General features: G+C 73.2%; 49 protein-coding genes (1 of these 49 only partly in view). 28 read left to right on the top strand and 21 right to left on the bottom strand.

The window, feature by feature from the left end:
• Positions 1–664 precede the first annotated feature (664 nt).
• Entirely contained in the window at positions 665–1,651 is a 987-nt protein-coding gene (locus ACH4ZA_RS31685; RefSeq protein ID WP_319275502.1) for a ketoacyl-ACP synthase III family protein, read from the bottom strand.
• Between the two features lie 208 nt (positions 1,652–1,859).
• On the opposite strand from ACH4ZA_RS31685, the gene ACH4ZA_RS31680 reads away from it, so the two are divergent.
• Genes ACH4ZA_RS31680 through ACH4ZA_RS31660 form a run of 5 tightly spaced genes read left to right on the top strand, consistent with a single transcriptional unit; the run spans position 1,860 to position 13,385 of the window.
• A complete protein-coding gene (locus ACH4ZA_RS31680; protein WP_398432669.1) occupies positions 1,860–2,870 on the top strand; it encodes an acyltransferase domain-containing protein in 1,011 nt (336 codons plus the stop codon).
• Between the two features lie 19 nt (positions 2,871–2,889).
• A complete protein-coding gene (locus ACH4ZA_RS31675) occupies positions 2,890–4,950 on the top strand; it encodes a beta-ketoacyl synthase N-terminal-like domain-containing protein (RefSeq protein ID WP_319275499.1) in 2,061 nt (686 codons plus the stop codon).
• A complete protein-coding gene (locus ACH4ZA_RS31670) occupies positions 4,947–11,114 on the top strand; it encodes a type I polyketide synthase (protein ID WP_398432668.1) in 6,168 nt (2,055 codons plus the stop codon). The genes ACH4ZA_RS31675 and ACH4ZA_RS31670 overlap by 4 nt, the downstream gene beginning before the upstream one ends.
• Positions 11,114–12,127 carry an aromatase/cyclase gene (locus tag ACH4ZA_RS31665; protein WP_319275495.1) on the top strand — a complete coding sequence of 338 codons (1,014 nt, stop codon included), beginning with the start codon at positions 11,114–11,116 and terminating at the stop codon, positions 12,125–12,127. The genes ACH4ZA_RS31670 and ACH4ZA_RS31665 overlap by 1 nt, the downstream gene beginning before the upstream one ends.
• Positions 12,128–12,137: 10 nt before the next feature.
• Entirely contained in the window at positions 12,138–13,385 is a 1,248-nt protein-coding gene (locus tag ACH4ZA_RS31660; RefSeq protein WP_319275493.1) for an acyl-CoA dehydrogenase family protein, read from the top strand.
• Between the two features lie 192 nt (positions 13,386–13,577).
• Here the strand turns inward: ACH4ZA_RS31660 and ACH4ZA_RS31655 are convergent, their stop codons facing one another.
• Positions 13,578–14,999 carry an alpha/beta fold hydrolase gene (locus ACH4ZA_RS31655; protein WP_319275491.1) on the bottom strand — a complete coding sequence of 474 codons (1,422 nt, stop codon included), beginning with the start codon at positions 14,997–14,999 and terminating at the stop codon, positions 13,578–13,580.
• Between the two features lie 307 nt (positions 15,000–15,306).
• Between ACH4ZA_RS31655 and ACH4ZA_RS31650 the strand changes: the two genes are divergently transcribed.
• The gene (locus tag ACH4ZA_RS31650) at positions 15,307–15,630 is read left to right on the top strand and encodes a 2Fe-2S iron-sulfur cluster-binding protein (protein WP_107442658.1); all 324 of its coding nucleotides are present in this window, start codon (positions 15,307–15,309) and stop codon (positions 15,628–15,630) included.
• A 43-nt stretch (positions 15,631–15,673) separates the two neighbouring features.
• On the opposite strand, the gene ACH4ZA_RS31645 is transcribed toward ACH4ZA_RS31650, so the two are convergent.
• On the bottom strand, positions 15,674–16,507 hold the full coding sequence (locus ACH4ZA_RS31645; RefSeq protein ID WP_319275488.1) for an NAD(P)H-binding protein: 834 nt from the start codon (positions 16,505–16,507) through the stop codon (positions 15,674–15,676).
• 211 nt (positions 16,508–16,718) lie between these two features.
• On the opposite strand from ACH4ZA_RS31645, the gene ACH4ZA_RS31640 reads away from it, so the two are divergent.
• On the top strand, positions 16,719–17,675 hold the full coding sequence (locus tag ACH4ZA_RS31640) for a WYL domain-containing protein (RefSeq protein ID WP_319275486.1): 957 nt from the start codon (positions 16,719–16,721) through the stop codon (positions 17,673–17,675).
• 13 nt (positions 17,676–17,688) lie between these two features.
• On the opposite strand, the gene ACH4ZA_RS31635 is transcribed toward ACH4ZA_RS31640, so the two are convergent.
• Together ACH4ZA_RS31635 and ACH4ZA_RS31630 are read right to left on the bottom strand one after the other, a co-directional pair.
• Entirely contained in the window at positions 17,689–18,648 is a 960-nt protein-coding gene (locus ACH4ZA_RS31635; protein ID WP_319275484.1) for a D-2-hydroxyacid dehydrogenase family protein, read from the bottom strand.
• A gap of 112 nt (positions 18,649–18,760) precedes the next feature.
• Positions 18,761–20,464, bottom strand: a complete 1,704-nt coding sequence (locus ACH4ZA_RS31630) for a bifunctional 3'-5' exonuclease/DNA polymerase (RefSeq protein ID WP_398432667.1) — start codon at positions 20,462–20,464, stop codon at positions 18,761–18,763.
• A gap of 71 nt (positions 20,465–20,535) precedes the next feature.
• Between ACH4ZA_RS31630 and ACH4ZA_RS31625 the strand changes: the two genes are divergently transcribed.
• Complete coding sequence (locus tag ACH4ZA_RS31625) at positions 20,536–21,687, top strand: DUF2786 domain-containing protein (protein ID WP_319275480.1); 1,152 nt, start codon at positions 20,536–20,538, stop codon at positions 21,685–21,687.
• 21 nt (positions 21,688–21,708) lie between these two features.
• Here ACH4ZA_RS31625 and ACH4ZA_RS31620 read toward each other — a convergent pair whose 3' ends face one another.
• Both ACH4ZA_RS31620 and ACH4ZA_RS31615 read right to left on the bottom strand, forming a co-directional pair.
• Positions 21,709–22,254, bottom strand: coding sequence for a DUF4232 domain-containing protein (locus ACH4ZA_RS31620; RefSeq protein ID WP_319275478.1), 546 nt, complete (start codon positions 22,252–22,254; stop codon positions 21,709–21,711).
• A gap of 89 nt (positions 22,255–22,343) precedes the next feature.
• Positions 22,344–23,012 carry a DUF4097 family beta strand repeat-containing protein gene (locus tag ACH4ZA_RS31615; protein WP_398432666.1) on the bottom strand — a complete coding sequence of 223 codons (669 nt, stop codon included), beginning with the start codon at positions 23,010–23,012 and terminating at the stop codon, positions 22,344–22,346.
• 240 nt (positions 23,013–23,252) lie between these two features.
• Between ACH4ZA_RS31615 and ACH4ZA_RS31610 the strand changes: the two genes are divergently transcribed.
• A complete protein-coding gene (locus tag ACH4ZA_RS31610; RefSeq protein ID WP_319275474.1) occupies positions 23,253–23,996 on the top strand; it encodes a helix-turn-helix domain-containing protein in 744 nt (247 codons plus the stop codon).
• 27 nt (positions 23,997–24,023) lie between these two features.
• Here ACH4ZA_RS31610 and ACH4ZA_RS31605 read toward each other — a convergent pair whose 3' ends face one another.
• The 3 genes from ACH4ZA_RS31605 to rpmB form a co-directional block, all read right to left on the bottom strand.
• A complete protein-coding gene (locus tag ACH4ZA_RS31605; RefSeq protein WP_398432664.1) occupies positions 24,024–24,545 on the bottom strand; it encodes a hypothetical protein in 522 nt (173 codons plus the stop codon).
• Positions 24,546–24,688: 143 nt separating this feature from the next.
• Complete coding sequence (gene rpsN / locus ACH4ZA_RS31600; RefSeq protein ID WP_398432663.1) at positions 24,689–24,994, bottom strand: 30S ribosomal protein S14; 306 nt, start codon at positions 24,992–24,994, stop codon at positions 24,689–24,691.
• On the bottom strand, positions 24,994–25,230 hold the full coding sequence (gene rpmB, locus ACH4ZA_RS31595) for a 50S ribosomal protein L28 (protein WP_319275468.1): 237 nt from the start codon (positions 25,228–25,230) through the stop codon (positions 24,994–24,996). Before rpmB ends, rpsN begins: the two co-directional genes overlap by 1 nt.
• A 62-nt stretch (positions 25,231–25,292) precedes the next feature.
• On the opposite strand from rpmB, the gene rpmG reads away from it, so the two are divergent.
• From rpmG to ACH4ZA_RS31570, 5 genes are all read left to right on the top strand, one after another.
• Positions 25,293–25,457: a 50S ribosomal protein L33 gene (gene rpmG / locus ACH4ZA_RS31590; RefSeq protein WP_007383717.1), complete on the top strand. Its 165-nt coding sequence runs from the start codon at positions 25,293–25,295 to the stop codon at positions 25,455–25,457.
• A gap of 3 nt (positions 25,458–25,460) precedes the next feature.
• Positions 25,461–25,715, top strand: coding sequence for a type B 50S ribosomal protein L31 (locus tag ACH4ZA_RS31585; protein ID WP_319275464.1), 255 nt, complete (start codon positions 25,461–25,463; stop codon positions 25,713–25,715).
• A complete protein-coding gene (locus ACH4ZA_RS31580; RefSeq protein WP_398432662.1) occupies positions 25,712–26,860 on the top strand; it encodes a CobW family GTP-binding protein in 1,149 nt (382 codons plus the stop codon). Before ACH4ZA_RS31585 ends, ACH4ZA_RS31580 begins: the two co-directional genes overlap by 4 nt.
• Before the next feature lie 4 nt (positions 26,861–26,864).
• Positions 26,865–27,125 (top strand): 30S ribosomal protein S18, encoded by a 261-nt coding sequence (rpsR, locus tag ACH4ZA_RS31575; protein ID WP_398432661.1) that lies wholly within the window; start codon positions 26,865–26,867, stop codon positions 27,123–27,125.
• 826 nt (positions 27,126–27,951) lie between these two features.
• The gene (locus ACH4ZA_RS31570; RefSeq protein ID WP_057578095.1) at positions 27,952–28,170 is read left to right on the top strand and encodes a DUF397 domain-containing protein; all 219 of its coding nucleotides are present in this window, start codon (positions 27,952–27,954) and stop codon (positions 28,168–28,170) included.
• Between the two features lie 91 nt (positions 28,171–28,261).
• Here the strand turns inward: ACH4ZA_RS31570 and ACH4ZA_RS31565 are convergent, their stop codons facing one another.
• Positions 28,262–28,768 (bottom strand): ATP-binding protein, encoded by a 507-nt coding sequence (locus tag ACH4ZA_RS31565; RefSeq protein ID WP_398432660.1) that lies wholly within the window; start codon positions 28,766–28,768, stop codon positions 28,262–28,264.
• Between the two features lie 353 nt (positions 28,769–29,121).
• Here ACH4ZA_RS31565 and ACH4ZA_RS31560 point away from each other — a divergent pair, with 353 nt between their 5' ends.
• The 5 genes from ACH4ZA_RS31560 to ACH4ZA_RS31540 all read left to right on the top strand — a co-directional run bounded on the left by ACH4ZA_RS31560 (position 29,122) and on the right by ACH4ZA_RS31540 (position 34,085).
• The gene (locus tag ACH4ZA_RS31560; protein ID WP_398432673.1) at positions 29,122–29,946 is read left to right on the top strand and encodes a helix-turn-helix domain-containing protein; all 825 of its coding nucleotides are present in this window, start codon (positions 29,122–29,124) and stop codon (positions 29,944–29,946) included.
• 136 nt (positions 29,947–30,082) lie between these two features.
• On the top strand, positions 30,083–31,546 hold the full coding sequence (locus ACH4ZA_RS31555) for an aldehyde dehydrogenase family protein (RefSeq protein WP_319275456.1): 1,464 nt from the start codon (positions 30,083–30,085) through the stop codon (positions 31,544–31,546).
• Between the two features lie 69 nt (positions 31,547–31,615).
• Complete coding sequence (locus tag ACH4ZA_RS31550) at positions 31,616–32,257, top strand: PadR family transcriptional regulator (RefSeq protein ID WP_319275454.1); 642 nt, start codon at positions 31,616–31,618, stop codon at positions 32,255–32,257.
• A gap of 80 nt (positions 32,258–32,337) precedes the next feature.
• The gene (locus ACH4ZA_RS31545) at positions 32,338–33,321 is read left to right on the top strand and encodes an ATP-binding cassette domain-containing protein (protein WP_398432659.1); all 984 of its coding nucleotides are present in this window, start codon (positions 32,338–32,340) and stop codon (positions 33,319–33,321) included.
• Between the two features lie 35 nt (positions 33,322–33,356).
• The gene (locus tag ACH4ZA_RS31540; protein WP_398432672.1) at positions 33,357–34,085 is read left to right on the top strand and encodes an ABC transporter permease; all 729 of its coding nucleotides are present in this window, start codon (positions 33,357–33,359) and stop codon (positions 34,083–34,085) included.
• Between the two features lie 94 nt (positions 34,086–34,179).
• Here ACH4ZA_RS31540 and ACH4ZA_RS31535 read toward each other — a convergent pair whose 3' ends face one another.
• Positions 34,180–35,463: an ion channel protein gene (locus tag ACH4ZA_RS31535; protein WP_319275451.1), complete on the bottom strand. Its 1,284-nt coding sequence runs from the start codon at positions 35,461–35,463 to the stop codon at positions 34,180–34,182.
• 127 nt (positions 35,464–35,590) lie between these two features.
• On the opposite strand from ACH4ZA_RS31535, the gene ACH4ZA_RS31530 reads away from it, so the two are divergent.
• Positions 35,591–36,352: a MerR family transcriptional regulator gene (locus tag ACH4ZA_RS31530; RefSeq protein WP_319275450.1), complete on the top strand. Its 762-nt coding sequence runs from the start codon at positions 35,591–35,593 to the stop codon at positions 36,350–36,352.
• Positions 36,353–36,411: 59 nt separating this feature from the next.
• On the opposite strand, the gene ACH4ZA_RS31525 is transcribed toward ACH4ZA_RS31530, so the two are convergent.
• Positions 36,412–36,777 carry a YbjQ family protein gene (locus ACH4ZA_RS31525; protein WP_319188533.1) on the bottom strand — a complete coding sequence of 122 codons (366 nt, stop codon included), beginning with the start codon at positions 36,775–36,777 and terminating at the stop codon, positions 36,412–36,414.
• Between the two features lie 137 nt (positions 36,778–36,914).
• Between ACH4ZA_RS31525 and ACH4ZA_RS31520 the strand changes: the two genes are divergently transcribed.
• A complete protein-coding gene (locus tag ACH4ZA_RS31520) occupies positions 36,915–37,904 on the top strand; it encodes a DedA family protein (protein ID WP_398432658.1) in 990 nt (329 codons plus the stop codon).
• Between the two features lie 78 nt (positions 37,905–37,982).
• Here the strand turns inward: ACH4ZA_RS31520 and ACH4ZA_RS31515 are convergent, their stop codons facing one another.
• Together ACH4ZA_RS31515 and ACH4ZA_RS31510 are read right to left on the bottom strand one after the other, a co-directional pair.
• Positions 37,983–39,644 (bottom strand): threonine/serine exporter family protein, encoded by a 1,662-nt coding sequence (locus tag ACH4ZA_RS31515; RefSeq protein WP_319275447.1) that lies wholly within the window; start codon positions 39,642–39,644, stop codon positions 37,983–37,985.
• A gap of 114 nt (positions 39,645–39,758) precedes the next feature.
• Complete coding sequence (locus tag ACH4ZA_RS31510) at positions 39,759–40,250, bottom strand: inorganic diphosphatase (protein WP_007452023.1); 492 nt, start codon at positions 40,248–40,250, stop codon at positions 39,759–39,761.
• Positions 40,251–40,329: 79 nt separating this feature from the next.
• Between ACH4ZA_RS31510 and dacB the strand changes: the two genes are divergently transcribed.
• The 6 genes from dacB (at position 40,330) to folE (ending at position 48,098) form a co-directional block, all read left to right on the top strand.
• The gene (gene dacB / locus ACH4ZA_RS31505) at positions 40,330–41,994 is read left to right on the top strand and encodes a D-alanyl-D-alanine carboxypeptidase/D-alanyl-D-alanine-endopeptidase (protein ID WP_398432657.1); all 1,665 of its coding nucleotides are present in this window, start codon (positions 40,330–40,332) and stop codon (positions 41,992–41,994) included.
• Positions 41,995–42,127: 133 nt separating this feature from the next.
• Positions 42,128–43,261 carry a zinc-dependent metalloprotease gene (locus ACH4ZA_RS31500; RefSeq protein WP_319275444.1) on the top strand — a complete coding sequence of 378 codons (1,134 nt, stop codon included), beginning with the start codon at positions 42,128–42,130 and terminating at the stop codon, positions 43,259–43,261.
• Between the two features lie 191 nt (positions 43,262–43,452).
• Positions 43,453–44,484 (top strand): tRNA lysidine(34) synthetase TilS, encoded by a 1,032-nt coding sequence (gene tilS / locus ACH4ZA_RS31495; protein ID WP_319275441.1) that lies wholly within the window; start codon positions 43,453–43,455, stop codon positions 44,482–44,484.
• Positions 44,485–44,557: 73 nt separating this feature from the next.
• Positions 44,558–45,118 (top strand): hypoxanthine phosphoribosyltransferase, encoded by a 561-nt coding sequence (hpt, locus tag ACH4ZA_RS31490; RefSeq protein WP_319275982.1) that lies wholly within the window; start codon positions 44,558–44,560, stop codon positions 45,116–45,118.
• A gap of 185 nt (positions 45,119–45,303) precedes the next feature.
• A complete protein-coding gene (ftsH, locus tag ACH4ZA_RS31485; protein WP_319275440.1) occupies positions 45,304–47,343 on the top strand; it encodes an ATP-dependent zinc metalloprotease FtsH in 2,040 nt (679 codons plus the stop codon).
• Positions 47,344–47,492: 149 nt separating this feature from the next.
• On the top strand, positions 47,493–48,098 hold the full coding sequence (folE, locus tag ACH4ZA_RS31480; RefSeq protein WP_319275438.1) for a GTP cyclohydrolase I FolE: 606 nt from the start codon (positions 47,493–47,495) through the stop codon (positions 48,096–48,098).
• Positions 48,099–48,156: 58 nt separating this feature from the next.
• On the opposite strand, the gene ACH4ZA_RS31475 is transcribed toward folE, so the two are convergent.
• The 6 genes from ACH4ZA_RS31475 to ACH4ZA_RS31450 form a co-directional block, all read right to left on the bottom strand.
• The gene (locus tag ACH4ZA_RS31475; RefSeq protein ID WP_319275436.1) at positions 48,157–48,642 is read right to left on the bottom strand and encodes a DUF3180 domain-containing protein; all 486 of its coding nucleotides are present in this window, start codon (positions 48,640–48,642) and stop codon (positions 48,157–48,159) included.
• Positions 48,643–48,698: 56 nt separating this feature from the next.
• A complete protein-coding gene (gene folK, locus ACH4ZA_RS31470; RefSeq protein WP_319275435.1) occupies positions 48,699–49,310 on the bottom strand; it encodes a 2-amino-4-hydroxy-6-hydroxymethyldihydropteridine diphosphokinase in 612 nt (203 codons plus the stop codon).
• Positions 49,307–49,666, bottom strand: a complete 360-nt coding sequence (folB, locus tag ACH4ZA_RS31465) for a dihydroneopterin aldolase (RefSeq protein ID WP_319275434.1) — start codon at positions 49,664–49,666, stop codon at positions 49,307–49,309. Before folB ends, folK begins: the two co-directional genes overlap by 4 nt.
• Positions 49,667–49,946: 280 nt before the next feature.
• Positions 49,947–50,468, bottom strand: a complete 522-nt coding sequence (locus ACH4ZA_RS31460; protein ID WP_319275433.1) for a nuclear transport factor 2 family protein — start codon at positions 50,466–50,468, stop codon at positions 49,947–49,949.
• Positions 50,465–51,451 carry a dihydropteroate synthase gene (folP, locus tag ACH4ZA_RS31455; protein ID WP_398432655.1) on the bottom strand — a complete coding sequence of 329 codons (987 nt, stop codon included), beginning with the start codon at positions 51,449–51,451 and terminating at the stop codon, positions 50,465–50,467. Before folP ends, ACH4ZA_RS31460 begins: the two co-directional genes overlap by 4 nt.
• Positions 51,452–51,546: 95 nt before the next feature.
• Positions 51,547–53,358 carry a phosphatidylglycerol lysyltransferase domain-containing protein gene (locus ACH4ZA_RS31450; protein ID WP_398432654.1) on the bottom strand — a complete coding sequence of 604 codons (1,812 nt, stop codon included), beginning with the start codon at positions 53,356–53,358 and terminating at the stop codon, positions 51,547–51,549.
• Between the two features lie 234 nt (positions 53,359–53,592).
• Here ACH4ZA_RS31450 and ACH4ZA_RS31445 point away from each other — a divergent pair, with 234 nt between their 5' ends.
• A protein-coding gene (locus tag ACH4ZA_RS31445) for an alpha/beta hydrolase (protein WP_398432653.1) crosses the window boundary here: on the top strand, positions 53,593–54,187 show its 5' portion. The gene runs 533 nt beyond the window's last position; only the first 595 of its 1,128 coding nucleotides appear in the window; it begins with the start codon at positions 53,593–53,595; the stop codon falls past the right edge of the window.

Here is a 54,187-nt window from a genome sequence, read left to right as displayed (position 1 = left end):
GGGGCCGGCGGGCGCGGGGGGGGGCTCCCGCGCCGGGGGGCTCGCCCCCCCGGGGGGGCCCTCCGGCGGGGGGGGGGCCGGGGCCCCCCCCCCCGGGGGGGGGGGGGGGGGGGGCCCCCCCCACCCCCCCCCACTCCGCATCCCCGCCCATCCCGCCCCCGACCTCTGGCCCGGAGGCGAGGAGGCCCGGGCCTCGGCCCCCCGGCCTCCAGGCCCCCTTCCACGCGCACCCCGCCCCCGGCTTTGCCTCCGGGCCCCGGGCCTCCGGGCCCTTGCCCTTGGCCCTCGGGTCTCCCGCTCCGGGCTTCGGCCTCTGGCCCGCGGCCCTCCCCGGCCTCTGGCCCGCGGCCCTCCTCGGCCCCTGGCCTGCGGCCCTCCCGGCCCCTGGCCTGCGGCCCGCGGCCCTCCCGGCCCCTGGCCTGCGGCCCGCGGCCCTCCCGGCCCCTGGCCTGCGGCCCGCGGCCCTCCCGGGCTCCGGCCCGCGGGTCCTCCGGCGCTCTGGTCTTCGGCGACCCTGGCGACCGGCTTGCGGCGGCGCGGTCGCGCGGGAGCGTGGGGACGGGGTTGTGCGGCTCGGGCCCGGGACGCAGCGCGGCGGACGGGGGCGGCGGATCCTGTCGCGGCGCCCGGGGGCATGCGCGCGACGGGATCCGCCGGACGTCTCTCAGGCCGCGGTCAGGATCTCCAGGACGGCCACCGTCCACGCGAAGCCGCCGCCCGCGCTGACCAGTGCACCCGTCTGGCCCGGGCGCAGGGCGCCGGTCCGGGTGAGGTGGGCGAGGCCGGCGAACATGTCGCCCGCGCCGAGGTGGCCGACTCCCGATCCCCAGGGCCAGGTGGTCCGCTCCGGATCGAGGTCCAGCGCCGAGAAGAACTGGAAGTCCATCTTGGCGCGGCCGAGGTGCGGCAGCACCGTCCAGTCGAGCTCCTCCTGCTTGACGTCCGCCTCCCGCAGGGCCTGTTCGAAGGCCGCCCGCTGTCCCGTGTGCAGCCGGTCGATCAGCTCCGACATGCCCATCTCCTTCACGAGACGGGCACGGGGCTCCTCCACGCTGACCGGGGTCCTGGTCTCCAGGGGTGTCGCGGCGAAGGGGTCGTCGCCCCGCCCCATCTTCTCCAGGGTCGGATCGGACACCGTCACCAGACTGCGCAGCAGCGCGAACCCGTCGGCCGTGGACAGCACGATCGCGGTGCCGCCGTCGCCGAGCACGGTCCCCGGGTCGGTGGTCCAGCGGTCGATCCCCGGCAGGCAGAACCGGTCGCCGGTGGTGACGAGGGCACTGTGCCGGCGGGCGTCCGCGCGCAGATAGGCCACCGCCAGCTCGAAGGCGGCCATCCCGCCGTTGGACAGTTGCTCGACGGCCAGCGACAGGCACGTGTTGCCGACGGCCTCGCGCTGCACGTACGAGGCGGGCGCCCACAGGTCGTAACCCTGGAAGTAGCTGCTGGCGTGCAGGACCAGGTCGATGTCCTGGGGTCCCGCGTCCGCGTGGCGCAGCGCCTCCCGTGCGGCCCGCACCGCCATCTGCGGCCCGGCCTCCGTGCCGACGCACACCGACCGCATCCGCGTGCGCCGCACGGTCCAGTCGTCGGTCAGCCCCTGCCGGACCGCCTCCTCGGCCGGCATGGCCGGCGGCAGATGAAGTCCCACCCCGGAAACGAATACCTCTTTTGCTGGCACGACCATTCCCTCCGCCCGACGGCATTCGGCCGTCGAGTCTGCACGGCGCCGCTCGGGGGCGGCTCAATGCCGGGCGGAGCCGGATTCCGTCCGCGGCTCTCGATCGAGGCTCAGGCGAACGTCGAATCTCCTGGCGCATATTGCGGCAGCGGGAAAGGCAGGAAAGGAAGGTAACCGGATGCCCATTACAGCGCAACAGCCGAATCCACCGGTCGCACTCGTGTTCCCCGGTCAGGGTGCGCAGTACCCGCGGATGGCCGCGGGCCTGTACGGGCACGACTCGACGTTCACCTACTGGATGGACGAGGCGTTCCGGCTCCTGGCCCCGGACGGCCCGCGGCTGCGGCGGGAATGGCTCGCCGAGGCGCCGTCTGCCGACTACGACGACGTGACGGTCGCCCAACCGCTGCTCTACGCCGTGAACCACGCCCTCGGGCGGATGGTGCTCGGCTGGGGCGTGCGCCCGGCGGCGATCATCGGGCACAGCGTCGGCGAGGTCGCCGCCGCGACCCTGGCCGGGATCCTCGGCTTCGAGGACGGCATACGCCTGATGCGCGACCGGGTCGTGCACTTCGCCGACACCCCGCCCGGCGGGATGCTCGCCGTCGCGGCCTCCCCCGAAGACATCGCCGACCTGCTCGGCGCGGACGTGCACCTGGCCGCGGTGAACGCCGCCCGCCAGCTCCTCCTCGCCGGGGAGCGCGAGCCGCTGGCCCGGGCCGCCCGCGAGCTGGACGGACGGGGCGTCATCTGCCGCCCGGTGCAGGCCAGGCAGGCCTTCCACAGCCCCGCGGTCGACGCCGCCGTCCGCGCGACCCTGCCCGGGTTCCGCGCGGTGCCGCTGCGTCGGCCGGCCTTCCCCTTCTACTCCGCGTACACGCCGGGCCGGCTCGCCGACCAGCAGGCGCTGGACCCCGACTTCTGGGCCTGGCAGGCGGCCCGGACGGTGTACTTCGCACCGGCGCTGACCGCCCTGCTCACCGCGCACGACTGCCTGCTGCTGGAGGCCGGTCCGGGCGACGGCCTCAGCCGGCTGGCCCGCCGCCAGCCCCGGGTGATCGCCGGGCACAGCTGCGTGCAGGCGCTGGTGCCGGGCGGCGGCCGCGACGACCGCGAGGCCGTGGACGAGGTACGGCACCGGCTCACCCTCGTCGCCGCCGGAGACCGCCATGACCGACCTGGCCACTGACAGAGCCGACGGGACCGACATGACTGAGCTGACCGACACGACCGGTGCGTCCGGGGAGCCCGTGGCCGTGGTGGGCATGGCCTGCCGCTTCCCCGGCGCCGACGACCTCCAGGGCTTCTGGCGGCTGCTCCGCCGGGGCGGCGACGCCATCGGCCCGGGCACCGGGCTGCGCGAGGGCCGCCGCCCCGGCGGATACCTGCGCGACGTCGAACTCTTCGACGCGGAGCTGTTCGGGATCTCCCCGCACGAGGCCGCCCTGATGGACCCTCAGCAGCGGCTGCTGCTCGAACTGTGCTGGCACGCCCTCGAGGACGCGCGCATCGCGCCCACGGCGGGCGGGGCGACCGGCGTCTTCGTCGGATCCTGCTCCGACGACTACGCGCTGATGAGCCGGATGTCCGCGGTGGTGGACGCCTACTCCATGACCGGCACCGCACGGACCTTCCTCGCCAACCGGCTCTCCTACTTCTTCGGGTTCACCGGCCCCAGTGCGGTCGTCGACACCGGCCAGTCCTCCTCGCTGGCCGCCCTCGACCAGGCGCTGGGAAGTCTGCGGCGCGGCGAGTGCACCACCGCGGTCGTCGCGGGCGTCCAGCTCAACCTCACCGCGACGGGCGACCGGCTCATCGAGGAACTGGGAGCGATGTCGCCGACCGGCCGCTGCCACACCTTCGACCGCAGCGCCGACGGGATCGTGCGGGGCGAGGGCGCCGGCGTGCTGGTGCTCAAGCCCCTCTCGGCGGCCCTCGCCGCCGGGGACCGGGTGTACTGCACGGTGCTGGCCGCGGCCGTCAACAACGACGGCGGAGGCGCGAGTCTGACGACACCCACCCAGACCGCCCAGCAGAGCGTGCTGGCGGAGGCCTACCGCCGGGCGGGCGTCGATCCGGCCGAGGTCGCGTACGTGGAACTGCACGGCACCGGCACCAAGGCCGGCGACCCGGTGGAGGCGCGGGCCCTCGGCGGCGTCCTCGGCCGGGGACGGCCCGCGGACCGGCCGCTGCTGGTCGGCTCCGTGAAGACCAACATCGGGCATCTGGAGGGCGCGGCGGGCATCGCCGGGCTGATCAAGACCGCGGCGAGCCTCTTCCACCGCGAGCTCCCGCCGACCCTCAACCACCGGCGGCCCAACCCCGACATCGACCTCGACGGGCTGCGGCTGCGCGTCAGCACCCGGCGGCGGGCCTGGCAGCCCGACGAGGGGCCGCTGGTCTGCGGCGTCTCGTCGTTCGGCCTCGGCGGCACCAACGCCCACGCCGTCCTCGGCGAGGCGCCCCGGCGCGAGGACGCCGTACCCGGGCCCGGTGATCCCGCGGCGGCGGCCGAGGAGCCGGTGCCCGTGCTGCTCTCCGGGCACACCGACGCGGCGCTGCGGGCCCAGGCGGCCCTGCTCGCCGACCGGCTGGACGGCCGCGACGACGTGGACCTGCGCGACCTCGGCCTCGCCTCGGCGACGACCCGCGCGGCGCTGCCCGTGCGCGCCGCGGTCGTCGCCGTCGCGCGCCCGGCCCTCGTCGCCCGGCTCCGGGAGCTGGCCGACGGGACCCACGGGGACGGAACCCGTGAGGACGGGACGACCGTCCTCACGGGCCGGCCGGGCGCGCGGCCGCAGGACGGGCCGGCGCTCGGGGACGGTCCCGGCACGGCGGCCACGGCGGCGGCCGCCGCGTTCGTCCTGGGCAAGCCGGTCGACTGGCTCGCCGTCTACGGCCCGCGGGCCCGCCCGGCGGACCTGCCCCTGTACGCCTTCCAGCGGCGCCCGTACTGGCTGGACACGACGACGTCCGCGGGCGGCCCGGCAGCCGAGGACGCCGCGCCGCAGTGGACCGGCGACCCGCTGGACCTCGTCCTCGACCTCACCGTGGAGATCCTCGGCCGCGCGCCGGGCGCCGACCTCGACCTGGACGCCACCTTCACCGACCTCGGTCTCGACTCCCGCATGGCCGTCGCGCTGCGCACCTCCGTCGCCAGGGCCACCGGCCGCGTCCTGCCGACGACCCTGCTGTTCGACCATCCCACTCCGGCGGCGCTCATCGAGGCGCTCCGGTCGGACGACACGAAAGGTCACGAGTTTCGATGACTCCCCAGACCGGACCACTGGACGGTGACCAGGAAGCCGTCGCCGTCGTGGCCATGGGCTGCCGCTACCCGGGCGGTGTCCGCACCCCCGCCGACCTGTGGCGGCTGGTCGCGGACGGCCGCGACGCCACCTCCTCCTTCCCCACCGACCGCGGCTGGCGTGCGGCGGACCTCGCCGACGGCCGCTCCGGCACGACCCGCGGCGGCTTCCTCGACGACGCCGACCGCTTCGACGCCAAGTTCTTCGGCATCTCACCCCGCGAGGCGGAGGGCATGGACCCCCAGCAGCGGGTGCTGCTGGAGACGGCCTGGGAGACCTTCGAACGCGCAGGTCTGAGCCGCGACGCCGTCACGGGCAGCAACACCGGCGTGTTCGTCGGGGCGATGGCCCAGGAGTACGGGCCGCGCCTGTACGAGGACAACCAGGGCGCCGGTGGCTACCGCATCACCGGCAGCTCGACCAGCGTCGCCTCCGGACGCATCGCCTACTACTTCGGGCTGCGCGGCCCCGCCCTCACCGTGGACACCGCGTGCTCGTCCTCGCTGGTCGCCGTCCACCTGGCGGTGCGTTCGCTGCGCGACGGCGAGTGCGACCTGGCGCTGGCGGGCGGCGTCGCGGTGATGTCGACGCCCGGCATGTTCGTCGACTTCACCCGGCAGGGCGGCCTCTCGCCCGACGGCCGCTGCCGCCCCTTCTCCGACGACGCCGACGGCACCGCCTGGGCGGAGGGCGCCGGACTGCTGCTGCTGGAGCGGCTCTCCGACGCCCGCGCGCGCGGCCACCGGGTACTCGCCGTGGTCCGCGGCACCGCCACCAACTCCGACGGCGCGAGCAACGGTCTCACCGCGCCGAACCGGGCGGCCCAGGAGGACGTCATCCGGCAGGCCCTGCGCCAGGCCGGGCTGGGCCCGCACGACGTCGACGCGGTCGAGGCGCACGGCACCGGCACCGAACTCGGCGACCCCATCGAGGCGCGGGCCCTGTCCGCCGTCTACGGCCAAGGCCGCGACGCCGAACGCCCGCTCTGGATCGGCTCGTTGAAGGCGAACCTGGGGCACGCCCAGGCCGCGGCGGGCGTCGGCGGGGTGATCAAGATGGTCGAGGCGCTGCGGGCCGGGGTCCTGCCCGCCACGCCCAACGTCTCCCGGCCCACCCACCACATCGACTGGGAGCACAGCGGTCTCGCCCTGCTGACCCGGGCCCGCCCGTGGGAGCGGGGCGACGGGCCCCGCCGGGCCGGCGTGTCCTCGTTCGGGATCAGCGGGACCAACGCCCACGTGGTGATCGAGGAGGCCGAGCCCGAGCCCGCGCGGGAACCCGCCGCCGACGCGGGCGGCCCGCTGCTGTGGTCGGTCTCCGCCCCGCACGCGGACTCGCTGCGCGCCCAGGCCAGGGCCCTCGCCGACCACGTGGACCGCACCCCGCAGGACGCGCCCGAGGACGTGGCGCACACCCTGCGCGGCCGCAGCGGGTTCCGGCAGCGCGGCGTCGTGATCGCCGACAGCCGTGCGGACCTGCTCACCGGACTGGAGTCGCTGGCCTCCGACGCCCCGCTGCCGGCCGTGCCGGGGCGCTACCGGTCGCCGACCGTGCTGCGCACCGAGTCCTACCGCGACCTGGCCGGACCGGTGTTCGTCTTCCCCGGGCAGGGGTCCCAGTGGCGCGGGATGGGTCTCGCGCTGATGGAGGAGTCGGCGGTCTTCCGCGCGAGCATGGAGGCCTGCGCGGAGGAACTGGCCCCGCTGTGCGGCTGGCGGCTGACCGACGCGCTGCGCGGCGAGGGACTCGAACGCGTCGACGTCGTCCAGCCCGCGCTGTTCTCGATGATGGTGTCGCTGGCCGCGCTGTGGAAGTCGGTCGGCGTGCGGCCCGCCGCGGTCGTCGGCCACTCCCAGGGGGAGATCGCCGCCGCCCATGTGGCCGGCGCGCTCAGCCTCGCCGACGCCTGCCGGGTGGTGGCCCTGCGCAGCCAGGCCCTGGCGCAGCTCGCGCCCCCCGGCGGCATGGCGTCCGTGCTGCTCGGCGCCGAGGAGACCGAGCGGCTCCTCAACAGCGTGGACGGGGTGAGCGTCGCGGCGGTCAACTCCGCGACCTCGACCGTGGTCGCCGGGGACGTCGCCGGCCTCACCGACCTGCTGGCCCGGTGCGAACGGCAGGGCGTCGACGCCCGGCGCATCGAGGTCGACTACGCCTCGCACACCGAGGCGATGGAGGCGCTGGAGGAACGCCTCCTCAGCGATCTCGCGGGCATCTCGCCGCGCTCCTCCGACGTCAAGCTCCACTCGACGCTGACCGGCGCGGTCATCGACACCGCCGACATGGACGCGGCGTACTGGTACGACAACCTGAGCAACACCGTGCGGTTCGAGCCGGTGCTGCGGGGGCTGGTGGAGCGACGGCACCGCACCTTCATCGAGTGCAGCCCGCACCCCGTGCTGACCTTCGGCGCCCAGGAGGTCCTGGACGCGGCCGGGGTGACGGGCACCGTGCTCGGCACCCTGCGCCGGGACAGCGGCGGCGCGGGCCAGTTCCTGGCGTCCGCCGCGGTCCTCCCCGACTCCGTGGGACCGGTGGACCTCACCCCGCTGCAGCCGGCCGGCCGCCGCATCGACCTGCCGTCCTACCGCTTCGAGCGCACCCGGTTCTGGGCGACGGCCCCGTCGGCCGCGGCCCGCGACGACGACGGCGCGTTCACCGGTGAGCCGACCGAGCTGCCCTCCGGGCAGACCGTCGTCACCGCGTCCGTCGACCGCGAGCGCCACCCGTGGCTGGCCGACCATGTGGTCCGGGGAGCCGCGCTGGTGCCGGCGACCGTGTTCCTTTCGCTGCTCGGCGAGATCGGCGAACGCGTCGGCCGGCCCGTCGTCGCCGACCTCACCCTCAGCGTGCCGCTGGCGCTGCCCGAACAGGGGACCGCGGACCTGCGGATCGTCCTCGACCCGGAGGACGCCGCCGGACGCAGGGCCCTGACCGTGCACGCGCGCCAGGCCGACGGCGGCTGGGTACGGCACGCCTCCGGCGCGCTCGCCGGCCAGGACCCGGCGCCCGCCTCGCCCGCGCGCTGGTCCACCGACGGCGCCACCCCGGTCGACGTCGACGACGCCTACCGGCTGCTCGCCGAGCGCGGCTACCACTACGGACCGGCGTTCGCCGGACTGCGCGCCCTGTGGACGCGCGGCGCGGAGATCCTCGCCGAGGTGGCGCTGCCCGACCTGGAGCCGGGCGGCTTCGCGACCGCCCACCCGGCGCTGCTCGACGCGGCCCTGCACCCGGCCGTGCTCCGGGCGGACGCGGGACTGCTGGTGCCGTTCTCCTGGCGCGACGCCGCCCTGACGGCCACCGACGCCCGGACGCTGCGGGTGCACGCGCGGCCGGACGGAGACGACCTGTCGCTCACCTTCTTCGACGGCCAGGGCCGCCCCGTCGGCACGGTGCGTTCGCTGGCGCTGCGGCCGCTGCCGGCCGAGGACCGGGGCGTCAGCCTCGAACCGGCGTGGGAGCGGCTGCGGGGCGCGGACGCGTCAGCACCGGACGGATGGGTGACGGTCGGCGCGGGCGGCCTGTGGGACCGGCCGGACTTCCCCGACCTGGACTCGGTGGCCCGTCCGGCGCCCGCGTTCGTCGTGGCCCCGCTCGGCTCCGCCCCCGGCTCGGACGGCGACCCGGCGCAGGCCGAGCGGCTGACCCTCGCCGCCGCCGACCTGGTGCAGAGCTGGCGCGCCGATGCGCAGTTCACCGCCTCGCGGCTCGCCGTGGTCACCCGGGGCGCGCTCGCCGTCACCGACCGCGAGCCCGTCCGCGACCTGGCCGCCTCGGCCGTCACCGGACTGGTGCGCTCGGCGCAGACCGAGCACCCGGACACCTTCGTGCTGATCGACGTCGACGACGACCCGGCGTCCCTGGCGGCCCTGCCGCAGGCCCTCGCCTGCGGTGAGCCCGAGGTGGCCCTGCGGGCCGGGCGGCTGTACCGGCCGCTGCTGCGGATCGCCCGCGAGAGCGGTATGCGGCCCCCGGCCGGAAGCCGCGCGTGGCGGCTCGACGTCACCGTGAAGGGCACCCTCGACGACCTCGCACTCGTCGAACACCCCGAGGCGGAAGCCGAGTTGGGGCCCCGTCAGGTGCGTGTCGAGGTACGCGCGGCCGGGCTCAACTTCCGGGACGTCACCGTCGGCCTCGGCCTCGTCGCCACCGAGAAGACCATGGGCAGCGAAGGCGCGGGCGTGATCACCGAGGTCGGCGCCGAGGTGACCCGCTTCGCGCCCGGAGACCGGGTGTTCGGCATGTTCGAACGCTCGCTGGGCCCGCTGGCCGTCGCCGACGAACGCATGGTCAAGCCGCTCCCGGACGGCTGGAGCTTCGCCCAGGCGGCCGGTGTGCCCATCGTGTTCATCACCGCCTACCAGTGCCTCGTCGACGTGGCCGGCACCGGACCGGGCGACCGGGCGCTGATCCACACGGCGACCGGCGGCGTCGGACTCGCGGCGATCCAGCTCGCCCGGCACCTCGGCGCCGAGGTGTTCGCCACCGCCCGCGCCGACAAGCAGCCGACGCTGCGCGCCTGGGGCGTCCCGGACGACCACATCGCCTCCTCCCGCACGCTCGAATTCGCCGACGCCTTCCGGTCCGTCACCGACGGCCGGGGTGTGGACGTGGTGCTGAACTCGCTGTCCGGCAAGGCCCTCGACCTCTCCCTCGGCCTGCTGGCGCCGGGCGGCCGGTTCGCCGAGATGGGCAAGACCGACCTGCGGGACGTGGCCGCCACCGAGGCGGCGCACCCCGGGATCACGTACCGGGCGTACAACATCCTGGGCGTCGGGCCGGACCGGATCAGCGAGGTTCTGGAGGAGCTCGTCGCCCTGTTCGAGTCGGGCGCCCTGCGCCACCTGCCGGTGCGCACCTGGGACGTGCGGGACGGCCGGGTTCCGCTGCGGATGCTCAGCCGGGCCCGCCACCAGGGCAAGCTCGTGCTGACCACCCCGCGTTCCTACGACCCGCTGCGCCCGACGCTGATCACCGGCGGCACCGGCGGTCTCGGCGCCGAACTGGCCCGGCGCCTGGTCGCCGAGCGGGGCGCGCGGCGACTGGTGCTGGTGAGCCGCAGCGGCCCGGCCGCCGAGGGCGCGGCCGGGCTGAGCGCGGAACTGACCGCGTCCGGGGCCGAGGTGTCCGTCGTGGCCTGCGACGTCGCCGACGCCGACGCCGTCGCGAAGGTCGTCGCCGAGCACCAGCCCGGCAGCGTCTTCCACACCGCCGGCGTGCTGCGCGACGGGCTGCTCACCGGCCTCACGCCGGTCCAGCTCCGGGCGGCGCTGCGGCCCAAGGTCGCCGGGGCCTGGCATCTGCACCGGCTCACCGAGCACCTGGACCTGTCGGCGTTCGTGCTGTTCTCGTCGGTGGCGGGGGTGTTCGGCAATCCGGGCCAGGCGAACTACGCGGCGGCCAACACCTATCTCGACGCCCTGGCGCAGTACCGCCGGGCCCGCGGGCTGGAGGCGACGTCGCTGGCCTGGGGCCTGTGGCGGCAGCCCACCGGAATGACCGGCCATCTGACCGAGGCCGACACCGCCGCGCTGGCCCGCATCGGGATCGCCCCGCTGGACAGCGAGGACGGGATGCGGCTCCTGTTCGAGAACCTGGCCTCGCACGCTCCGGTCCGGGTGCCGCTGAGGCTCGCCCCGGAGCAGCTGCGGCCCGGGAGCCGGGCGGCGCGACTCCTCGAAGGGCTGCCGGACCTTCCCCGCCACGACGCGCCGTCCGCCGCCCCGGCGCCGGCACCGGCGCCAGCACCGGTATCGGCGCCCGCGCCCGTCGCCTCGCCCGCCGTCGGGCCGGCGCGGGCCACGGACCCGTCCACCGCAGCGGCTCCGGTCACGTCCCCGGCGACCGCCGCCGCCGTCCCCGCGGCCGCTGCGGCGCCTGCGGCGGGCGGTGACCTCATGCAGCTGGTGCGGACGCACACCGCCGAGGTGCTGGGCTACCTCGAACCGTCCGCGATCGGCGCCGAGGACTCCTTCAAGGAACTCGGCTTCGACTCCCTGCTCAGTGTCGACCTGCGCAACCGGCTCACCGCCGCGACCGGGCTCCGGCTCCCCGCCGGCGCCGTACTGGACCACCCGACGCCGCGGGCACTTGTCAACTTCATCTCAGGACTGGAGGGCGCGTGATGGCACGCGACGCCGAAACCGTCACCACCGAAGCACGTACCGAAGCAAGCACCGAAGCAAGCACCCAGGTCACCGTCGACGGCGTCACCGAAGTGACCCACCGCATCGAGGTGTCGGCCCCGGCCGGCGCGGTCTACCGGATCGTCGCCGAAGTCGGTCTGTGGCCGCTGTACTTCCCGCCCACCGTGCGGGCCGAGCGCACCGGCGGCGACGAGACGGACGAACGGATCCGGATCTGGGCCCTCGCCAACGGCGAACTGCGCACCTGGGAGTCGCGCCGCCGGCTGGACCCCGCCGGGCTCCGCATCGAGTTCGAACAGATCCAGCCGCGCGAACCGGTCGCGGCGATGGGTGGGACCTGGCGCATCGCCGAGCGGCCCGACGGCGGCTGCACGGTGGAGCTCGACCACTTCTACCGGGCCGTCGACGACGACCCGGTGGCCCACGAGCGCATCACCCGGGCCGTCGACACCAACAGCCGCTCGGAGCTGGAGCACCTCAGGCGGGCGGCCGAACGCGGGGACGCCGAGCGGGAGCTGCTGTTCGACTTCGCCGACACCGAGACCATGACCGGCTCGATCGAGGAGGCGTACGCCTTCATCTACGAGGCGTCCCGGTGGCCGGAGCGGCTTCCGCACGTGGCGCGGCTCGAGCTCCGTGAGGAGGAGACCGGGCTGCAGTTCATGGAGATGGACACCCGCTCCCCGGACGGCTCGCTGCACACCACGGCGTCCGGCCGGGTCTGCGAGCCGTTGCGGCGGATCACCTACAAGCAGACGATCCTGCCGCCGGTGCTCCACGCCCACAACGGGGAGTGGCGGTTCGAGGAGGGCCCCGACGGCACCGTGAAGGTCACCTCCTACCACCAGGTCCTTCTCGACCCGGCGGGCATCGACGCGCTGCCCGACCCGCCCAAGACGCTGGCGGACGCCCGGCAGGCGGTGCGGCACGCGCTGGGCTCCAACAGCCGCGCCACGATGGCCAAGACCCGCGCCTTCGTCCAGGCCGGGTGAGGAGGACGTCATGACGACCCAGACGACCGAGCAGATCGGGACGGCCGGGACGGCCGGGAAGCCCGGGGCCACGGGCTCGACGGGCGCCGGGGCCCCGGCCGGCGCCGCCGAGGTGCTGAAGCGGGTCCGGGAGTTCGTCCGCGCGGAACTGCTGTCGAAGGACGAGTACTTCGACGGCCTGCCCGAGCAGCCCACCGCCGAGTCGGCCCGGCTGCACGCCGCCGGGCTGGCCAACTGGTGGATCCCGGCCGCGTACGGCGGCGCCGGCGCGTCCCTCGCCGACAGCGTGGACATCGTGTCCGAACTGGCCTACGGCGACGCCGGCTTCGCGTTCGGCTCCTTCCTGCCGGTGCTCGGCACCGTGATGCTCCAGCTGCACGGCGAAGAGGAGGTGGCCCGTCCCGTCCTGGAGCGTCTCGTCCGTGACGGCGGGCGGCTGGGCATCCTCGGCAGCGAGGAGGACGCGGGCAGCGAGCTCAACCGCACGGCCACCACCTTCCGCCGCGACGGCGACGACCTGGTCCTCGACGGCGAGAAGTACTTCTCCACCAACTCCGACCCGGCCGACACCCTCCTCGTACTCGCCCGGTCCGCCGACGACGACGGCGACTACGCGGTCGTCGCGGTGCCCCGCGCCACGCCGGGGGTGGAGATCGTCAAGCGCTGGGACATGCTCGGCGTCCGCGGCTCGGGCACCTACCGGGTCCGGCTGCGCGACTGCCGGGTGCCCGCGGCGGGCCGGCTGCGCGGCAACGGGCTGCGCCTGCTGGAGATCGGGCTCAACGCCAGCCGCATCCTCATCGCCGCCACCGCGATCGGCGTCGCCCGCAGGATCCGGGACCTGTCCATGGAGTACGCGGCCGAGAAGCGGATCAAGGGCGCTCCGCTGCGCGAGAACGCCGTGTTCGCCGCCAAACTCGGCCAGATCGAGATGACGATCGAGGTGATGCGCAACCAGTGCCGGGCGGCGGCGGCCGAGCTCGACCGGTTCCTGGCGGCGGAGAACCCGGCCGCGGCCCTGTACCGGGTGGGCACCCTGCGCTCGGCGCTGGCCGCCAAGCTGTACTGCGGCCAGGCCGGCTGGGAGGTGGCGACGACCGGCTCGGAGATGTTCGGCGGGCTCGGCTACACCCACGACCATCCCATCGGGAAACTGGTACGCGACCTGCGCTACGTGTCCATCGTGGAGGGCGGCGACGACGTGATGCGCGAACTGCTCTACGCCCGGTACGTCGTCCCTGCGGGCAAGCGCCGCTGACGGGACGGCACACGACGGCGGAGGGGAGGGGCCGGTCGGCGGGCCCCTCCCCTCCGCTTCGCGCCGGACGCTCCCGGAGGACTCAGCAGGCCCCTGAGGAGGGCCCGGCCCCCGGAGGGCTCGGAGTCCCCCGGGGGTCCGACCGCCCCCGGGGGTTCGACCGCCCCCGGGGGTTCGGACGTCCGCGGGGGATCAGGCGTCCTCGGGAACCGGCGGCGCCTGGCGCACGCCGGGCACGGTCACCCGGGCCGGCGGCAGCACACCGTCCACCAAGTACCCCTCCACATAGGCCTCGAGGCGCGGATTGCTGCCGCTCAGCACATAGACCTCGTGCTCGCCGGAGTCCTCCACCAGGATCAGATGATGGCCGAGGCGCTCCGCCAGGGCCTCGCCGCCCTCGCGGTGGTCCATCGGATCGCCGTCGGCCTGCACGACCAGGCCCGCCGGATAGCCGTCCCGGGCGAGCACGGTCGGCGGCTCGGGCGACCGGAAGGTGCGGAACGCGCCGACCCAGGGCGCCGCCCGCAGCACGCCGTGCCCGTAGGGGTAGCGCTCCCGGCAGACGCGCATGTCCGCGTAGTACGTCTCCAGGTCGGTCGGCCACTCCGTCTCGAGCGTCACCGCCTCCAGGACGCTCTGCTTCCACTGCTCGCTGGCCCGCGCCCCCCAGCCGCCCGTGGCGTGCTCGGCCAGCAGCGCCGCCGTCCGCTCGTCGGCGCCCTCGGCGAGCGCGTCCCGCAGCGCCCCGACCAGCAGCCCCAGCCGCTCCCACGCCGAGCGGTCGGTAGCCAGACCGCCCACGATGCCGTCGAACGACGTCCGCACGGACGCCCCGAGCCGGCCCTCCAGTTGCGCGGCGACGCCCTCCACCGCGGCGACGGTCAGCGCCGCCGTCGTCCCGAGGGCGAAGTGGTTGTCGCGCCGCGCGGTCCACGCGGCCCAGCGGTCCACGTTCTCGCGGACCGCCCGCGCCTGGGCCACGAACTGCTCACGCCAGGTCCAGCCGGGGTGCACGCAGGAGTCGAGCACACTGCGGTCCAGGCGCTCGGGGAACATCGTCCCGTACACGGCGCCGACGTAACTGCCGTACGCGTAACCGAGGAAGTTCAGCTTCTCCTCACCCAGCGCGACCCGGACGGCGTCCATGTCGCGGGCGAGGTTGCGGGTGTTGACGTGCGGACGCATCTCGCCGCCGGCCCGCCGGCACCCCTGCTCGCGCTCGCGCATGTCGGCGGCCATCGCCTCGAACACCGAGTCCGGCGGCCGCGAGTCGAAGGGCGCGGTGGTGGGGGTGACCTCGATGCGCAGCGGCGTCGAGGCGCCGGTGCCGCGCGGGTCGAAGCCGATCAGGTCGTACACCTCCGCGAGGGGGGTGCCGGCCAGCCGGGCGGGCATGCCGGTGCCGAGGCCGCCGTCGCCGCCGGGCCCGCCGGTCACCCCGATCAGCACGCCCCGCCGGCGTGCGGGATCCGTGGCGGGAAGCCGGCTGACGGCGAGGGTGATCTGCGCGCCGTCGGGATCGGCGTAGTCGAGCGGGACCTCGAGCGTCGCGTACTCCAGGCGTTCGCCTGGTCCTGCGGCCGTCCACGTGAGCCGCTCGCCGGTCTTCGGCATGGGTGCCTCCTGTGCGCCATGAGTGCCGTACGTACCGGCCAGCCTCCAGCGTGGCTCTCGAACCGACCTGGAGTGCCGGGCGCACCGACCTGGAGCACGGGCGCACCGGCCCGCAACCCCGGGCGCACCCCGCCCGTCGGCGCGAGGGCGGCGGCCTTCCGGAAGCCGCGTTCGATCGAGCCCCCAGCGACTCCCCAGGGAGGCGCGGCACGGTGGGCGGCGAGAGCACCGCAGGCATCCGTGGAAATACGCCGGCGCGGCTCCGCGGCACGTGCGCGGACGCGCGAACGCAGGGAGGACACGACGCATGGCCAGGATCACCTACCGGAGTCCGGACGGAACCCCCACGACCCTCGACGTCCCCGAGGGGAACTCCGTGATGCGGGGGGCGGTCGTGGGCGGCGTCGACGGCATCGTCGGCGAGTGCGGCGGCGGCGCCATGTGCGCGACCTGCCACGTCTACGTCGACCGGGGCAGCCCGGTCACGCTGCCGGCCGTGTCCGACATCGAGGACGAACTGCTGTACACGACGGCCTGCCCGCGCCGGGAGAACAGCCGGCTCAGCTGCCAGCTGCCGGTCACCGACGCGATCGACGGTCTGGTGGTGGACGTCCCGGAGCGGCAGGTGTGACACGCGCCGCCCCGGGGCCCGGCCGCCCCGGGGCCCGGCCGCGTCAGAACGCGGCGGCGTGCTCGGACACCCAGTCGCGGTAGCTGCGGGGAGCACGGCCGGTGATCTTCTCGACGTCGGCCGTGACCAGGGCGGGCCGGCCGACCGAGTCGGCCCACACCTTGAGGATGTCGTCGAGGACCGGCCCGGGCACGTGTGCGCTCATCGCCTCCCGGACGGTCTCGGCGGGCAGTTCCTGGTAGGTGACGGGGCGGCCGAGCACCTCGCCGATGATTGCGGCCTGGTCGGCGTGGGTCAGCGACTGCGGGCCGGTCAGCCGGTGGATCTCTCCGGCGTGACCGTCCTCGGTGAGCGCGGCCACGGCCACGGCGGCGATGTCGGCCTCGTGGATCGGCGCGGCGGTGGCCTCGGCGTAGGCGCCGCGGACCACGTCGCCGCCCTTGGTCTGCCCGGCCCACATCAGCGTGTTGGCCGCGAACACGTCGGGCCGCAGGAAGGTCCATTCCAGGGTGGAGCCGCGCAGCGCCCGCTCGATCTCCGCGTGGTAGGCGGCGATCGGGCCGTCCTGCTCCTCGGACTCGTCGTCCACCGAGCCGGAGGACAGCAACACCACCCGGCGTACGCCGGCGGCCTCTGCGGCGGCGACGAAGGCCGGTCCGCAGCCGGGGGCGGCGAACAGGAACACCGCCTCGACCCCTTCCAGGGCGGTGGCGAGCGACGCCGGGTCGGCCAGGTCGAGCGCGACGGTGCGGACCCCGGCGGGCCACGTCGCCCGCTCCGGGGCGCGCGACGCGGCCCGCACCTCGCGGCCCTGTGCGAGCAGCGTCTCCAGTGCGCGACGGCCGACGTTCCCGGTGGCTCCGGTGACGAGGATCATGACGTTCTCCCTTGCTGTGCCGGTGGTTCTGCTTGCCTGTGGTTCTGCTTGCCTGTGGTTCTGCGCCGCGGTGGTTCCGTTGCGCCGGTGGTTGCCTTGCGCGGCGGTGCCGCGGGCCGTTCCCTCGCGGGCCGGCAAGAACGACACTAGGAAGCTCTGAGGACAGGTTCTGTCCTCGACCGGGTGCGATCGATGAGGAGTTTTCCGCCAGATGCTCGAGACCTCGGCCCGATTACTGCGGCTCCTCTCCCTGCTGCAGTCCCGTCCCGACTGGCCGGGCCCGGAGCTGGCCGAGCGGCTCGGCGTGACGACGCGCACCGTCCGCCGGGACGCGGACCGGCTGCGCGAGCTGGGCTACCCGGTGCGGTCCCTGACCGGCCCCGGCGGCGGCTACCAGCTCGGCGTCGGTGCGGCGCTGCCGCCGCTGCTGCTGGACGACGACGAGGCCGTCGCGGTGACCGTCGGGCTGCGGGCCGCCGCGTCCGGCTCGGTGGCGGGCTTCGAGGAGACCTCGCTGAGGGCGCTGGCCAAGCTGGAGCAGGTGCTGCCCTCACGGCTGAAGCACCGGGTGGCGGCGATGCAGTCGGCGATCCTGCCGCTGACGGCGTCCGGCCCGGCCGTGGACGCGAACCTGCTGGCGGTGCTGGCCGCCGCCTGCCGGGGACACGAGAGCGTGCGCTTCGGCTACCAGGGCAGGACGCGCCGCGTCGAGCCGTACCGGCTGGTCCACACCGGCCGCCGCTGGTATCTGCTGGCCTTCGATCTGGAGCGCGACGACTGGCGGACGTTCCGTCTGGACCGCGTCGACGCCGCCCCGCAGTCCGGGCCCCGGTTCACCCCCAGGCCCGGCCCCGCCGAGGACCTGAACGCCTACCTCACCGACAAGCTGTCCTCGGCCCCCTACCGCTGCCGGGCGACCGTCCTCTTCCACTGCCCGGTGGAAGCCCTCGCCGAGCACACCTCTCCCACCGCGGGCCGTCTGGAGCGGTACGACGACCGCTCCTGCCTGTTCCACACGGGCGCCGCGACCCTGGACGAGATCGCGTTGCACATCGCGCTCAAGGGCATCGACTTCGAGGTCCTCGACCCGCCGGAACTTGCCGACCATCTCCGCACCCTGGCCGCCCGCCTCACCCGCGCCGCCGACCCCACCCCACCACCCCCGTGACCGGCCCCGGCGGCTAGCCCAATACCCGTACCGGTGCCCCCGCCAGGTATGCGCGGATGTTCTCCGCCGCCTGTCCGTAGTAGCGCCCGTAGTTGGCCCGGGACACGTACCCGAGGTGGGGAGTGGCCAGCAGACGGGGAGCCGTCCGCATCGGATGACCGGCGGGGAGCGGTTCGACGTCGAAGACGTCCACCCCCGCACCCGCGATCCGCCCCTCCCGCAGCGCCGCCAGCAACGCCTCCTGGTCGACGATGGCCGCGCGCGAGGTGTTCACCAGGTAGGCCGTCGGCTTGAGCAGCGCGAGTTCGGCGGGGCCGAGCAGCCCCCGGGTGCGCTCGCCCAGTGCGAGATGGACGGACACGAAGTCGCTCTCGGACAGCAGTTCCTCCTTCGAGGCGGCCGCCCGCACGCCGACCTCCCGCGCCCGTTCCTCCGTCAGGTTCTGGCTCCAGGCGCTCACCTCCATGCCGAAGGCGAGGCCCACCCGGGCCACCAGGCCGCCGATCCTCCCCAGCCCCAGCAGCCCGAGCCGCCGCCCGTGCAGGTCCGCGCCCACCGTCGACTGCCAGGGGCCGCCCTCGCGCAGCGCGGTGCTCTCCTGCACCAGCCCGCGCGCGAGACCGAGCAGCAGCGCCCAGGTCAGCTCGACCGGCGGGGTCGACGAGCTCTCCGTGCCGCAGACCGTCACCCCGTTCGCCTTCGCCGCGGGGAAGTCGATCACCGAGTTGCGCATGCCGGAGGCGATCAGCAGCCGCAGCCGGGGGAGCCGGTCCAGCAGGGACGCCGGGAAGGCGACGCGTTCGCGCAGGGTGACCACGCAGTCGAAGCCGGCCAGTGCCGCGGCGAGTTCGTCCTCCCCTCCGAAGTGCTCGGTGAAGGGGACGACCTCCACCTCCTCGCCGGGCACGGACCAGTCGGCCATGGTGGTCGCGACGTTCTGGAAGTCGTCGAGTACGGCACAGCGGAAGGGCACGGCGTCTCCTCCGTAGGGACGGGCCCACGGTCGGGCCCGCGGGCAGGACCGTCCGAGACTACGGCGGGCTCCTGAGCGCCCCGGCAGCCCCCTGCCGTCGTGGCCGGACCGGTCATTTGGCGTCGGCGTAGCACTCCACGACCGCCGTGGTGAACGGAAACCGCACCGGCGTGTCCCCGAACGTCAGCCGCCCGGCCAGGTCGGACGCCTCCCGGATGGCCGCGACGACCGTCTCGGCCTCCTGCCGCGGACAGTGCACGATCACCTCGTCGTGCTGGAAGAAGACCAGTTCCGCCGCCATGTCCGCACAGGCCCGCCGCAGTGCGGCGAGCAGCAGCAGCGCCCAGTCGGCGGCGCTGCCCTGGACGACGAAGTTGCGGGCGAACCGGCCGCGCGCGCGGGCGTCGGTGGAGGCGTAACCGGGCGTCCACTGGCGGTCGTCGGCGCTGTCCTCCTCGGCGGGGCCCGCGGGGTCGTCGACGGGGATGCCGGCCTCCTCGGCCTCGGCCGCCCCCACCGCCGGCGGGCACGTCCGGCCGAGCCAGGTCCGCACCAGCCGCCCCTCCTTGCCGGCCCGGGCCGCCTCGTCGACGTACTCCACCGCGCGCGGGAAGCGGCGGCGCAGGGCGGCGAGGTTCTTCAGGCCGTCGCCGGAGGTCTGCCCGTAGACCGCGCCGAGCACGGCGATCTTGGCCTGGGCGCGGTCGCCGGAGAAGGCGCGGTCCGAGACGGACTGGTAGAGGTCGCTCTCCCGGCCCGCCACCTCCATCAGGCCGGGGTCGCGGGAGATCGCCGCCAGCACCCGCGGCTCCATCTGGTCGGCGTCGGCGACCACGAACCGCCAGCCGGGGTCGGCGACCACCGCCCGCCGGATGACCTTCGGGATCTGCAGGGCGCCCCCGCCGTTGGTGACCCAGCGCCCGGTGACCGTGCCGTGCGCGAGGAACTCCGGTCTGAACCGGCCGTCCCGCACCCAGTCCTGCAGCCAGGACCATCCGTGGGCCACCCGGATGCGGTACAGCTTCTTGTACTCCAGCAGCGGCTTCACGGCCGGATGGTCGAGGGACTCGATCTCCCAGCGCCTGGTGGACCGCACCCGGATCCCGGCCTGGCCGAAGGCCTTGACCACGTCGGCCGGCAGGTCGGGGCGGACACGGCGGCCGAAGGCGGCGGACACCTCGTCCGCGAGCTCCGCCAGCCGCCGGGGCTCGCCGCCGCCCGCGTACCGCTCGCCGAGCAGGTCGTCCAGGAGTGCGCGGTGCACCTGCGCGCTCCACGGCAGCCCGGCCCGGTTCATCTCGGCGGCCACCAGCATCCCCGCCGACTCCGACGCCGTCAGCAGCCGCATCCGTGCCGGGTGCTCGGCCCGCTCGTGCCTGCGCTGCTGCTCCGCGTAGACGGCCAGGAGGTCCGCCAGCGCAATCCCCGCGGCGGCACGCGGCTCGAACAGCGAGGACTGGGCGCCGGGCTCGGCCGAGCGCTGCGGCGGGTCCGGCGGTACGGGACCGCCGCGCAGCCGGGCCAGCGCGGCGGCCGCGGACCGGGGCTCGCCGGACCGGCCCTCGTGGCCGAGCAGGAGCGTCTCGGCGTCCTCCACGTCGTAGCACCGCTCGACCCGCACGCCCGCGTCGAGCAGGCGCGGATAGACCTCGGGCGTGGAACGCCAGACCCAGCGCACGACGCCCGGCCGCTCCCGTACGGCCCGCGCCAGGTCCGGCTCCCGCATCGACGGGCCGGCGGGCAGGCCGTCGGGACCGAGGGGGGCGACTTCCGCGCCACCGTCCTCGGTCGGAGCGAGCGCCCACCGGTCGGCCATACCGCGAGTGTGGCAGGGGGGTCTGACAGTGCCGGGGAAGGTGCGCGGGCGGCGCATGGCACGATCGAACGGTGAGCAGCACCAGCAGCGACCCGGCCGGCGCCGTCGAACGCGCCCTGCGGGCAGCCCTCTACGACACGGCCGACGCCGCCCTCGACTCCGGCGCGTCCCTCCTCGCCGCCGATCCCGCCGCGGACGCGGAACTCGCGCGGCGCGGCACGGAGTTCGTGGCGGCGCTCTGGCGGCGCGGCTGGCAGCCCGCGGACGTCGTGCGGATCGTGCGGCGCGATCTGGACGGCGCCCATGCGGGCCTCGTCGCGGCGCTGATCCGCGCACAGGCGCGCGACGACCGGGCGCGCGGCGGCCGCTGGGCGGCCCAGCTCGCGGAGCTGCCGGCCGGTCCGCCCCCCTCCGCGGACCGTTTCTCGCACGCCACGGCGGTCCTGGAGCTCTACCGTCTGCTGCTGCGCCTGCCCGGCCTCGACCCCCTCGACGAGCACAGGCCCGGGCGGGGGCCGGGGCGGGACCCGGCGGCCGGGGCAGGCCGGGACTCCTCCGCCCGCATGCTCACCCGCATCCGCGCGCTGCTCGCCAAGGCCGAGGCGACCGGCTTCCCGGAGGAGGCCGAGGCGCTGACGGCGAAGGCGCAGGAACTGATGGCCCGGCACAGCGTGGACGAGGCCCTGCTCGACGCTCGGGCCCCGGCCCCGGACGCGCCCGGCGCCTGCCGGATCGGCGTCGAGCCGCCGTACGAGCAGGCCAAGGCGGTGCTGCTGGACGCGGTCGCCGACGCCAACCACTGCCGGGCGGTGTGGAACGAGCCGTTCGCCTTCTCCACGGTCGTCGGCTTCGAGGCGGACCTCGAAGCGGTGGAACTGCTCTACACCTCGCTGCTGGTGCAGGCGCAGTCGGCGATGGCGAAGGCGGAGGCGGCGCAGCGGGCGAGCGGCCGCCGGCGGACCAGGACCTTCCGCCAGTCGTTCCTCGCCGCGTACGCCCACCGGGTCGGCGCCCGCCTCACGGCCGCCGCGGAGGCGCAGGTCGGCGACGACCTGCTGCCGGTCCTCGCGTCCCGCGAGGTCGCGGTCACCGCGGCGACGGACCGCATGTTCCCGCGGACGGTCTCCACCCGTCTGCGCGGCGTCACCGACGAGGCGGGCTGGACCGAGGGCGCCGAAGCGGCCGACCGGGCCCGCGTGCGGTCCCGGCCCCGCCTGCCGTGACCGCACGCCGAGCGGGGCGGGTCAGTCGCCCGCCGGGTGGAAGGCGCTGACCGTGGCGTCCGCCACGCCCTTGCTCTTGAGCGCGACGTCACCGTACGACCAGGGGAAGTCCGCGGTGGACGAGGCCTGCGGCAGGCCGTACTCGACGGTCTTGACGGAGAGGGACTTGTCGCCGCCGCCCGCGCCGCGCACGTAGGTGATCGTGAACGAGGCGGTGCCCTGCGCCGGGAGGGTCAGGGGCTGCGGCGCGGCGGCCTCGTCCTGCGCCGCGGTCGCGGAGTCGTCGCCGGCCTTGAGCTCGACCTTGGGGAAGCCGGCCAGGGTGCACTCCTTGCCCTTGTTGGTGAGCGTGACGGTGACGTTGCCGGTGTCCCCGGCGGCGGGCGCGGCGTCGACGGGGCCGACCTCCTGGCCGAGGTCGCCGGCCGCGCAGGCGGATCCGGCGGCCCCGGGGGAGGCGGCGGCCTTGCTCTCGTCGCCACCGGAGCCGCTGTCGTCCCCGCCTGAGCAGGCGGTGAGGAGCAGGGCCGCGGCGAGAGCGGTGACGGTGATGGGAACGGCGCGCATGTGTGGTCCCTCGGGTCTGGTGACGGTGCTCGAAGGATCATCACGCACGCGCGCGGTCCCGCGCCGCGCGCCCCCGCCCTGACCGCTGTTCAGTGGCTGCGGGCGGTGATGTCGCCGCAGGCGGTGGTCGCGTGGATGGCGAGGCCGGCGGCGGCGCCGTCGGTGTTGGCGAGGGCGTTGTGGACGCGGCCGTGGGCGGTGCCGGCGTCGAGGGTGGCGGAGACGCCGCGGGCGGCGCCGACGGAGATGGAGCCGGCCTCGGTGCGCAGGACGACCTCGCCGTGCACGGCTTCGGTGACGTTCAGGTCGCCTTTCTGGGTGCTGATCCGGGCGGGGCCGGTGAGGCGGCCGACCGAGACGTCGCCGTCGAGGAGGGTGAGGCGGGCGCTGGCGGCCTCGTCGATCTTGACCGTGCCCTGCGCGCCCTCGACGGTGACGTCGCCGAGCCGTCCGACGACGCGGAACTCGCCGGCGGAGGTCGTGGCCTCGACATGCGAGCCGGCGGGCAGCTGGACGGTCACGTCCAGCGATCCGGAGGCGCCCAGCAGCTGGTTCTTCGTGGGGGCCGTGATCCGCAGGGCGCCGTCGGCGAAGTCGACCGAGGTCTCCTTTGCCGCCTTCACGTCGCGGCTCCTGGAGGCGTCCGCGGGCAGCACCTCGACGGTGGTGTCGGCCCGGTCGGCGGCGATGAAGCGGATCCGTCCCGCGGGAACGTCGAGGACGACGGAGACCGGGGCGGCGGTGGCGAACTTCTGCATCGTGCTCTCCTGTGTTCGTTTCTGTTTCCGACAGAGGAAAAGCTACGTTGCGTTCTCGATATCGGCAACGACTTCGTTGCGTAAAATTGGCATACAAGCAGGTGAAAGCCAGGTAATCATTGCAATGGATTGAAAGGCAACGCAACGTGCGGAGCTCAAGTCCGTTGCAATGTATGTCGGTGAACGCTAAACTGGCGGCATCCGGGCGCACGAAGCGGGCCCGCACCGAAGGAGGCCGCGATGCCCGGAGGCAGACTCACCCAGCAGGAGCGTCAGCAGATCGCGTCGGGGCTGGCCGACGGCCTCGCCTACGCGGAGATCGCCAGACGCCTCGACCGTCCCACCTCGACGATCACGCGCGAAGTGATGCGCAACGGCGGCCCCACCGCCTACCGCGCCGACCTGGCCCACCGGGCGACCGAGCGCCGCGCCCACCGCCGCAGGCAGACGGCGCCCCGAGGTCCGGACGCGTTCCCGCAGGCCCACGGACGCGACGCCGAGGCCGTGCGCGAGTACGAGGAGGCGTTCACCACCGTCCTCATGGCCTCGGGCATGCCGAAGATGATGTCCAGGGTCATGGCCTGCCTCACCCTCACGGACGCGGGCAGCCTCACCGCGTCCGATCTCGTGCAGCGCCTCCAGGTCAGCCCCGCGTCCGTCTCCAAGGCGATCACGTACCTCGAGGAGCAGGCCTTCGTCCGCCGGGAGCGCGACGACCGCCGCCGCGAGCGCTACGTCGTCGACGACGACGTCTGGTACCAGTCGATGCTGGCCAGCGCCCGGGCGCTCACCCAGGTGATCGAGATCGCGCGGCAGGGCGTCGGGATCCTCGGCTCCGCGACCCCGGCCGCCGTCCGCCTCGAGAACATCGCCCGCTTCCTGGACTTCGTCAGCGAGAGCACCGTCCGGGCGGCGGAGCAGGCCCGCGCGGTGCTCCACACGAAAGCGGACGCCGCACCGCAGGGGCAGACCCCCCGGGCATAGCCCCCGCGCGGGCGGACCGGCGGGCGGCTATCCGATCCCGGCCGTCGGCAGACCCGACGGCCACTGGCCGCCCTCCGCCTTGGTGAACGTCTCCTTGCCGGCCGCGCCGGTCCAGGTGATTTCGAGGGACTTCGCGTCGACGGAATCGACCATGCCGGTCGTCCGGTCGTCCTTGCCGACCGTGCACCTCAGGTGGATCATCCGCATGCCCGCCTGCTTGCCGGCGGTCCCGCTGCACACGCTCCCGCCGGTCACGAAGAGGGCGGCCTGCTTCCCCGTGACGATGAGCGCGACGGCCTTGCCGTCCGTCGTGGCGAGCCAGCTGCCCTCCAGCTCGTCCGAAGCGGAGACGGAGTCGGACGGCGAGGCCGTCGCACCGCCCGGACCGCCGCTGTCCGCCGTCGCCGCCGGAGTGGTCGCGGAGCCGTCCCCGGACCCTCCGTCGCCGCTGCACGCGGTCAGCGCGAGAGCGCCCGCCAGCGCCGCGACCACCGCCGCGGCCCGCACCGGACGGCGGGACGCGCCCCGCGAGAAGATCGCCGAAGTCACTGCAAGCTCCCGAGCTCGGACCGAAAAACCTGGACCTCAAGGACCGCAGCAAGCTACCAGCAACTCCGGGCGGCGGCCCGGGAGCGGCAGGGGGCGGGATCGGAGCGGCCCGGGAGCCGTCCGCGTCCGCCCGTGCGGCCCGCCTACCAGGAGGACTTGCGCACCCCCGGCAGATGCCCCGCGTGTGCCTGCTTCCGCAGCCCCACCCGGGACAGCCCGAACGTCCGGAGATACCCGCGCGGGCGGCCGTCCACCTGATCCCGGTTGCGCACCCGCGTCGCACTGGCGTCCCGCGGCTGCGCGCGCAGCTCCCGCTGCGCCGCCTCGCGTTCCGCGTCCGTGGACGACGGCCGCCGGATCGTCTCCTTCAGCTCGGCCCGGCGCGCCGCGTACCGCGCGACGACCGCCCGGCGCCGGGCGTTCTTCGCGATCTTGCTCTTCTTCGCCATCAGACCCGCACTCCTCGTGCGCGGATCCGCGCCACGGCGGCCTCGACGCCGATCGCGTCGACGGTCCTGATCCCCTTCGTGCTCAGCCGCAGCCGTACGTGCCGGCCTTCTCCCGGCAGCCAGTACCGCTTGCTCTGCACGTTCGGGTCGAAGCGGCGCGAGGTGCGCCGGTGGGAGCGGGAGATGCGGTTGCCGAAGCCGGGCCGGGCGCCGGTCAGCATGCAGTGCGCGGACATGAGTGACGTACCTCTCCTGGAGCGCTATCGCTAATGGAATTCATTTTCAGTAACATAGCAGCATGGCTCGCAACGAACTCCGTCCGGTCGTCAGGCTCAGGTCCACCGCGGGGACCGGATTCACCTACGTGACCCGCAAGAACCGCCGCAACGACCCCGACCGCATGACCCTGCGCAAGTACGACCCCGTCGCCGGCCGTCACGTCGACTTCCGAGAGGAGCGCTGACCCATGCGCAACGAGATCCACCCGCCCTACGCACCCGTGGTCTTCCGCGACCGTGCCGCGAACCACGCCTTCCTCACCCGTTCCACCATGAGCAGCGACCGGACGGTCGAGTGGGAGGACGGCGTCACGTACCCCGTCGTCGACGTCGAGATCTCCGACGTCAGCCACCCCTTCCACACCGGCGCCGCGCGCGTGCTGGACACGGCCGGCCGGGTCGAGCGCTTCGAGCGGCGTTACGGGAAGCAGGGCGGGGCGTGAGCCTGTCGGTCGTGATCGTCGGCGGGCTGCACGCCGACGCCCGCCGGGCGACGGTCGCGCGCCTGCTCGCCGACGTGCCCGGCGGCGTCGCCCTGCACCACGACCTCGCGACGGCCGCGGCCGGCACGGTCGTACGGACCGTCCGGGACGCCACCGGCATCCTCTCCGCCGGGGAGGCGCCCCTGGTCGACGACTGCGCCTGCTGCGCCCTGCGCGAGGACCTGGTGCCCGAGCTGCGCCGCCTCGCCGACGACGGCGTCACCCGACTCGCGGTCGTCGAGCTGTGGGACTCCGTGGAGCCCAGGGCCATGGCCGAGGTGGTGGTCGCCGGCGGCCTCACCGTCACCGGCGTCGTCACGGCCGTCGACCCGGCGCTGCTCCTGCCGTGCCTGGGCAACGGCGACGACCTCGCCGACTGCGGTCTCGCCGCGGCCGCCACCGACCGGCGCACCGTCGCCGACACCTTCGCGCGGCAGCTGGAGTACGCCCCCGTGCTGGCGGTCGTCGACTCCGGGGAGGCCGACGAGGAGGACCGTGAGTTGCTGGCCCAGCTGCACCCGACGGCCCGCCAGGTCCGGGTCGCGCCCGGCGAGCACGCGGATCACCGGTCGCCGCTGGCCGCGGCCGTGCTGGCCGGATTCGACGCGGAGGCTGCCGCCGCGGCCCAGCATCCCGCCTGCGCGCTGCTCCCCGCCGAGGCCGACGCGCACGGTGTGAGCACCTTCGTCTGGCACCGCCGCCGGCCCTTCCACCCGGAACGGCTGTACGCGGCGCTGGAGGACCTGACCTGCGCGGCCGCCCGCAGCCGGGGCCGGTTCTGGCTCGCCGACAAGCCCGACGTGCTGCTCCACTGGGACGCGGCGGGCGGCGCCCTGTGCGTGGAGTCAGCCGGCCCGTGGCTGGCGTCCCTCCCCGACGCGGCCTGGGACCTGGTCCCGCCGGTGCGCCGCGCCGCGGCCGCTCTCGACTGGCACCCCGAGCACGGCGACTGCTGTCAGCACCTGGTCTTCACGTCCCCCGGCCTGGACCGCGACGGCCTCGCCAGGCTCCTGGAGTCCTGTCTGCTCACCGACGCCGAGTACGCCGCCGGCCGCACGGCCTGGAAGCGACTGCCGCCCGCCTTCGACATCCTCCTGGAGGTCTGACCCCGTGCCCCGCAAGCCCGACCGCAAGCCCGACCGCAAGCCCGACCGCAAGCCGGCCAAGGCCCGCCCCGGTCCCCTGGACCAGGCGGGCGTCGCCCACGTCGACTACAAGGACACCGACCTGCTGCGGAAGTTCCTCTCCGACCGGGGCAGGATCCGCAGCCGCCGGGTGACCGGCGTCTCCGCCCAGCAGCAGCGCCGACTCGCCCGGGCCGTCAAGAACGCCCGCGAGATGGCCCTGCTCCCCTACAGCGCCGCACGCTGACCCGCCCCCCGGGGGCGGCCCGGCGCACCGCTTCCGGCGCCGGGCGCACCTGTCCTGTACACGCCGGTCCCGTCCACTCGGGGCCGGCGCGCACCTGTCGCCCTCCGTAGCCCGGGCCCGTTCTCAGCCGCACGGAGACTCACACATCCGTACGAGCAGCCACTCCCCGCAGCGTCTGCTCACGCCGACCGCCCTGACGCAGTCACCCTCCGGCGATGAGCCGACCCGGCCCTGATGCGGCGAGCCGCCCCGCCCCGCCCCCGCGCCGACCTCCGGGTCGTACGCGGGGGCGGTCGCCGTCGTCACCCCGAGGCGAGGAGCGGGGGAGTTGCGGGGCACTGCAGGGGCGTGGGAGGCGTCCGGCCTGTCGGACCGTGGTCGGACAGTGGCACAACCGTCCGGCGGACCCGTCGTCCACGGGTCCGAGCGGACGGCGGGCGTCCGCCGGAACCGCCGCTTCGGGAAGGCCCGCAGCGGGTGTCGCGGGGACTCCCCGCGGGTGATCCGGTTCCATGTCGTTCCGCGTCGACGGAACACGAGGGCCCCCGCGCGCGTCTGTCCCCGTGCATGAGCAGTTCGATCCGGACGACTTTCCGGAGCACCTCCCGACGCCCGGCCGGACGGAACGACGTCGGTAAAGCGGGCGTCACAGCTGTAACCACTCAGGCACCGCGCGTGCACGTGCATCTGCTCATGCGTCTGCATGTGAACGGGGTTATGATCCGGGACAGTTGACAACGGCACCAATGGCCACACAAGCCAGTGCACCACCAGGGAGCGACCTGTGGACCACCACGTTGACGGGGGGCACGACGTGTACAACGGCATGACGGCCACACAGCTGTACGGGGTTGCCTGGCAGAAGAGCCGGCACAGCAACTCGCAGGGTTCCTGCGTGGAGTTCGCGCGACTGCCGGGCGGTGACGTCGCGGTGCGCAACTCGCGCTTCCCCGACGGCCCCGCGCTCGTCTACACGCGCGCGGAGATCGAGGCCATGCTCCTGGGCATCAAGGACGGCGAGTTCGACCACCTGATCGGCAGCTGACGCCCCCGCCGGCGCCACGCGCCGGACATGTCGGCGCAAACCGTCCTTGCAACGCGCGTAGATCCAGGCCGTCGGGGCGGGCGGCGCTCCGTCATTCGGCCGGTGTGGGCAGCCGGAACAGCGCCCAGACGACCTTTCCGCCCAGGCTGCCGGAGAGCGGCTGCCAACCCCAGCTGTCGGCGAAGGAGTCCACGAGGAACAGCCCTCGCCCGGACTCCGCGGAGAAGTCGTCGCCCTCCTGCGGCAGGGGACTGTCGTGGCTGGGGTCGCGCACCGCGCACACCAGTCGCTCGGTCCAGCGCATCAGGTGCAGCCGCACGGGCGGGTGCTGCCGGTCCGGCACCCGGGGAGCGCCGTCGGAGCCCAGTCCGTGTCTCAGTGCGTTGGTCACCAGCTCCGAGACGACCAGACAGACGTCGTCGAAGCGATCGTCCATGTCCCACTGGCCGAGGGTGAGCCTGGTGAACTGCCGGGCCTCTCGCACCGCTTCGTAGCGGGCGGGCAGGGAGCAGGAGGCGGCGTCGGACACGGCCGCGGGATCCAGCGGCGGAAGGCCCTGCCGTAACGGCTCGAGCATGGTCGATCCATTCGTCCCCATGCGAGGCACTCCCGGGATTCGCGGTCGTTGCGATGCAGCGGTGGCGCGGGACCATGGTTTCTGATGCGCACTGCGGATGCAAGGGCAGATGCACGTGCACGTGACCGAAATGGACCCGCCCGTACCGCTTCTTGGCCATTTTTTCCGCCAACTTCTCTCTCATCACCGCCACTTCTCTTGCTTTCTCCTCACTCTTCCTTCGCATCGCCCTGTGCGTATGCTTTGAGTTCGTTCCATCTCTGTAATCGGACGAGTACTGCTCGAAGTGTTTTAGTGGCAGACTGCGGCCCCTAGGACGGTTGGGGAGGCTGGCGAACGTGAGCGCGGGAGAGCCCGGATCGGTGGTGCGGCGGATGCTGCTCGGCTCGCAACTACGACGGCTGCGTGAGGCCCGCGGCGTCACGCGCGAGGCGGCGGGATACTCGATCAGGGCGTCGGAGTCGAAGATCAGCCGGATGGAACTGGGCCGGGTGAGCTTCAAGACCCGTGACGTGGAAGACCTGCTGACGCTGTACGGCGTCACGGACGACGCGGAGCGCAACGCGCTCGTCGGCCTCGCCCGCGAAGCCAACGTGGCGGGCTGGTGGCACAGCTACTCGGACGTGCTGCCCAACTGGTTCCCCACCTATGTCGGCCTGGAGGGCGCGGCCGCCCTGATCCGCGTCTACGAGGTGCAGTTCGTGCACGGTCTGCTGCAGACCGAGGCGTACGCGCACGCCGTCGTCAGCCGCGGGATGAGGGGCGCGAGCGCCGCCGACATCGACCGGCGGGTGGCGCTGCGCCTCGAGCGCCAGAAGTGCCTCGTCGCCGAGAGCGCCCCGGACTTCCACATCGTCCTCGACGAGGCCGCGCTGCGCCGGCCGTACGGCGACCGCGAGGTGATGCGCGGGCAGCTCCAGCATCTGATCGACATCTCCGAGCGGCCCAACGTCCGTCTGCAGGTGATGCCGTTCAGCTTCGGCGGGCACGCCGGCGAGTCCGGGGCCTTCACCATCCTGAGCTTCCCCGAGTCCGACCTGTCCGACGTGGTCTACCTGGAGCAGCTCACCAGCGCCCTCTATCTGGACAAGCGCGAGGACGTCGCGCAGTACGAACTCGCCCTGAAGGAACTGCAGCAGGACAGCCCCGGACCGGACGAGAGCCGGGACCTGCTCCGTGGCCTGATCCAGCTCTCCTGACCCCGCGGCCTCGGGGGATTCCCCCACAGGCTTCGGTAAACCCTTCAACTCCCTTGAAACACCCGTACGATGACGTGTGATCAGATCGTGACACCGATCGATCGCAGCCGTTCGCAGCAGGGGATTGAGGGATCACATGTCGACGTCCTACTTCACCGACCTGGCCCAGCAGTACATCGACGGCAAGTGGCGTCCGGGCACGGGCTCCTGGGACATCATCGACTTCAACCCCTACGACGGCGAGAAGCTCGCCTCGATCACCATCGCCACCGTCGACGAGGTCGACGAGGCCTACCAGGCCGCCGCCCGCGCGCAGCGGCAGTGGGCCGCCACCAACGCCTACGCCCGCCGCGCGGTCTTCGAGAAGGCGCTGCGGCTGGTCGAGGAGCGCGAGGCGGAGATCAGCGAGCTCCTCGTCGCCGAGGCCGGCGGCACCCTCGGCAAGGCCGCCTTCGAGCTCCACCTCGCCAAGGAGTTCCTGCGCGAGTCGATCCACCTGTCGCTGCGCCCCGAGGGCCGGATCCTCCCCTCGCCGGTCGACGGCAAGGAGAACCGCGTCTACCGCGAGCCGGTCGGCGTGGTCGCCGTGATCAGCCCCTTCAACGTGCCGTTCCTGCTGTCGCTGAAGTCCGTCGCCCCCGCGCTGGCCCTCGGCAACGCCGTGGTGCTCAAGCCGCACCAGAACACACCGATCTCCGGCGGCACCGTGATCGCCAAGCTGTTCGAGGACGCCGGTCTGCCCCCGGGCCTGCTGAACGTCGTGGTGACCGACATCGCCGAGATCGGCGACGCCTTCCTGGAGCACCCGGTCCCGCGGGTCGTCTCCTTCACCGGCTCCGACAAGGTCGGCCGGCACGTGGCGACGGTCGCCGCCTCGCACTTCAAGCGGTCCGTCATCGAACTCGGCGGCAACAGCGCCTTCGTCGTCCTCGACGACGCCGACGTGGACTACGCCGTGGACGCGGCCGTCTTCAGCCGCTTCGTCCACCAGGGCCAGGTCTGCATGGCCGCCAACCGCATCCTGGTCGACCGTTCGCTCGCCGACGAGTTCACCGAGAAGTTCGTCGCCAAGGTGCGGACGCTGAAGGCGGGCGACCCGCGCGACCCGCAGACCCTCATCGGCCCGGTCATCAACTCCCAGCAGGCGGAAGCCGTCTCCGGCGCGGTCGCGCAGGCGATCGCCGAGGGCGCGACCGTCCTGCTGCACGGAGCGACCACCGACAACCTCGTCGAGCCGTCCGTCCTCGCCGACCTGCCCCCCGGCTCCGCCCTGCTCCAGCAGGAGGTCTTCGGCCCGGTCGCGTTCATCAACACCTTCGACGGCGAGGAGGAGGCCCTGCGCATCGCCAACGACACGCCGTACGGCCTGAGCGGCGCCGTCCACACCCGTGACGTCGAGCGCGGCGTCGCCTTCGCCAAGCAGGTCGTGACCGGCATGTTCCACGTCAACGACGCCACCGTGCACGACGAGCCGATCGTCCCGTTCGGCGGCGAGAAGAGCTCCGGCGTCGGCCGCCTCAACGGCGAGAGCACCCTGGAGTCCTTCACCACCACCAAGTGGATCTCGGTCCAGCACGGCCGCAGCGGCTTCCCCTTCTAGGGCGCGCTCCGGGCGGACGACCGTCCGGGCGTCGCCGGGCGCCCGGACGCCACGCCCTAACCTGGGCGCATGTCAGCGATCCGTCTCCTCGTCCTGGGCGCCGTGCGCCAGCACGGGCGGGCCCACGGCTACCAGGTGCGCAGCGACCTGGAGTACTGGGGCGCCCACGAGTGGTCCAACGCCAAGCCGGGCTCGATCTACCACGCCCTGAAGCAGATGGCGAAGCAGGGCCTGCTGCGTGAGCACGAGACGGCCCCGTCCACCGCCGGCGGCCCGCCGCGCACCGAGTACGAGGTCACCGAGGCGGGCGTCGAGGAGTACTTCCGGCTGCTGCGCGAGGCGCTGGTCTCCTACGACCAGCGGACGGACGTGAAGTCGGCCGCCATCGGCTTCGTGGTGGACCTCCCGCGCGCGGAGGCCGTCTCGCTGCTGAAGGAGCGCGTGCGCGGCATCGACGAGTGGCGCTCGTCCGTGACCGAGCACTACGTCCCCGAGGAGGGCCCCGGACAACTGGGCCACATCGGCGAGATCATGAACCTCTGGGTCCATACGGCCGACGCCGAGGCGGAGTGGGCCCGCGGCCTGATCGCGCGCATCGAGGGCGGGGCCTACACCTTCGCGGGTGAGGGCGAGCCGTTCGTCGGCGTGCTCGCGCCGGGCGAGGAGAACCCGTACGCGACGAGGGAGCGGCACCCGGGGGACTGGCGCTAATCAAGTTTGACGACTGAGGTTGGCAGGTTTATCTTTGTGCGTGTAGTCAAGTTTGACTAGCGCAGGAATGGGGGTTTTCCATGGCCGACACGGCGATCACCGTCGAAGGCGTCCACAAGAGGTACGGGGAGACGCGGGCACTGGACGGGCTCGATCTCACGGTGGCACGCGGCACCGTGCAGGGAGTGCTCGGACCGAACGGCGCGGGCAAGACGACCCTGGTCAGAATCATGTCCACGCTGCTGCGACCGGACGCCGGACGCGTCGAGGTGGCCGGTCACGACGTGCTGACCGAGGCCCGCGAGGTCCGCCGGCGCATCGGCCTGCTCGGCCAGCACGCCGCCCTCGACGAGGAACTGGACGGCCGGCAGAACCTGGAGCTGTTCGGACGCCTGCACCGTCTCGGCTCCGGCCCCGCGCGCGTGCGCGCCGCCGAGCTCCTCGAGCGCTTCGGCCTCGCCGCCACCGGCCGCAAACCGGTCCGCTCCTACAGCGGCGGCATGCGCCGCCGGCTGGACCTCGCCGCCTCCCTCATCGGCGGGCGGCACGGCGCCGACCCCGAGGTGCTCTTCCTGGACGAGCCGACCACCGGGCTCGACCCGCGCGGACGCGCCGAGGTCTGGGCCGCGGTCCGCTCGCTCGTCGGCGGGGGGACGACGGTGGTGCTCACCACCCAGTACCTGGAAGAGGCCGACCAGTTGGCCGACCGCATCTGCGTCGTCGACCGCGGCCGGGTGATCGCCGACGGCACGGCGGACGAGCTCAAGGCGCTGACGGGCGGCGACCGCATCGACGTCGTCCTGCGCGACGCCGGCCTCCTGGGAGCGGCGGTCGCCCTGCTGCCCCTGCCCGGGGAGCACGTCGTCGTCGACGTCGACCGCCGTCTGCTCAGCGCACCCGTCACCGACCGGATGGCCGCCCTCTTCGGCGTCGTCCGCGCCCTGGAGGAGGCCGGGATCGAGGCGGAGGACGTGGCCCTGCGCCGCCCCACGCTGGACGAGGCCTTCCTGCACCTGACCGGCCGCGAGGACCGTGCGGACGACCTTGTGAAGGAGGCCGTGTGAGCGGCTACGCGTACGCCCTGACCGACTGCTGGACCATGACCCGCCGTGAACTCGCCCACTGGGCACGGCAGCCGGGCCGGCTGGCCGTCGGGTTCGTCTTCCCGGTGATGCTGCTGCTGATGTTCGGCTACCTGGTCGGCGGCGGCCGCGGGGTCGACGGCGCGTACCTCGACTACCTGATGCCCGGCATGCTCGCGCTCACCATGGCCTTCGGCCTGGAGGGCACGATGGTCGCCGTCACCCAGGACCTGAACAAGGGGGTCATCGACCGCTTCCGCGCGATGCCGATGGCCGACGGCGCGGTTCTGGTGGGCCGTTCGGCGGCCGACATGCTCCAGTCGGCCGTCAGCCTGGTCGTGCTCATCACCGTCGGCCTGGCGCTCGGCTGGCGGCCCCAGGGCGGTCCGGGCGCCTTCCTGGGAGCGCTGGGACTCCTCCTGCTGTTCCGCTTCGCGATGCTGTGGGCCGGCATCCATCTGGCGCTGGTGGCGGGCAGACCGGAGATGGTGCAGACCGTGCAGATCCTCGTCTGGCCGGTCGGCTTCCTCTCCAACGCCCTCGCCGAGCCCACGTCCATGCCCGGCTGGCTGGGCACGGCCGTCGAATGGAACCCGATGTCCCGCACGGCGACGGCGGTGCGCGACCTGTTCGGCGGCACGGGCGCGGACCCCGGCCACGTGTGGACGGCCGTGGGCTGGCCGCTGGCCCTGCTGGCGGTCTTCTTCCCGCTGGCGGTGCGGAAGTTCAGCCGCATGAGCCGCTGAGGCCGGGCCGGCGGCGGGACCCGGTCGCCGCGGTCCCGCCCCGTCCCGTCCCCTGCCGGCGGCGCCGGCGCCTCCCGGAGGGCGGGTCCGGGCGTCAGCGGACCGAGGTCCCGTCCTCCCGCAGCTGCATCTGCGGCCGACCCGTCACCAGCAGCCAGGCCGGCAGCGAGGCGATGCAGAGCAGGGTGATGATCGCGGGCGAGGAGACCAGGACGGCGGCGACGAAGAGGCTCACCCAGCCCTGCCGGGTAATGGCCAGCAGGAGGCCCAGCACCCCGGTGGCCACACCCACCGCGGGATGGACGTCCGGCACGAGCGCGTGGGCGGTGAGACCGAGGGCGGAGCCGACGAACACGGCCGGGAAGATCCGTCCGCCCCGGAACCCGGAGGTCGCCGCCACCACCAGCGCGGCCATCTTCACCACCGTCATCGTGGCGAACTGACCGGCCGTCCAGCCGTCGGGGTCGGCGGCGAGCTCCGCGACCTCGTCCAGCCCCTTGAAGAGCGTCAGATGGCCGCCCAGGGCCGCCAGCAGGCCCAGCACGACCCCGCCGGCCGGGAGGATCAGCATCGGGTGACGCAGCCGCGCGAAGGCGCCGTGGACGTAAGGGAAGGCGTAGACGCCGCACATGCCGAGCAGCGCGCTGACCGACGCGACCACCGTCGCCGCCAGCACGTCGGCCCAACCGGGCTGACCGAACGGGGGCAGGTCCAGGTCGAAGCTGGGATCGGCCAGCAGGGTGGTCGTCATCGCGCCGGACGCGGCGGCGACCAGCGGGGTGAAGACGCTGTCCCACAACGGCCCCTTGGTCTGCCGTCCCGCCAGCGCCTCGGAGATCAGCAGCGCCGCCGCCACCGGCGTGCCGAAGAGCGCGCCGATGGTCGCCGCCTCCGCCAGCATCACCCACACCGCGCCCGGCGCGGCCGGCCGGAAGCGGTGCCCCAGCCAGAAGACCACCGCCACGTTGACGGCGATGATCGGGTTCTCCGGGCCCAGACTGGGCCCGCCCGCCAGCATCAGGGCCGTCGCCACCAGCAGTCCGGGGAGGACCACCGGCGGCAGCACGCGCGCGTCCAGCCCCATGGTGGCCGGATCGGGGCCGGCGTGCCCCGGGGCCTTCCACACCACGAGCCCCACCAGCACACCCGTCATGGTGAGCATGACCATCATCCAGAGCACGGAGTACCGGCCCACGCCCAGCGCGTCCGGGAGGTCCTGCCACAGCACGTCCTGGAGTCGGTCGGCCGCCCCCTCCACCAGCAGGAGCAGCAGGCTCGCCAGCACGCCGACGGCGAGGGCGGGCAGGATCGACGGCAGCAGGGTGCGTGCCGGGGTCGCCGGAGGGCGGGGCGGCTGCTGTGCGGTGTCCTGGGCCACCCGCTCACGATAAGCGGGCAAAGCGGACATGACATGCGGGCTGCGGCAGACGGGTCCCAAGCCGCCTTGCACCTCACGCGGCGTGAGGACGCACGCTGGAGCACATACCGAGAAGGGAGCGGACGAAGTGGGCTACTCCGTGGGACAGGTCGCCGGATTCGCCGGTGTCACGGTGCGCACGCTGCACCACTACGACGACATCGGCCTGCTCGTCCCCGGCGGGCGCAGCCACGCGGGTCACCGGCGCTACGACGACGCCGACCTCGACCGGCTGCAGCGGATCCTGTTCTACCGCGAGCTCGGCTTCCCGCTCGAGGAGGTAGCGGCCCTGCTCGACGACCCGGCGGCCGACCCGCGCGCGCACCTGCGCCGCCAGCACGAACTGCTGACCGCCCGGATCGAGAAGCTGCAGAAGATGGCCGAGGCCGTGGAACACGCCATGGAGGCGAAGAAGATGGGCATCAACCTCACACCCGAGGAGCGGTTCGAGGTCTTCGGCGACAAGGACCCGGAGCAGTACGCCGAGGAGGCGGAGCGGCGCTGGGGCGGCACCGAGGCCTACGCCGAGTCGCAGCGCCGGGCCGCCCGCTACACCAAGGAGGACTGGAAACGCGTCCAGGCCGAGGTCCACGACTGGAGCGAGCGCTACGCGGCGCTGATGGACGCGGGGGAGCGGCCGGCCGGCGAGGCGGCCATGGACATGGCCGAGGAACACCGGCGGCACATCACCGCCTGGTACTACGACTGCCCGCACGAGATGCACGTGCGCCTGGGCGAGATGTACGTCGCCGACGAGCGCTTCAAGGCGTACTACGACTCGATGCGCCCGGGGCTCGCCGCGCACCTCGAGGAGGCGATCGCGGCGAACGCGGCACGACACGCCTCGTAGGGCCGGCCGGGAAGGCCCGGCGGTGGCCCAGGCCCCGGGTCACTCCCGGGTCACCCGGGTCATTCCCGGGTCAGGACCACCGCCGTCCCGTAGGCGCACACCTCGGTGCCCACGTCGGCCGCCTCCGTCACGTCGAAGCGGAACGCGAGCACGCCGTTCGCGCCACGCGCGCGTGCCTGCTCCACCAGCCGTTCCATGGCCTGGTTGCGGGTTTCCACGAGGGTCTTCGTCAGCCCCTTGAGCTCACCGCCGATCATCGACTTCAGGCCCGCGCCGATCTGGCTGCCGAGGTGCCGGGAGCGCACCGTGAGCCCGAAGACCTCGCCGATGACCTGCTGCACCCGGAAGCCGGGCACGTCGTTCGTGGTGACGACCAGTACGTCCGGCTCGGGGCCCTGCCCGCCGCCGTAATCATCGATGCCCATGTTCACAGGTTTGCCCAATGAGGGGCACGGTGCATCCTGGGGGAGCCCTGGGAACCTGGTCGCGCGGCGCCGCGTTGATAGCTTTGGGCGGCCAGGTCGCCCACCGACCGCCCTAACCCCACAGGAGCCCGGAACCCGTGACTACCCTCGCCCTCGGCCCCGAGTGGATTACTCCGGACTATCTGATCTCGACGTTCGGCCTGGTCGGCATCCTGGTCATCGTCTTCGCCGAGTCGGGCCTGTTCGCCTTTCTGCCGGGCGACTCCCTGCTGTTCACCGCCGGTCTGCTGGTCGCCGACGGCAAGTGGATCCACCAGCCGCTGTGGCTGGTGTGCACCCTGATCGTGATGGCGGCCGTCCTCGGCGACCAGGTGGGCTACCTGATCGGCAAGTTCTTCGGGCCGAAGCTGTTCAGCCGGCCCGACTCCAAGCTCTTCAAACAGGAGAACCTGGAGAAGGCCCACGAGTTCATCGAACGGTACGGCCCCAAGGCCATCGTCCTGGCCCGCTTCGTCCCCATCGTGCGCACCTTCGCGCCGATCATCGCCGGCGCCGGCCGTATGAAGTACCGCACGTTCATCACGTACAACGTCGTCGGCGGCGTCCTCTGGGGCACGGGAGTCACGGTCGCGGGCTACTTCCTCGGCCAGATCGACCTCATCAAGGAGAACGTCGAGGCGATCCTGGTCCTGATCGTCCTCATCTCGGTCGTCCCGGTGGTCATCGAGGTGCTCAAGGCCCGCAAGGAGGCCCGCAACGCCCCGGCCGCACAGGAGCCCGCCCGGCAGGCGCAGCAGCAGCCGTACGGGCAGCCCCCGGTCATGGACGACGCGACGACCCAGCTCCGCCGCATCGACCAGCACCAGCCGTACGGCGACCAGCACCAGCCGTACGGCGACCAGGGCCACCACGGGCACCAGGACCACCACGGCCACCAGAACGGGCACGGTCAGCAGGGCGGCCAGGGCCAGACCTACGAGAACGAGTACTACGGCCAGCAGTACCCGCAGCACCAGCAGCAGTACCCCCAGGAGTGGCAGCAGCAGCCCCCGCAGCAGCAGCCGTACGGCGGCGCGCAGCACGACGCCCGGCACCAGGGCCACTACCCCCACAACCAGGGGTACTAGGGAGACGACCAGGGCGGGCCTGGAGCGCGGGGGTCTCGCGACCCCCGCGTCAGGACCACCGCGCTCAGGACGCCCGCGTCAGAAGCCTCGCGTCCTCTTGGCGGCCCGGCGCTTGTCGGCGGAGCCCACCCGCAGGAACAGCCGCGAGATCTCGGAGCCGAGGTTCACCCCGATGGCGATGGCCATCGCCAGCGCCGCGGCCTTGGTGAGCGACACCAGCCCCGCGTCCACCTTGTTCTGCGCGATCGACAACAGCCCGAAGTACGTGGCCGATCCGGGCAGCAGCGGCCCGATCGCCGCGGTCGTGTAGGGCAACGCGGACGCGAACCGGTAGCGCGACAGCAACTGCCCGAACAGCCCCACCACCCCGGCCGCGACGGCCGTCGAGGCCACCGGCGAGATGTCGCCGGCGTAGTGCATCGCGCCGTACACCGACCAGGCCACCCCGCCGTTCAGCGTCACGGCCAGCACGGTGGACCGTTCCTGCTGCAGCAGGACGGCGAACGTCAGGGACAGCAGCATGGACGCGCCGATCTGCCACAGCGGCCGCTTGGAGACGCCCAGCGTCACGTCGGGGTTGAGATACGCGCCGAGCTGCACCCCGACGTAGAGCATCACCAGCACGCCGACCACGATGCCCACGAAGAAGTACATGACCTCCAACAGGCGTGCCGCCGCGGTGATGTAGAAGCCCGTCAGGCCGTCCTGGACGCCCGCCACCAGAGCCCGCCCGGGCAGCAGCGCGAACAGACCGCCGGTGATGACCGCGGACGCCTTCACGTCGACGTCCGCCAGCGTCAGCGCGATGCCGATCGCGGCCGGGGGCATCGCCGCCACCAGGAACTGGTAGAACTCCGGCAGCCCGCGGCCCGCGCACAGCCAGGCCAGCCGGTCGCCCAGCATCGCGCCGAGCAGGGCCGCGACGAACACGACCGCGTCACCGCCGACCAGCACCGAGGCTGCGCCCGCGAGCAGTCCGCTCGCCGAGGTCAGCACCCAGGTCGGGTAGGGGTGCCGGTTGCGGCGGATCTCCGCGAGACGCCGGTAGGCGTCCTCCAGCGAGAGATGGGAGTCGGCGTCGCTCAGGTCGTCCACGAGCTGGAAGACGGCCGCCAGACGTGTGTAGTCGGTGCCCCGGCGGCGCACCGTCCGCGACGCCGTCACCGGGTCCTCCACCAGGGACGGCTGGTACGAGATGGCCAACAGCGTGAACGTGACGTTGGGTTCGCAGCGGTCCAGCCCGTAGGAGCGGCAGACCGCGAACATCGCGGCCTCCACGTCCTCGGCGCCCTCCCCGCCCGCCAGCAGCAGTTCGCCGATGCGCAGGGTCAGGTCGAGCACGCGCGGGACGGCCGGACCGCCCTCCTCCGTCTTCGGCCCCGGCTCCGGCGCGGGCCGCTCGGTGACCGGCATGCGCAGCATCGTGCGCATCCGGTCCTGCCAGGGCAGGTCCTTGATCAGGCTCACCATCGGGACGCCGGAGGGCGGGGTGAACGCGGCCGGCGCCTCACGGGCGCTGTAGGTGCTCGGCACGCTGAACGCCGATCCCTCGCCCTCCCCGGCGGCCGGCTGGCTCACGTCCAGCCCCCGCGGAACGGTGAATTCCGAGGTGGTCTCGGACTCCCCGCCGGTTCTGGGCACGGTGAGCCCCACCGGCATCGCGAACTCGGACGTGATCTCGGGATCGAAGGCGCTCCTCGCCTCGTCCGACTGCGGTTTGCGGTTCTCCGCCTCCGACACTCAGCAACGCTCCCTGAACGACACCTTCCGTAGGCCTCAGTATGCGCACAGACGCCCGAGAGGGCCGCACACGCATGCGTGCGGCCCTCTCGACGACATCAGGCGACCGGGGCCTCAGTGACCGCCCTGGTCCTTGAAACGCTTGTAGGACCGCTCGATCTCGGCCTCGGCGTCGGTGCGGCCGACCCAGTCGGCGCCCTCGACGGACTTGCCGGGCTCCAGGTCCTTGTAGACCTCGAAGAAGTGCTGGATCTCCAGCCGGTCGAACTCCGACACGTGGTGGATGTCCCGCAGGTGCTCCACGCGCGGGTCCGTCGACGGGACGCACAGCAGCTTGTCGTCGCCGCCGGCCTCGTCCGTCATCCGGAACATGCCGATCGCGCGGCAGCGGATCAGACAGCCCGGGAACGTGGGCTCGTCCAGGATGACCAGCGCGTCCAGCGGGTCACCGTCCTCGCCGAGGGTGTTCTCGACGAAGCCGTAGTCGGTCGGGTAGGCGGTCGAGGTGAAGAGTCGACGGTCCAGGCGGATCCGACCGGTCTCGTGGTCCACCTCGTACTTGTTCCGCGAACCCTTCGGAATCTCGATCGTGACGTCGAACTCCACCGGTGGCTCCTCCATGATCAACACATAGTTCTGGTGGTTAAGTGTCCCTCACGCCGGTGTGTGATCGCGAAAGGGGCTGGTGTTCGTGCCGGAGCTGAGGCCTTGGCGGGCCGCGAGACCCCACGTGGTGCGGGTCACGGACGCCGTACGACCGCGTCTGGCACGGGCCGCAGGGATCGTACGGCCTCGTCTCGCGCGCGTGGCGGCGACCGCGAGGCCGCGGGTCGCACGGCTCGCGCAGGCCGCGAAGCCGCAGCTCGCGCGGCTCACCGGGACCGGCCCGAACGCCCGGTCCTGGCAGTACGGCGCGGGCGCCGCGACCGTCGGACTGGCGCTGGCCGCCGGTGTGGTGACCGCCGCCGGCCCCTGGGACTCCACCGGCCAGCGTACGGCCGAGCGGGACCGGGCGACCGCGCTCGCACGGACGGGTGGCGCAGATCACGGGCGTACGGCGGATTCGTCCCGTACGTCCGACACCGCGGCCGGAGCGCCGCGCCCCGCCCCCAGCGCCGCCTCCGTCCTGGTCGGCCTCGGCGGCGGCGTCGACGCCGTCAAGTCCGCCCCGGCCACCCTCCCGACGGGCGCCGGCGTCGCGAGCGTCCTGAACCCGCTCCTGGCCGACCCCGTCCTCGGCGCCCGGCACGCCGCCGCGGTCGTCGACGTCGCCACCGGCACGCAGCTGTACGGCGCCGGCGCCGGGACGGGTCTGACACCGGCCTCCACCACGAAGATCGCCACCGCGGTCGCCGCGCTCTCCGCGATGGGCGGCGAGCACCGCCTCACCACCCGCACGGTGCTCGAACCCGACACCAAGGAGCTCGTCCTCGTCGGCGGCGGCGACCCCACCCTCACGGCCCGCGACGACGACGGCGCGGGCTGGGCCGACCTGCGCGCCCTCGCCAGGTCCTCCGCCGCCGCCCTGAAGAAACGCGGCCTCACCCGGGTGACGCTCTCCTACGACACGACCCTCTACGCGGGCAGCGAAGTTCACCCCATCGGGCGCAACGGCAACCTCGCGCGGGTCACGGCCCTGTCCGCCGACGAGGGCCGTCCCGACGACTCCACCAGCGGTCCGGTCGCGCGCGTGCTCGACCCCGCGGCCGACGCGACCCGCACGTTCGCCGCGTTCCTGAAGGCCGACGGCATCACCACCACGTCCCCCGGCCCCTCCAAGGCCACCACGCGCGCGAAGAGCCTCGCCTCGGTCTCCTCGCCGCCGCTGTCGGTCCTGGTCGAGCGGATGCTGACCAACAGCGACAACGACATCGCCGAGGCCCTCGCCCGCCACACCGCCCTCGCGACCGGCGTCCGCGCCGACTTCGCGGGCGGCGGCGCCGCGGTCCGGGCCCGGTTGAAGAAACTCGGGCTGCCGACGGCCGGCGTCAGCATCATGGACGGCAGCGGACTCGACCGCCGGGACCGCATGACGGCGAACCTGCTGACCGCCCTCCTGGTCAAGGCCGGCGACCCGGCCCGTCCCGACCTGCGGCCCGTCCTCACCGGCCTGCCCGTCGCCGGCTTCACCGGCACCCTCGCCCACCGGTACACGGACGGCGCGGCCGGCGTCGTCCGCGCCAAGACCGGCACCCTGAGCGGCGTGAACGCCCTCGCCGGCACGGTCGTCGACCAGGACGGACGGCTCCTCGCCTTCGCCTTCCTGGCGGCCGACACGACCGACCCGGGCGCTGCCCAGGCGGCGCTGGACAGGGCGGCCACGGCGCTCGCGGGCTGCGGGTGCCGCTGACGCCCGCCGCGGCCCCGCCACCCCGGGCGCCCGGCCCGCCGCCCCCGAGGCGGCCCGGGCGCCGACCCTGACATCTCCCTGACCGGCCTCCTGCGGCCTGCCCCCGGCGGCGGCGCTCACGTACGGTTGACGCATGACGAGCATCGGTGGTGCTGCATCTGCGGGGATGGTCGACTGGAATCTGGCGGTGGCGACCGCGACCCGGCTCGTGCGGCCGGGTCCGGAAGTCAGCCGCGACGAGGCACGGGCCGTCGTCGCGGAACTGCGCCGGCACGCCAAGGCCTCGGAGGGGCACGTCCGGGGCTTCACCCGGATGGCCACCGACGAGATCCACGACACCCCCATCCTCGTCGTCGACCGCCCCGGCTGGGTGCGGGCCAACGTCGCGGGCTTCCGGGAGATCCTCAAACCCCTCCTGGACAAGATGCAGGAGCGCCGCGGCAACAGCCCCGGGGGCGCGGTCCTCGGAGCCGTCGGCGGCAAGGTCACCGGCGTCGAACTCGGCATGCTGCTCTCCTTCCTGTCCTCCCGCGTCCTCGGCCAGTACGAGACCTTCGCCCCGGCCTCCCGTGAACTCCCCGCCGGCGCGAACGGCGGCGGCCGGCTCCTGCTCGTCGCGCCGAACATCGTCCACGTCGAACGCGAACTCGACGTCGAGCCCCACGACTTCCGGCTCTGGGTGTGCCTCCACGAGGAGACGCACCGCACGCAGTTCTCCGCCGTGCCCTGGCTGCGCGACCATCTCGAGGGCGAGATCCAGTCGTTCCTCGGGGAGACCGACGTCGACCCGTCGACGTTCCTCGAGCGGGTCAGGGAAGCCGCGCAGTCCCTCGCCGGCGGCCGCCCCGAGGGCGAGGAGGACGACGGGGGCCGCTCCCTGGTGGAACTCGTGCAGACGCCCGCCCAGCGCGAGATCCTCGCCCGCCTCACCGCCGTGATGTCCCTCCTCGAGGGGCACGCCGACTTCGTCATGGACGGCGTCGGCCCCGACGTCGTCCCGACCGTCGCCGAGATCCGTGAGAAGTTCCAGCAGCGCCGCGCCAAGGGCGCCTCCCGGCTCGACATCGCCCTGCGCAAGCTCCTCGGCCTCGACGCCAAGCTCAAGCAGTACCGGGACGGCGAACGCTTCGTGCGGGCCGTCGTCGACCAGGTCGGCATGGACGGCTTCAACCGCGTATGGACCTCCCCGAACACACTTCCGACCAAGGCCGAGATCGGCAAACCGGCGGACTGGGTCGCGCGGGTGCACCGCAAGGCCGAGTCGTGAGCCCTCGGAACGTCAAGGGACGAATCCGGTCGACGGCAGGCGAACGCCCCTTCAATCACCCGTCCGAGGGACCGTCGGCCCGGGGCAGGCGTGCAATGCTCGGGGAACGCCCCGGTTCTGTCACCATCTACACACTCTGAGTGACCGAACCCGGGCTCAGCCCCCGACAACTTCATGAAGGGAACCGGACAATGGGTCCCCATCCTGCGGTCGCGGCGATACGCCTGGCGGTCCGCCGCGTACTCCACGACGTCCTCAACGACCACCCCGCCCCCGAGGCGAGCGCGCACGGACAGCCTCCGACGCCGCTCGTGCTCGTGGCGTGCTCCGGCGGCGCCGACTCCATGGCCCTCGCCTCCGCCCTCGCCTTCGAGGCCCCCCGGCTCGGCATCCGCGCCGGCGGCGTCACCGTCGACCACGGACTGCAGCCCGGCTCCGACCTGCGCGCCGCGGAAGTCGCCCTGCGCCTGCGCGAACTCGGCCTCGACCCCGTCGAGTCCACCGCCGTGACCGTCGGCCGCGAAGGCGGCCCCGAGGCAGCCGCCCGCGACGCCCGCTACGGCGCGCTCGACGCGGCCGCCGAGCGCCACGGCGCCGCCGCGGTCCTGCTCGGCCACACCCGCGACGACCAGGCAGAGACGGTCCTGCTCGGCCTCGCCCGCGGCTCCGGCATCCGCTCCCTGTCCGGCATGGCCGCCGTATCCGGCGGACCGGGGGCCGCCCGCCGCTACCGCCGCCCCTTCCTCCAGCTCGACCGGCAGACCGCCCGCAAGGCCTGCATGGTCCAGTCCCTGCCCGTCTGGGACGACCCGCACAACGCCGACCCGGCCTACACCCGCTCCCGGCTCCGCCACGAAGGCCTGCCCGCCCTGGAGAAGGCCCTCGGCAAGGGAGTCGTCGAAGCGCTCGCCCGCACGGCCCAGCTCTCCCGCGACGACGCCGACGCGCTCGACGCCTGGGCCGGCCAGGCCGAGTCCTCCGTACGGGACGCGGCCGGCCTGCTGGAGTGCGCCAAGCTGTACGCCCTGCCGCCCGCCGTGCGCCGCCGCATCCTGCGCCGCGCCGCGATCGAGGCGGGCGCCCCGGCCGGTTCCCTCTTCGCCCGGCACATCGAGGAGATCGACCGGTTGATCACCGGATGGCGCGGCCAGGGGGTCATCAATCTCCCCGGCAAAGTCGTCGCCCAGCGCCAGGGTGGCAGACTGGTGATTCGGCAAGGCTGATCCGGACCTCCGCCAGGACCGCTCATACGGTCGGCGTGGGCGGTCCCGGCGGCCGGTGGGACAACCGAAAGTGATGCGGGTGGACGCGAAAGACATGGGCACCGACCTCAAAGAGGTGCTCATCACCAAGGAAGAGATCGACGCGAAGCTGGCCGAACTGGCCGCGAGCATCGACGCGCAGTACGCGGGCAAGGACCTGCTCATCGTCGGTGTCCTCAAGGGCGCGGTGATGGTCATGGCCGATCTCGCCCGGGCCCTGTCCACCCCCGTCACCATGGACTGGATGGCCGTGTCGTCCTACGGCGCGGGCACCCAGTCCTCCGGCGTGGTGCGGATCCTCAAGGACCTCGACACCGACATCAAGGGCAAGCACGTCGTGATCGTCGAGGACATCATCGACTCCGGCCTGACCCTGTCCTGGCTGCTGTCCAACCTCGGCTCGCGCGAGCCCGCCTCCCTCAAGGTGTGCACGCTGCTGCGCAAGCCGGAGGCCGCCAAGGTGGCCATCGACGTCGAGTGGGTCGGCTTCGACATCCCGAACGAGTTCGTCGTCGGCTACGGCCTCGACTATGCCGAGAAGTACCGGAACCTCCCGTTCGTCGGTACGCTCGCGCCCCACGTCTACGGCGGCTGAACCCGAAAAGCCCAAGCCCCGTACGAAGATCGGGAACCCCGGCGGGCCTCACGCCGTTGGAGCATGCAGACGGGTGCGCCAGCCGTCCCGTGCGGCTTTGCGCGACGAAGCTGGGGTACCGTCAGAAGAACTGTCTTATCAAACTCACTATGGCAGGAGGGACGGGGCGACACCGCTCCGTATGGATGGACGTGAAGCGATACTTCCGTGGGCCGGTCATGTGGATCGTGCTGGCCGTCCTTGCCGTGGTCGTGTTGATGCAGGTCGTCGGCTCGTCCGGCGGCTACAAGACGGTGGACACCGGCCAGGTCATTGCAGCGATCAACGACAACAAGGTCGAGTCGGCCAAACTCACCACCGGTGACGAGCAGACCATCAAGGCCACGCTCAAAGACGGCGTGAAGATCAAGGGCAGCTCGAAGATCCAGGCGAGCTACATCGGCGATCAGGGCGTGACGATCGCCAACACGCTGCAGACCAAGTACCAGGACAAGCAGATCCCGGACGGCTACACGGTCTCTCCGACGAAGCAGAACGCCTTCGTCGGGATCCTGCTGTCCCTGCTCCCCTTCGTCCTCATCGTGGTCGTCTTCCTGTTCCTGATGAACCAGATGCAGGGCGGCGGCTCCCGGGTCATGAACTTCGGGAAGTCCAAGGCCAAGCTCATCACCAAGGACACCCCGAAGACGACGTTCGCCGACGTCGCAGGATCGGACGAGGCGGTCGAGGAACTCCACGAGATCAAGGAGTTCCTGCAGGAGCCGGCGAAGTTCCAGGCCGTCGGCGCCAAGATCCCCAAGGGCGTGCTGCTGTACGGCCCGCCCGGCACCGGCAAGACGCTCCTCGCGCGCGCCGTGGCCGGCGAGGCGGGCGTCCCCTTCTACTCGATCTCCGGTTCCGACTTCGTCGAGATGTTCGTCGGCGTCGGCGCCTCCCGGGTCCGCGACCTCTTCGAGCAGGCCAAGGCGAACGCCCCGGCGATCGTCTTCGTCGACGAGATCGACGCGGTCGGCCGCCACCGCGGCGCCGGCCTCGGCGGCGGACACGACGAGCGCGAGCAGACCCTGAACCAGCTCCTCGTCGAGATGGACGGCTTCGACGTGAAGGGCGGCGTGATCCTCATCGCCGCCACGAACCGCCCCGACATCCTCGACCCGGCGCTGTTGCGTCCCGGCCGTTTCGACCGCCAGATCGCGGTCGACCGCCCGGACATGCAGGGCCGTCTGGAGATCCTCAAGGTCCACCAGAAGGGCAAGCCGGTCGCGCCCGACGTCGACCTGTCCGCCGTCGCCCGCCGCACCCCCGGCTTCACCGGCGCCGATCTCTCCAACGTGCTGAACGAGGCCGCGCTGCTGACGGCCCGCTCGGACAAGAAGCTGATCGACAACCACATGCTGGACGAGGCGATCGACCGTGTGGTCGCGGGCCCGCAGAAGCGGACCCGGATCATGTCGGACAAGGAGAAGAAGATCACCGCGTACCACGAGGGCGGTCACGCCCTGGTCGCGGCGGCCTCCCCCAACTCCGACCCGGTCCACAAGATCACGATCCTCTCGCGGGGACGTGCCCTGGGCTACACGATGGTCCTGCCGGAGGAGGACAAGTACTCCACCACGCGCAACGAGATGCTGGACCAGCTGGCCTACATGCTGGGCGGCCGCGCGGCCGAGGAGCTCGTCTTCCACGACCCGACCACGGGTGCGGCGAACGACATCGAGAAGGCCACCGCCACGGCCCGCGCGATGGTCACCCAGTACGGCATGACCGAGCGTCTGGGCGCGATCAAGTTCGGCGGCGACAACACCGAGCCGTTCCTCGGCCGTGAGATGGCTCACCAGCGCGACTACTCGGAAGAGGTCGCCGCGCTGGTGGACGAGGAAGTCAAGAAGCTCATCGAGAACGCGCACAACGAGGCCTGGGAGATCCTGGTCGAGAACCGCGACGTCCTCGACAACCTGGTGCTGCAGCTGCTGGAGAAGGAGACGCTGGGCAAGGAGGAGATCGCCGAGGTCTTCTCGTCCATCGTCAAGCGCCCGGCGCGGCCCGCCTGGACGGGCTCCTCGCGCCGCACGCCGTCCACCCGTCCGCCGGTGCTCTCCCCCAAGGAGCTCGCTCTGACGAACGGCGCCAACGGCGCGACCCCGGCGATCTCGACCGCGAAGTCCACCGTGGTCGACGCCGGCCCGGTGGCCGAGCCCAGCCCGGAGGAGCGCCCCGAGAGCTGACGCTCCCGGCGGCCTCACCAGGCCCGGAATGGATGCCGCGCCCCCCAGGTTCTAGCCTGGGGGGCGCGGCATTTCTCCTGAACGATGCTCGATGCCGCAGATGAGGCGCGTGACCCATACGCGCGACCCGCACAGGAACGAGGCACCAGATGACCGACCCCGTGACGCTGGACGGCGAGGGCTCGATCGGCGAGTTCGACGAGAAGCGCGCCGAGAACGCCGTACGGGAGCTCCTGATCGCGGTCGGCGAGGACCCGGACCGCGAAGGCCTCCGGGAGACGCCGGCGCGGGTGGCGCGGGCGTACCGGGAGCTGCTGGCGGGCCTCAGGCAGAAGCCCGAGGACGTGCTGACGACCACGTTCGACCTCGGCCACGACGAGATGGTGCTCGTCAAGGACATCGAGATCGTCTCGCTCTGCGAGCATCACATGCTGCCGTTCCACGGTGTCGCGCACGTGGGTTACATCCCGGCGGAGTCCGGCAAGATCACGGGGCTGTCGAAGCTGGCCCGGCTGGTCGAGGTGTTCGCGCGCCGCCTTCAGGTCCAGGAACGTCTCACCACGCAGGTGGCGGACTCCCTGATGCGGATCCTCGAGGCCCGTGGCGTGATCGTCGTCGTGGAGGCCGAGCACATGTGCATGTCCGTGCGCGGCATCCGCAAGCCGGGCGCCAAGACCACCACGTCCGCGGTGCGGGGCCAGCTCAGGGACTCGACGACCCGCGCGGAGGCGATGAGCCTGATACTGGCGCGCTGACGCCGCCCGCGCTCGCACCCCGTCTTCGCCGGCCCCGCCGCCCTCGTGTGCGGCGGGGTCACGCCGTCGAGGCCGCGCCGTTCTCGTGGTCGTCGTCCTCCGGCAGCTTGCAGACGCGCTCCAGGAAGATGGCCGCCGCTATGACGGCGATGCCCGCCAGGACCGAGAAGCCGGCGTAGATGGCCTGGTCGCGGCGGGCGGGGATGTCCAGGGACTCCAGGAGGAAGACGCCCGTGCCCGCGTACATGCCGGAGACGAGCGCGGCGACCAGGGCGCTGGCCTGACCGAAGACGACGGCGCGGGCGGCCATCAGCGGGTCGACGCCCTTCGCCCCCGGGCGGCGCTCGCGCTGGGCCTTGAGGCGCGAGCGCAGCGAGATCGCCGTGGCGAGCAGGATCACCGCGATCACGGCGAGCACGATGGGCGCGGCCAACGGGACGCTGGGCAGGGTCCCGATCGAGTTCCAGAGGCGGGCGCCCGCCCAGGACAGGACGCCGGCCACGACGAACACGCCTGCCAGCACCCTGATGTGCAGCTCTCTCACGGTGTCCCTTCAGCTCCCCCGCAGTGGTCCTGCGACCTTCCTGTTGACCTTAACGACTACTCGGGCAGGTGGAGTTCCAGGTCCTTGCGGGCGGTGACGCCCTCGCGGGTGACCGCGTCGAGAAGGTCGGCGACGCTGCCGACGCCGGGCAGTTGGGCCTCGGGCTCGACGTCGTGCCAGGGGGCGAGCACGAACGCCCGCTCATGGGCGCGGGGGTGAGGGAGCGTGAGATGCGGGTCGTCGTCCACGACGTCGGCGTAGGCGACGATGTCGACGTCCAGCGTGCGGGCGCCCCAGCGCTCCTCCCGCACCCGGTGGAAGGCCTCCTCGACCGCGTGCGCCCGCTCGAGGAGGGAGGACGGCGGCAGGGTCGTCTTCAGCAGGACCACCGCGTTGAAGTACGACGGCTGGCTGCCGGGCTCGACGCCCCAGGGCGCCGTCTCGTACACGGGGGAGACGGCCTTGATGCGGACGCCGGGGGTGTCCTCGAGTGCGTCGACGGCGCCCTGCAGCGTCTCCAGGCGGTTGCCCAGGTTGGAGCCGAGGGAGAGCACGGCGCGTTTGGGGTTGTGCAGGGTGGTGTCGGCGGCGTCGACCCTCTCGACGACGGAGGCGGGCACCGGCTGAACGGTCGGGTCGCTCTGACCCCCGGCGAAGAACGCGGTCATACTCGGCTCCGGGTGATGGTGACGGTCACGTCGTCGAAGGGCACGGTGATCGGGGCGTCCGGTTTGTGGACGCAGACCTCGACCTCCTGGACCGCTTCGTGCTGCAGACAGACCTGGGCGATGCGTGCGGCGAGCGTCTCGACGAGGTCGACGGGCTCGCCCTCGACGACGGCCACGGCCTCCTCCGCCACGATGCCGTAGTGCACGGTCTTCGCCAGGTCGTCGTCGGCCGCGGCCGGTCGGGTGTCCAGGCCCAGGACGAGGTCCACGATGAAGGTCTGGCCCTCCTCGCGTTCCTTGGGGAACACGCCGTGGTACCCGCGGGCCTTCAGGCCGCGCAGCGCGACACGATCCACGCGAATCACTCCTGCAGTCGTCGGTTCCGGCCGGTGCGTGCCGCGTGCGGGCGGCACCCCGGCCTCGCTCGAATCTACCCGCGAGCACCGACAGACCCGGTCTCCGGCCGCGGTGGCCCGGGCGGGAGCCCGGAATGTCCCCGGCCGTGCCGACCGGGGAGCCCGGTGCCTCAAGGGTTGGTAGCCGCCCCTACCCACGGGTTCGTGATTCCAACCACTTCTTCGCCCGGGTGGGCCTTTTGGACCTCGCCGCCCGCCTTGCGGGGGCGCTCCCGGCGGCTCAGGACGGGGTGTCCTGCTCGTCGTCGTCCTCGTTCTCGTCGCTCTCGTCGTTCTCGGCGAGCACCGGGGAGGCGTGATGCGACCAGAGCTTCCAGCCGTCCGGGGTCCGGCGGAACACGTTGGTGGCGACCACGAGCTGGCCGACGAGCGGGCCGAGCTCCTCGCCGGCCTCCGGCGCCGGCCCGCCGCTGAGGATGTTCTCGGTGCAGTTCACCAGGGCGGTGTCGCCGGTGACGGAGACGTGCACGTCGGTGAGGAAGAACTGGATGTAGTCGGTGTTCGCCATGATCAGCGCGTACGACCTCAGGACCTCGGCGCGCCCGGTGAGCACGGGCCACCCGGGGTGCACGCACGAGACCACACCGACGTCGGCCGGGTCGTGGTACGTCTCGTCCACGCCCAGATCGGACGGGGCCAGCCAGAAGGACGACACCCCGTCGAAATCACCTTGCTCCAGCGCCTCGTAGAAGGCGGTGTTGGCGGCCTCGACCTGCTCGACGTCCGTGTGGGGGGCGCTCACCGGGCTCCTTCTGCGTAGGGCGGGTGGGGAGGGGCGGGCGGGCCGGGTCTGGCGTGCGCACCGGATGCGTCCGTCGCCGGCCGCGCCGGGTCGGGTGCGCCCGCGCCCCGCGCGCGCCTTTCCGCACGCGCCCCTTCCACGGCGCGCGCGACCTGCACCGCGTCGGCCGTCGCGCGGACCTCGTGCACCCGCACGGCCCAGGCGCCGGCCTGCGCCGCGAGAGCGGACACGGCGGCGGTGGCCGCGTCGCGCTCGCGCGCGGGGGGCGGGGCGCCTTCCGGTCCGGCCAGGACGCGACCGAGGAACCGTTTGCGGGAGGCGGCGACGAGCAGCGGGTGCCCGAGGGAGCGCAGCCGGTCGAGGTGGGCGAGCAGGGTGAGGTCGTGGTCGGCCTCCTTGGAGAAGCCGAGCCCGGGGTCGACGACGATGCGGTCGGGGGAGACGCCGCCGGCGAGGACGGCGTCCACGCGCGCGTGGAGCTCGTCGACCACCTCGGCGACGACGTCGGCGTAGACGCCCCGGACGTTGCCGCCCTCGAGGAAGCCGCGCCAGTGCATGACCACGAAGGGGGCTCCGGCGTCCGCCACGGCGGGAATCATCGCCGGGTCGGCGAGGCCGCCGCTGACGTCGTTGACGAGTGCGGCGCCGGCGGCGAGGGCCCGGGCGGCGACGGAGGCGCGCATGGTGTCGACGGAGACGACGACGCCTTCGGAGGCGAGACCGCGGACGACGGGGACGACCCGGCGGAGTTCCTCGGCCTCGTCGACGCGGGTGGCGCCCGGGCGGGTGGACTCGCCGCCGACGTCGACGAGGTCCGCGCCTTCGGCGACGAGATGCAGACCGTGCTTGACGGCGGCCGTCGTGTCGAACCACCGGCCGCCGTCGGAGAAGGAGTCGGGGGTCACGTTGACGACTCCCATGACCGCGCAGCGGTCCCATTGCGGAAGTCCGACGACGCGCCCGCGTCCGCTCTGCTTGCTCATATGTTCAGCGTAGGCCCAGGAGGGAGCCGTGCCGCGGCGCGGCTCCCGGGCAGGGGCCCGGCCCGGCAGCACGCGGCTCCACGAGCCCGTGCTCCCTAGGCCGCGCGTACGTCTCTCTCCGCCACCGTGTGCGCACACGCGCGGGCCGCGGAGGAGCGGCGGCGCAGGAAGCGCGGCAGGGGGAGGGCGAGGTTGACGAAGCCCTCGGCCTGCATGGCGGCGAAGCCGATGCGGGGCAGGTCGCCGGAGGCCCGGTAGACGACGAAGCGGGGCTCCCAGCGCGGCTGGAACTTGGCGTTGAACTTGTACAGCGACTCGATCTGGAACCAGCGCGAGAGGAAGACCAGCAGGCCGCGCCAGGCGCGCAGCACCGGGCCGGCGCCGATCTTCTCGCCGCGGGCCAGGGCGGAGCGGAACATGGCGAAGTTCAGCGACACGCGCGTGATGCCGAACTTCGGCGCGGCCTGGAGCGCGGCGACGATCAGCAGTTCGTTCATGCCGGGGTCGGCCGAGCGGTCGCGTCGCATCAGGTCGAGGGAGGCGCCGTCCGGGCCCCAGGGCACGAAGTGCAGGATCGCCTTCAGGTCGCCGTACTCGCCGGGGACCTCGTCGGCCTTGTGGGCGGTGGCGATGAGGCAGTCCCCGTCGGAGGCGTCGCCGACGCGGCCCAGGGCCATGGAGAAGCCCCGCTCGGTGTCGGTGCCGCGCCAGTCCTCCGCGGCGCGCCGGATGCGCTCCAGTTCGGCCTCGCCCAGGTCACGTACGCGCCGCACCCGGGTCTCGTAACCGGCGCGTTCGATGCGCTTGACCATCTGGCGCACGTTGCGCATCGCGCGGCCGGCGAGGGAGAAATCCGCGACGTCCACCACCGCCTCGTCGCCCAGCTCCAGCGCGTCCAGGCCGGTCTCGCGGGTCCACACCTCGCCGCCGGTCTCCGAGCAGCCCATGACGGCGGGCGTCCAGGAGTGGGCCTTGGCCTCGTCCATGAAGCGCTCGATGGCGCCGGGCCAGGCCTCGACGTCGCCGATGGGGTCGCCGCTGGCGAGCATCACGCCGGAGACCACGCGGTAGGTGACGGCCGCCTTGCCGCTGGGGGAGAACACGACGGCCTTGTCGCGACGCAGCGCGAAGTGGCCGAGGGAGTCGCGCCGGCCGTGCTTGTCCAGCAGGACGCGCAGCCGGCTCTCGTCGTCCTCGGTGAGACGCGCGGCCGGGTGCTCGGGGCGGAAGGCGAGGTAGATCGTGGTGACGGCGGTGATCCAGCCGAGGGCGCCGAGGGAGAAGGCGACGGTCCAGGAGGTGTTGCCCTGGTAGTCGACCGGGCCCTCGAAGCCGAAGAGGCCATACAGGACGTGCGTGATGCGGTCGGCCAGGCTCGGGTCGCCGATCAGGCGCCCCGGGTGGACGCTGACGATGACCAGGCCCAGCCCCAGGGAGCCGGCGCCCATGAGGACGAAGTTGGCGAGCGCACGCCAGCGGCTGCGCGGGTCGGGAAGCGCCTTGAACTGGTCGCGGTGCACCAGTAGCGGGACGAGGAGGGCGATGGAGATGAGCGCGCCCACGATCGAGTGCCGGTACATGAACTGCGAGATGGCGCCCGCCGGGAGCAGGACCACGGCCGCCCGCCAGGCGCGCCGCTTGCCGCGCCGGAGTCCGTGGGCGAGCAGCAGCAGCAGGACGCCGGCGCTGAGGGACAGCGCCGCCGCGAAGGGCCCGAAGGAGCCGGGCAGCACCTCGGCGAAGCTGTGCATTCGGCTGTGCCGGAACCGCGGGAAGACGCCGCCGGCGACGTCCAGCAGGCCCACGAGGGCACAGGCCCGGGCGACGAGGGACGGCACGGCCTCGGGACGTGGCCCTCGCACTATCCGCCGCACCCGGCTGCTACGGGGCGGAACCCCACCCGACATTTCCCCATCTTCGGTGACAGACATCGCATCCCGTAGTTCCGCGAGAGACTTTGGACCCGGTGCCGATTCGGGCATCCGGCGACATTGCGCCCTCTAGGACGGTGTCTTGGGGAGAGAGGTTCACTCGTCTCGCCAAAGCCGCTGAAAAGAACAGGGAAAGTTCGGGACAAGCCCTCGCGAAGGAGTCGGGGGAGCGGGCGTGATCCCGGACGGAGAGCAGGCAGGAAACACCGCATGGGTCTCACGAGCAACAAAGTGCTGCTGCTGTCAGTGCTGTTCGCCGTATTGCTGTTCATCGGAACGGTGTGGCTGTGGCCGCGTCTGGCGCAGCGCAACTGGCGGGCCGTCGGCGGGCGCATCGGGCTGCTGCTCGCCACGCAATTGGCACTCTTCGTGTCCATAGGGCTGTCCGCCAACCAGGCGTTCGGCTTCTACGCCAGTTGGGCGGACCTGTTCGGTCAGGAGACGGATCAGGGCGTGGTCGTCGACCATGCGAAGGGCGGCGCGCCGGCGGGTCCGCTGCGGGTGGTCGACACCCGGCGGGTGGACGGCAGCGGCAGCGGGACGCCGCGCTTCGGCGGGCAGATCCAGAAGATCGCCGTCATCGGGCGTACGACGGACATCGCCACGCCCGCGTACGTGTACCTGCCGCCGGAGTACTTCGAGCCGCAGTACCGCACGCGGACCTTCCCCGCGGCCGTGGTCCTCACGGGCTACCCGGGCACGGCGGAGGCGCTGGTGAACAAGCTGCACTACCCGAGCACCGCGCGGACGCTCGCGAAGAACGGGCGCATGCAGCCGATGATCCTGGTGATGATGCGGCCGACGG

This window comes from Streptomyces sp. NPDC020597, assembly GCF_044335095.1.
Taxonomy (GTDB): Bacteria; Actinomycetota; Actinomycetes; order Streptomycetales; family Streptomycetaceae; genus Streptomyces.
The sequence above is the reverse complement of the archived record's forward strand: the minus strand, read 5'-3'. Positions and strand labels throughout refer to the sequence as shown.

What these genes read in the sequence shown, in the direction of transcription:
- ACH4ZA_RS31550 (WP_319275454.1), top strand. Translation starts at nt 31,616, where the DNA reads ATGTCAGCGATCCGTCTCCTCGTCCTGGGCGCCGTGCGCCAGCACGGG.
- hpt (WP_319275982.1), top strand. Translation starts at nt 44,558, where the DNA reads ATGCGGGTGGACGCGAAAGACATGGGCACCGACCTCAAAGAGGTGCTC.
- ACH4ZA_RS31585 (WP_319275464.1), top strand. Translation starts at nt 25,461, where the DNA reads ATGCGCAACGAGATCCACCCGCCCTACGCACCCGTGGTCTTCCGCGAC.
- ftsH (WP_319275440.1), top strand. Translation starts at nt 45,304, where the DNA reads ATGGACGTGAAGCGATACTTCCGTGGGCCGGTCATGTGGATCGTGCTG.
- ACH4ZA_RS31645 (WP_319275488.1), bottom strand. Translation starts at nt 16,507, where the DNA reads ATGATCCTCGTCACCGGAGCCACCGGGAACGTCGGCCGTCGCGCACTG.
- ACH4ZA_RS31630 (WP_398432667.1), bottom strand. Translation starts at nt 20,464, where the DNA reads ATGGCCGACCGGTGGGCGCTCGCTCCGACCGAGGACGGTGGCGCGGAA.
- ACH4ZA_RS31500 (WP_319275444.1), top strand. Translation starts at nt 42,128, where the DNA reads ATGACGAGCATCGGTGGTGCTGCATCTGCGGGGATGGTCGACTGGAAT.
- ACH4ZA_RS31560 (WP_398432673.1), top strand. Translation starts at nt 29,122, where the DNA reads ATGCTGCTCGGCTCGCAACTACGACGGCTGCGTGAGGCCCGCGGCGTC.
- tilS (WP_319275441.1), top strand. Translation starts at nt 43,453, where the DNA reads ATGGGTCCCCATCCTGCGGTCGCGGCGATACGCCTGGCGGTCCGCCGC.
- ACH4ZA_RS31525 (WP_319188533.1), bottom strand. Translation starts at nt 36,777, where the DNA reads ATGGGCATCGATGATTACGGCGGCGGGCAGGGCCCCGAGCCGGACGTA.
- ACH4ZA_RS31675 (WP_319275499.1), top strand. Translation starts at nt 2,890, where the DNA reads ATGACTGAGCTGACCGACACGACCGGTGCGTCCGGGGAGCCCGTGGCC.
- ACH4ZA_RS31640 (WP_319275486.1), top strand. Translation starts at nt 16,719, where the DNA reads ATGCTCGAGACCTCGGCCCGATTACTGCGGCTCCTCTCCCTGCTGCAG.
- ACH4ZA_RS31570 (WP_057578095.1), top strand. Translation starts at nt 27,952, where the DNA reads ATGACGGCCACACAGCTGTACGGGGTTGCCTGGCAGAAGAGCCGGCAC.
- rpmG (WP_007383717.1), top strand. Translation starts at nt 25,293, where the DNA reads ATGGCTCGCAACGAACTCCGTCCGGTCGTCAGGCTCAGGTCCACCGCG.
- ACH4ZA_RS31665 (WP_319275495.1), top strand. Translation starts at nt 11,114, where the DNA reads ATGGCACGCGACGCCGAAACCGTCACCACCGAAGCACGTACCGAAGCA.
- rpmB (WP_319275468.1), bottom strand. Translation starts at nt 25,230, where the DNA reads ATGTCCGCGCACTGCATGCTGACCGGCGCCCGGCCCGGCTTCGGCAAC.
- ACH4ZA_RS31650 (WP_107442658.1), top strand. Translation starts at nt 15,307, where the DNA reads ATGGCCAGGATCACCTACCGGAGTCCGGACGGAACCCCCACGACCCTC.
- folK (WP_319275435.1), bottom strand. Translation starts at nt 49,310, where the DNA reads ATGACCGCGTTCTTCGCCGGGGGTCAGAGCGACCCGACCGTTCAGCCG.
- ACH4ZA_RS31615 (WP_398432666.1), bottom strand. Translation starts at nt 23,012, where the DNA reads ATGCAGAAGTTCGCCACCGCCGCCCCGGTCTCCGTCGTCCTCGACGTT.
- ACH4ZA_RS31565 (WP_398432660.1), bottom strand. Translation starts at nt 28,768, where the DNA reads ATGGGGACGAATGGATCGACCATGCTCGAGCCGTTACGGCAGGGCCTT.
- ACH4ZA_RS31620 (WP_319275478.1), bottom strand. Translation starts at nt 22,254, where the DNA reads ATGCGCGCCGTTCCCATCACCGTCACCGCTCTCGCCGCGGCCCTGCTC.
- ACH4ZA_RS31680 (WP_398432669.1), top strand. Translation starts at nt 1,860, where the DNA reads ATGCCCATTACAGCGCAACAGCCGAATCCACCGGTCGCACTCGTGTTC.
- ACH4ZA_RS31450 (WP_398432654.1), bottom strand. Translation starts at nt 53,358, where the DNA reads ATGTCGGGTGGGGTTCCGCCCCGTAGCAGCCGGGTGCGGCGGATAGTG.
- rpsN (WP_398432663.1), bottom strand. Translation starts at nt 24,994, where the DNA reads ATGGCGAAGAAGAGCAAGATCGCGAAGAACGCCCGGCGCCGGGCGGTC.
- ACH4ZA_RS31610 (WP_319275474.1), top strand. Translation starts at nt 23,253, where the DNA reads ATGCCCGGAGGCAGACTCACCCAGCAGGAGCGTCAGCAGATCGCGTCG.
- folP (WP_398432655.1), bottom strand. Translation starts at nt 51,451, where the DNA reads ATGAGCAAGCAGAGCGGACGCGGGCGCGTCGTCGGACTTCCGCAATGG.
- ACH4ZA_RS31545 (WP_398432659.1), top strand. Translation starts at nt 32,338, where the DNA reads ATGGCCGACACGGCGATCACCGTCGAAGGCGTCCACAAGAGGTACGGG.
- ACH4ZA_RS31670 (WP_398432668.1), top strand. Translation starts at nt 4,947, where the DNA reads ATGACTCCCCAGACCGGACCACTGGACGGTGACCAGGAAGCCGTCGCC.
- ACH4ZA_RS31555 (WP_319275456.1), top strand. Translation starts at nt 30,083, where the DNA reads ATGTCGACGTCCTACTTCACCGACCTGGCCCAGCAGTACATCGACGGC.
- ACH4ZA_RS31660 (WP_319275493.1), top strand. Translation starts at nt 12,138, where the DNA reads ATGACGACCCAGACGACCGAGCAGATCGGGACGGCCGGGACGGCCGGG.
- ACH4ZA_RS31540 (WP_398432672.1), top strand. Translation starts at nt 33,357, where the DNA reads ATGACCCGCCGTGAACTCGCCCACTGGGCACGGCAGCCGGGCCGGCTG.
- ACH4ZA_RS31655 (WP_319275491.1), bottom strand. Translation starts at nt 14,999, where the DNA reads ATGCCGAAGACCGGCGAGCGGCTCACGTGGACGGCCGCAGGACCAGGC.
- folE (WP_319275438.1), top strand. Translation starts at nt 47,493, where the DNA reads ATGACCGACCCCGTGACGCTGGACGGCGAGGGCTCGATCGGCGAGTTC.